At 40.5% G+C, this 57,671-nt stretch carries 39 protein-coding genes and 2 pseudogenes (1 of these 41 running past the window's edge); 4 read left to right on the top strand and 37 right to left on the bottom strand.

The window, feature by feature from the left end; all coding sequences use genetic code 11:
* Positions 1-576, bottom strand: the start of a protein-coding gene (gene addA / locus AB5150_RS14520) for a helicase-exonuclease AddAB subunit AddA (protein ID WP_349093174.1). It extends 3,267 nt beyond the left edge of the window; the window shows 576 of its 3,843 coding nt (coding positions 1-576); its start codon is at positions 574-576; the stop codon falls past the left edge of the window.
* Positions 577-580: 4 nt separating this feature from the next.
* Positions 581-4,285, bottom strand: a complete 3,705-nt coding sequence (locus AB5150_RS14515) for a PD-(D/E)XK nuclease family protein (protein ID WP_349093173.1) — start codon at positions 4,283-4,285, stop codon at positions 581-583.
* 119 nt (positions 4,286-4,404) lie between these two features.
* Between AB5150_RS14515 and AB5150_RS14510 the strand changes: the two genes are divergently transcribed.
* Positions 4,405-4,887 carry a hypothetical protein gene (locus tag AB5150_RS14510; RefSeq protein WP_055146811.1) on the top strand — a complete coding sequence of 161 codons (483 nt, stop codon included), beginning with the start codon at positions 4,405-4,407 and terminating at the stop codon, positions 4,885-4,887.
* A 103-nt stretch (positions 4,888-4,990) separates the two neighbouring features.
* On the opposite strand, the gene AB5150_RS14505 is transcribed toward AB5150_RS14510, so the two are convergent.
* The 10 genes and pseudogenes from AB5150_RS14505 to AB5150_RS14460 form a co-directional block, all read right to left on the bottom strand.
* Complete coding sequence (locus AB5150_RS14505; RefSeq protein ID WP_015535088.1) at positions 4,991-5,680, bottom strand: hypothetical protein; 690 nt, start codon at positions 5,678-5,680, stop codon at positions 4,991-4,993.
* Between the two features lie 73 nt (positions 5,681-5,753).
* Positions 5,754-7,802, bottom strand: coding sequence for a DNA topoisomerase (locus AB5150_RS14500; RefSeq protein WP_349093171.1), 2,049 nt, complete (start codon positions 7,800-7,802; stop codon positions 5,754-5,756).
* 512 nt (positions 7,803-8,314) lie between these two features.
* Positions 8,315-10,423, bottom strand: coding sequence for a glutamine synthetase III (locus AB5150_RS14495; RefSeq protein ID WP_349093169.1), 2,109 nt, complete (start codon positions 10,421-10,423; stop codon positions 8,315-8,317).
* Positions 10,424-10,591: 168 nt separating this feature from the next.
* Positions 10,592-11,311 (bottom strand): metallophosphoesterase, encoded by a 720-nt coding sequence (locus AB5150_RS14490; protein WP_349093167.1) that lies wholly within the window; start codon positions 11,309-11,311, stop codon positions 10,592-10,594.
* A gap of 26 nt (positions 11,312-11,337) precedes the next feature.
* Positions 11,338-11,847 (bottom strand): CinA family protein, encoded by a 510-nt coding sequence (locus AB5150_RS14485; RefSeq protein ID WP_349093165.1) that lies wholly within the window; start codon positions 11,845-11,847, stop codon positions 11,338-11,340.
* 249 nt (positions 11,848-12,096) lie between these two features.
* On the bottom strand, positions 12,097-13,047 hold the full coding sequence (locus AB5150_RS14480) for a DUF3137 domain-containing protein (RefSeq protein ID WP_349093164.1): 951 nt from the start codon (positions 13,045-13,047) through the stop codon (positions 12,097-12,099).
* Between the two features lie 58 nt (positions 13,048-13,105).
* Entirely contained in the window at positions 13,106-14,227 is a 1,122-nt protein-coding gene (locus tag AB5150_RS14475) for a hypothetical protein (protein WP_055146832.1), read from the bottom strand.
* Between the two features lie 108 nt (positions 14,228-14,335).
* Positions 14,336-14,470 (bottom strand): annotated as a pseudogene (locus AB5150_RS14470) (AAA family ATPase); the annotation flags it as partial.
* A 23-nt stretch (positions 14,471-14,493) separates the two neighbouring features.
* Positions 14,494-15,021 (bottom strand): CinA family protein, encoded by a 528-nt coding sequence (locus AB5150_RS14465; protein WP_368292105.1) that lies wholly within the window; start codon positions 15,019-15,021, stop codon positions 14,494-14,496.
* Between the two features lie 100 nt (positions 15,022-15,121).
* Positions 15,122-16,807: a hypothetical protein gene (locus AB5150_RS14460; protein WP_368292104.1), complete on the bottom strand. Its 1,686-nt coding sequence runs from the start codon at positions 16,805-16,807 to the stop codon at positions 15,122-15,124.
* Between the two features lie 337 nt (positions 16,808-17,144).
* Between AB5150_RS14460 and AB5150_RS14455 the strand changes: the two genes are divergently transcribed.
* Together AB5150_RS14455 and AB5150_RS14450 are read left to right on the top strand one after the other, a co-directional pair.
* On the top strand, positions 17,145-17,831 hold the full coding sequence (locus tag AB5150_RS14455; RefSeq protein WP_022216944.1) for a hypothetical protein: 687 nt from the start codon (positions 17,145-17,147) through the stop codon (positions 17,829-17,831).
* 117 nt (positions 17,832-17,948) lie between these two features.
* Positions 17,949-19,170: pseudogene (locus AB5150_RS14450) on the top strand (IS256 family transposase).
* 256 nt (positions 19,171-19,426) lie between these two features.
* Here AB5150_RS14450 and AB5150_RS14445 read toward each other — a convergent pair.
* The 19 genes from AB5150_RS14445 to AB5150_RS14355 form a co-directional block, all read right to left on the bottom strand.
* A complete protein-coding gene (locus AB5150_RS14445; protein ID WP_055146838.1) occupies positions 19,427-20,401 on the bottom strand; it encodes a hypothetical protein in 975 nt (324 codons plus the stop codon).
* 29 nt (positions 20,402-20,430) lie between these two features.
* Positions 20,431-21,348, bottom strand: coding sequence for a hypothetical protein (locus AB5150_RS14440; RefSeq protein ID WP_055146841.1), 918 nt, complete (start codon positions 21,346-21,348; stop codon positions 20,431-20,433).
* Between the two features lie 182 nt (positions 21,349-21,530).
* Positions 21,531-22,886, bottom strand: coding sequence for a hypothetical protein (locus AB5150_RS14435; RefSeq protein WP_055146842.1), 1,356 nt, complete (start codon positions 22,884-22,886; stop codon positions 21,531-21,533).
* Between the two features lie 197 nt (positions 22,887-23,083).
* Complete coding sequence (locus AB5150_RS14430; protein ID WP_368292103.1) at positions 23,084-24,073, bottom strand: hypothetical protein; 990 nt, start codon at positions 24,071-24,073, stop codon at positions 23,084-23,086.
* A gap of 103 nt (positions 24,074-24,176) precedes the next feature.
* Positions 24,177-26,405: a leucine-rich repeat domain-containing protein gene (locus tag AB5150_RS14425; protein WP_172676654.1), complete on the bottom strand. Its 2,229-nt coding sequence runs from the start codon at positions 26,403-26,405 to the stop codon at positions 24,177-24,179.
* A gap of 48 nt (positions 26,406-26,453) precedes the next feature.
* On the bottom strand, positions 26,454-29,228 hold the full coding sequence (locus AB5150_RS14420) for a leucine-rich repeat domain-containing protein (RefSeq protein WP_055146851.1): 2,775 nt from the start codon (positions 29,226-29,228) through the stop codon (positions 26,454-26,456).
* 110 nt (positions 29,229-29,338) lie between these two features.
* Positions 29,339-30,280 carry an FHA domain-containing protein gene (locus AB5150_RS14415; RefSeq protein WP_022216229.1) on the bottom strand — a complete coding sequence of 314 codons (942 nt, stop codon included), beginning with the start codon at positions 30,278-30,280 and terminating at the stop codon, positions 29,339-29,341.
* Between the two features lie 26 nt (positions 30,281-30,306).
* A complete protein-coding gene (locus AB5150_RS14410; protein WP_118758315.1) occupies positions 30,307-31,215 on the bottom strand; it encodes an FHA domain-containing protein in 909 nt (302 codons plus the stop codon).
* A 2-nt stretch (positions 31,216-31,217) separates the two neighbouring features.
* Entirely contained in the window at positions 31,218-31,871 is a 654-nt protein-coding gene (locus AB5150_RS14405) for an FHA domain-containing protein (protein ID WP_055146857.1), read from the bottom strand.
* A 50-nt stretch (positions 31,872-31,921) separates the two neighbouring features.
* Positions 31,922-32,770, bottom strand: a complete 849-nt coding sequence (locus AB5150_RS14400; protein ID WP_022216232.1) for a PP2C family serine/threonine-protein phosphatase — start codon at positions 32,768-32,770, stop codon at positions 31,922-31,924.
* Positions 32,767-34,083, bottom strand: coding sequence for an FHA domain-containing serine/threonine-protein kinase (locus tag AB5150_RS14395; protein WP_055146861.1), 1,317 nt, complete (start codon positions 34,081-34,083; stop codon positions 32,767-32,769). The genes AB5150_RS14400 and AB5150_RS14395 overlap by 4 nt, the downstream gene beginning before the upstream one ends.
* A gap of 5 nt (positions 34,084-34,088) precedes the next feature.
* On the bottom strand, positions 34,089-35,543 hold the full coding sequence (locus tag AB5150_RS14390) for an FHA domain-containing protein (RefSeq protein WP_349093153.1): 1,455 nt from the start codon (positions 35,541-35,543) through the stop codon (positions 34,089-34,091).
* Between the two features lie 26 nt (positions 35,544-35,569).
* On the bottom strand, positions 35,570-35,938 hold the full coding sequence (locus tag AB5150_RS14385) for an FHA domain-containing protein (RefSeq protein WP_349093151.1): 369 nt from the start codon (positions 35,936-35,938) through the stop codon (positions 35,570-35,572).
* Between the two features lie 15 nt (positions 35,939-35,953).
* Positions 35,954-38,290 (bottom strand): PASTA domain-containing protein, encoded by a 2,337-nt coding sequence (locus tag AB5150_RS14380; RefSeq protein ID WP_349093149.1) that lies wholly within the window; start codon positions 38,288-38,290, stop codon positions 35,954-35,956.
* Between the two features lie 23 nt (positions 38,291-38,313).
* On the bottom strand, positions 38,314-41,280 hold the full coding sequence (locus AB5150_RS14375; protein ID WP_349093147.1) for a PASTA domain-containing protein: 2,967 nt from the start codon (positions 41,278-41,280) through the stop codon (positions 38,314-38,316).
* A gap of 21 nt (positions 41,281-41,301) precedes the next feature.
* Positions 41,302-43,398, bottom strand: a complete 2,097-nt coding sequence (locus AB5150_RS14370) for a serine/threonine-protein kinase (RefSeq protein ID WP_022216238.1) — start codon at positions 43,396-43,398, stop codon at positions 41,302-41,304.
* A gap of 26 nt (positions 43,399-43,424) precedes the next feature.
* Positions 43,425-44,150: a PP2C family serine/threonine-protein phosphatase gene (locus AB5150_RS14365; RefSeq protein ID WP_055146873.1), complete on the bottom strand. Its 726-nt coding sequence runs from the start codon at positions 44,148-44,150 to the stop codon at positions 43,425-43,427.
* A gap of 126 nt (positions 44,151-44,276) precedes the next feature.
* Positions 44,277-45,245 (bottom strand): DUF5050 domain-containing protein, encoded by a 969-nt coding sequence (locus AB5150_RS14360; RefSeq protein ID WP_349093146.1) that lies wholly within the window; start codon positions 45,243-45,245, stop codon positions 44,277-44,279.
* Positions 45,242-45,976, bottom strand: a complete 735-nt coding sequence (locus tag AB5150_RS14355; RefSeq protein WP_022216241.1) for a LytTR family DNA-binding domain-containing protein — start codon at positions 45,974-45,976, stop codon at positions 45,242-45,244. The genes AB5150_RS14360 and AB5150_RS14355 overlap by 4 nt, the downstream gene beginning before the upstream one ends.
* Positions 45,977-46,310: 334 nt before the next feature.
* Here AB5150_RS14355 and AB5150_RS14350 point away from each other — a divergent pair, with 334 nt between their 5' ends.
* Positions 46,311-48,341 carry a hypothetical protein gene (locus AB5150_RS14350; protein ID WP_349093143.1) on the top strand — a complete coding sequence of 677 codons (2,031 nt, stop codon included), beginning with the start codon at positions 46,311-46,313 and terminating at the stop codon, positions 48,339-48,341.
* A gap of 4 nt (positions 48,342-48,345) precedes the next feature.
* Here AB5150_RS14350 and AB5150_RS14345 read toward each other — a convergent pair whose 3' ends face one another.
* From AB5150_RS14345 to AB5150_RS14320, 6 genes are all read right to left on the bottom strand, one after another.
* On the bottom strand, positions 48,346-49,668 hold the full coding sequence (locus tag AB5150_RS14345) for an MFS transporter (RefSeq protein ID WP_022216243.1): 1,323 nt from the start codon (positions 49,666-49,668) through the stop codon (positions 48,346-48,348).
* A 107-nt stretch (positions 49,669-49,775) separates the two neighbouring features.
* Positions 49,776-50,996 (bottom strand): tyrosine--tRNA ligase, encoded by a 1,221-nt coding sequence (tyrS, locus tag AB5150_RS14340; RefSeq protein ID WP_022216244.1) that lies wholly within the window; start codon positions 50,994-50,996, stop codon positions 49,776-49,778.
* Between the two features lie 146 nt (positions 50,997-51,142).
* Entirely contained in the window at positions 51,143-52,924 is a 1,782-nt protein-coding gene (locus AB5150_RS14335) for an O-antigen ligase family protein (RefSeq protein ID WP_349093142.1), read from the bottom strand.
* Between the two features lie 15 nt (positions 52,925-52,939).
* Positions 52,940-54,472 carry a cardiolipin synthase gene (gene cls, locus AB5150_RS14330; protein WP_022216246.1) on the bottom strand — a complete coding sequence of 511 codons (1,533 nt, stop codon included), beginning with the start codon at positions 54,470-54,472 and terminating at the stop codon, positions 52,940-52,942.
* Positions 54,473-54,485: 13 nt separating this feature from the next.
* Positions 54,486-57,038 (bottom strand): heavy metal translocating P-type ATPase, encoded by a 2,553-nt coding sequence (locus AB5150_RS14325; protein ID WP_349093140.1) that lies wholly within the window; start codon positions 57,036-57,038, stop codon positions 54,486-54,488.
* A 65-nt stretch (positions 57,039-57,103) separates the two neighbouring features.
* Positions 57,104-57,439 (bottom strand): metal-sensing transcriptional repressor, encoded by a 336-nt coding sequence (locus AB5150_RS14320; protein ID WP_022216248.1) that lies wholly within the window; start codon positions 57,437-57,439, stop codon positions 57,104-57,106.
* Between the last annotated feature and the right edge of the window lie 232 nt (positions 57,440-57,671).

Genomic DNA, 57,671 nt, shown 5'->3' with positions numbered 1-57,671 from the left:
ACTGTCACTCTCATTTCTCGCAAACGTCATTATCAGCCTGTCGAAACCGGGCACGACCGATTCATCCTCATAGCACATCTCCATGACCTGATCCATCACGTCGCGCTTTATGATCTTCATCTCCGTGTCGTCCGCTATGCCAAATGCACAGTCAAGCTCCACCCTCGCAAAGTATTCCTTCACTATCCTAAGGCAAAAGCTGTCTATGGTGCAGATGTCAGCATGGTTGATCAATGTCATCTGCTTTATAAGATGCTCGTCATATTCGCCCTTCGCCATCATCTCATCTATCTTTTTCTGCAGTGCCTGTCCTATCTTCTCCTTCATCTGGGCCGCTGCCGCATTTGTAAATGTAACGACAAGAAGCTCATCCACAGATACCGGCTCGCTTCCCTCTATTCTGTCACCACGCGAATTTCTTCCGGCCACCATCTCTATGATACGCTCCACGAGCACCGCCGTCTTACCTGACCCCGCCGCTGCAGATACAAGAAGATTGCCATGCCTTGTGTCGATGACATGCGCCTGCTGGTCTGTCCACTTTATTCCATTGTCAGTCTTCATATCTTTTCCCATGTCATCATTCCTCACTTATCTCTATATCGAACTCAGCAGCTCTCTTCACTATCTGTTCAGACAGTTCCCTCAGCTCCTCAAGATGCGCCCTCTCCTCCGCAAGCTTCCTGCCGGTGCTCTCGAGAGTATCCCTCATCTTCTGTGTTGCCTTATCGCCGCGGTCATCTACCTTCTTCTTTGCATCCTCATACTTTTTCCGGGCGCTGTCACATGACTTAACGGCCTTCTCCATATCGCTCCTGACCTTCTTGTATTCAGTCTTGATATTCTTTATATCCTCAGCTTTGCGGTTGTAATTTTCCGCCTCGCCCCTATAGATCCTGGAGTATGAATTGCCTGAATACTTGCTGTCAAATGCACATATGCCCTTAAAATCACAGTATTTGCACGCATTTGCCTTGCCCTCATTGACCGGATTTATCTCGATGCTTCCCTCGGCTATACTGCCGGCAAGCCTCTCTATGTTCCTGCGGTTCGCCTCCATGAGATCTGTTATAAGAGTCTCCTCAAGGCTCTGTCCGTTCTTGAGTGTCGCTGAGCTGTTGTCCATGACCTTCAGCGCCCTGTTATCTCCATTGTACAGGCCTGAATATCTGGACTCCTCAAGTATCTTCTTCTCGAAGGTGTCCACAAGCACTCCCCCGAACACCTCGTCATCAGCCGCAAATCCCATGCCGTCATCAGTGTATCTGATCTTATCTCCCATTGCCGTCACGTCACATGCCGGATTGTCAAAGGTATAATACAGAAGTCCGCCCACATGTATACCACCAGGTCTTCCAAGCTGTGCCATCCTGCGCTTTTCAAGCTCGCAGGCTATGGCACCGTATGTCACAAGCTGCATCTGGAGTCCTCCGAGCACCTTGTCTATATCCAGCTTCTTATCAGATGACTTGTAATCTATAATCTTGAAATAAGCATCCCTGTCATCCGTAAATTCATCTATTCTGTCTATAACTCCCTTGAGGCTCATCGTGAGTCCATTTGGAAGGTTGAATATATATCTGTCTATGTTGTCTGCATTTTCCGATGTGTTGAACCGCCGCTCAAAATTCTCCGGGTCCATCTCCCCACATCTGATAAATGTGCGGAGCGTCCTGGCTGTCCTCGATGCAACATCCGCCAGAAGCTTTTTCATGTATGCCGCTCTTGAAGAATCCTCAAAGTACAGCCCGGCTTCATCCTCCGCAGATTCATTTGCAAATTCCACCGCCTTCTGTTCCAGCTCCGCCTCGTCCAGATGTACCCAGTCGTTGTCCCTGAACATCCTGACAAATGAGAATATCTTCTCCATGGTGCTGTGAAGTATATTACCAACATTTGCAGCGCCTATCCTGTATGTCTCCCTCTCTCTGAGCGAAAGTCCGTATGTCAGGAAATACTTGAACTGGCACTCAGCATACCGCTCAAGCTTGGACACACTCTCCACCAGATTCTCTCCATATATAAGGCGTACAGTATCTGGAGACAGATTTTTTGACGAGTTAACATAATTCTGCCCGAAATTGATCGATCTGAGCTGTCTGCCATATCCCATCTTCGAAAGCAGTTTTCTGACAGCGTCCAACGTCTCCCCGGCTTCAACGTCATCAGAATGTCTGATGATGTATCTGAGCGCTCCCGCCGCAGTCTCCGGCATCTGACCGTCCACATCATACTCCTCCGTCCGTATATCCGGGAATATATTCTTTATCCTGTCTATCAGGTATGACGGCTTCATGGACTTGAGATCCTCTCCGATCTTTCGGCACAGCACATAGATCATATCCGATGCCTTGGTGAGCGTGGTGTATATATAGAACTGTTCTATATACGCATTTGTCTTATCTGATGGAGCCAGCTCTATACCGTAGTCCTCAAGACTCTGGCGGTCTGCACCGGAGAGTATCCTGCCCTTCTTGGCCGGTTTCGGAATTATGCCTTCGTTCACTCCCGCCATGAACAGCACCTTTATATGGTTGAGCCTTGATCTCGTCATATCGCCGACCACCACGCGGTCTATAGTCGGAGGCACTATACCGATCTCCATATCCGCTATGCCTGCATCCAGGATTCCCGCATATTCTTTTACGGTAAGCTTCTCATCGCCGATTATAGCCTCCATCTTCTCAAACAGGGCAACAACCTTGTCAAATATCCTTCCGTATGCATCTCCCTCATCCCATCTCTCCTGCTCATACAGCACTTTCTTATGAGCCTCAAGCTTACCGCACACATCAAGCTGCGCAAGGAAGCTGTAAAGAGATTCCGTATATGTTCTCACTGTGTTCTTGGAGCCAGGGCTTGCCGGCTTCCACACATCGATACATTTGTCCGGGAAAAGCTCCATGATCTGGGCTCTTATAGACTCCATGTCTGCCGCATAGTCAGGATTCCTGTCATCGGTTATCTCCTTCGTCCAGCTCCTGTAACCCCTGAGATTCCTGAGAAGCACATAGTTCTCCATCCTCTCAATGTCGTCCTGATCCACACCGGTCATTCCTGACTTTAACAGTCTGAACACGCTGTCAAATGAGAAGTTGTCCGTCATCACACCGAGGAAAGCGCTTATGGTGTCTGAGCACGGATCTCCCTTAAGAGATATATTTGCATCTATGAACACAGGGATATCGTATTCCTCCATCGCCTGACGGTAATACCTTGCCACATCCTGCAGATCACCCGCAACCACGGCTATATCCTTATAACGGTATCCCTTGTCCCTGACAAGCTCTCGTATTCTTCCCGCTATATACTCAGCCTCGTCTGCCGCCCTGTCCACAGCGACCACATGTATGTCTCCGTCATCGCCTGTGACTCTGCCATGGGGGTATCTGAACAGATTGGCCTCAAGTCCTGCAAGCTCCTTGCTTTTCTCGAATCTGTACGGTCTGCGATCCTGACACATAACGACATTATCCAGTATGTCCACCTGCTCATCACCCGCCATTTTCACAAGCGCCTGCATAGTCTCCTTGGTGAGTCTGAACAGCTCGTACTCCTTCGGCTTTGTGAAGCCTATCTGCGACGCATCTATCGTAAATACAAATATCATGCTCTCAACGCGTGTCATGAGCTTCCTGATAAGATCCATCTGTACCGGTGTAAATCCTGTGAATCCGTCAAGATACAGATGGCTGTGTGCCAGCATATCCGACCTGTCCACGCATTCAGCCAGCAATTCAATGAGCTGCTCCGCAACTATATAGCTGCCATCCCTGTTGTACTCCTCAAATCTCTTATATATAAGCCTGATGTCATGCATTTTTCTGTATACCAGACTGTCCTTATCCAGCTTGTCCATGACTGCGTCGATCGAATCCCTGTCAACCGCATACTGGAACAACTCAGACATCATGGATTTCATCTCATCTATAAAGCCCATCTTGTTGATATAGCTTCCATAAACAAGAAGCTCGTCCTGTGACTCCATAAGTATCTTCTTGATGAGCATGCTCTTTCCAAAGTCCTCCAGAACCCTTCCCGGATTCACTGACAGCTCATCGAATACCCGGTACGCAAGCCTGTTGAAGCCTATGGCATCTATGTTCATTGTTCCATGCCTCGGATGCATGGTCACTATATCTCTCTGCGCCTCCATGGAGAACTGCTCTGGAACCACATACAAATAATTCAGGTCTCCGTGAGCCATCGACTCCTCTATCAGCTTCTTTATCACATATTCTGTTTTTCCTGAACCGGCGGGTCCCAGTACAAACTGTATTGCCATCTGTATTCTCCTTACACCTCAATATACTGTTATCTATGCTGTTTTTTCATCTGCTAATAATTTTCTCATAAAATCGCTCTCTTGTGAATAAAATATATAAAAAACAGGGAGAGCAAATAATGTCATCAACTAAACTTATCGTATTAAAATCAAAAGAACTCATATACACCGCCATACTGCTGGCACTTGTGATCGTATTTGTCATTATACTTATCACCATGTTCCGCGGCAAAGATTCGGATGACACCAGTGGTTCAGCCAGGAGCATCGCAACCTCAGCCCAGACTGATCCGTCTCCTAAGCTCGACGAGATACATTACACACCGGGGACATACTCATCTTCCCTTGTTCTGGGAGAAAACACTCTGTCCGTCATGGTCACTGTGGATGAGGACTACATCACAGATGTGTCATTCAAACAGGTGGATGAGACTGTGACCACCATGTACCCACTTCTTGAAACGGCACTCGAGGATATCAATACTCAGCTTCACTACATATCTTCCGTGGACGATATAACACCTTCCGGAGACAGCACATACACTACCAGACTTATCATAGATTCCATACGAAATGCCCTGAAGGATGCCGTGATCAACTAGCTGTCACGGTGCTTTCTGCCAAAACAAAAGGACATATGACCGTATATATCTTGTATTATATACGGTCATATGTCCTTTATTTATCCCACCGTTTATACAGTCGTTACTGCTTTGCAACTATGTTATCCTTATCCTTGAAAATACTGCCTCCCGGCACATATCCCCTGACTCTTGATACAGGATAGATGTTGCTGAATCTTCCTATTACGGTTCCAGGATTGAGGACGCTGTTGCAGCCAACCTCAACATTATCTCCGAGCATTGCACCAAACTTCTTAAGTCCTGTTGCAATGTCAAAGCTCTGTCCGTCCACATTTCCCTTAACGTGAACCAGAGTCTTGTCAGACTTCACATTGGACGTGATGCTTCCGGCACCCATATGTGACTTGAAGCCGAGGACTGAATCTCCCACATAGTTGTAATGAGGAACCTGAACGTTATTGAATATGATGACATTCTTGAGCTCTGTTGAATTACCTATCACACAGTTCTCTCCGACCAATACGCTTCCTCTGATGAACGCACCCGGACGAACCTCTGTGCCTGCACCTATGATTGTCGGTCCAAGGATGGTTGCTGTTCCATACACCTTACAGCTCTTGTGGATCCACACATGCTCATCCACCTCATTGTACTCATCCTTGTCCAGACTCTTTCCAAGCTCAAGCACGAAATCCTTGATAAGTGGAAGCGCCTCCCATGGATAGGTAAGCTTCTCAAGAAGAGGCTTTGCCATGGTCTGATCCAGGCTGTAGAGCTCCTTTATTGTTACAACTGACTGTATATCTTCCATAATAATAGTCTCCTTTTCTATCACATATAACTGATACATACTATGTTATACACCTTTGAATCAGTATGTGCAATCACTGTGTATCCGCATTCTTCTCCGCCTTTGCGCCTGTTCTGGCTGTGGCTCTTGTCTCCTTCTTCTGGGCACCTCCGCCCTTGGCGTAGAACACCTTCGTTTTGTCGAATACCCCTGTTATTCCATTCTGGTTCTGTATCTGCTTCACAAGGTTTGTGTATTTGGTGACAAATGTAGTCATCTTATCCGTGTATTCCTGCTTGGATATCTGACCTTCAGCGACACCCTCAAGCCCCTTTTCCCAGCTCGCCGTCAGGTCCGCTCTCAGCAGACCGTTGATGGAATAATATACTATATCGTATATTATCTCCCCAAGGAATGTCGGGGTCACTATCTGTGTCTTCTTGTTCAGCGATATATATTTGTTCTTCTCCAGCTTGGTGATGATCCCGTCTCTTGTGGCACTTGTTCCGATTCCAGCTCCCTTGATCTGCTCTCTGAGCGCCTCATCCTCTATGAACTGTCCGGCATTCTCCATGGTCAGGATCAGTGATCCTGAGTTGTATCTCTTAGGTGGGGATGTCTCACCCTCCTTTATGTCGATTCCCTGGACGCTCAGCTTGTCACCCTTCTTTATCTTCGCAAGCCTTGCTATGAATTCAGGGCTGTACTTCACATCGTCCTTCTTCTTGGAAAAGCTGTTGGCCGCCACCTTAAGATAGCCATCGTTTATCAAATATTTGAAGTTGGCAAACAACTTCTCTCCGTTCTTGGAGAGTGTCATTGCAACCTTCTGGTATTCCGCAGCAGGGTAAAATATGCTGAGGAATCTCCTGCATATGATCTCATATACCTTGAGAGCTGTAGGTGCCAGACTTCTAAGTGCTCCAAAGCCCTGTCCGGTAGGTATGATGGCGTAGTGGTCGGTGATCTGCTTATCGTTCACATATTTCGTCTTTGCGATTCCCTTATATGTGCCGCTCTCCATGGCCCCCTGTGCAAATTCTGCCACAGGCTGGAAATTCTTAAGTCCCGATATGTTCCGTCCTATCTCCTTTGCCACGGCCGTTGACAGCACTCTGGCATCTGTTCTCGGATAGGTTACCAGCTTCTTCTCGTAGAGCTCCTGGACTATCTTGAGGGTATCGGACGGACTGATCTTGAAAAGTGATGAACAGTCATTCTGAAGCTCCGCCAGATTATACAGCATCGGAGGCTGTTTCTTCTCTTTCTTGCGCTCCACAGCCTGGGCCACAGCCTCGGGCTCCCCTGCCTTCAGCTCCGCCAGAAGCTGCTCCGCTGCGGGTCTCTCTTTAAATCCATTCTCCTTATACAGAAGAGGCGACTCGAAATACTTTGTGCCCTTCACTGCCTTCCATTCTGCATCAAATGTCTGTCCTTCCTCGCCCACATTTGCAACGAGTCTGTAGAACGGAGTCTTTACAAACTCCCTGATCTCACGCTCTCTCTTCACTATTATACCGAGGACACAGGTCATGACACGGCCCACGGCTATGACACATCTGTCCATGCCGAGATACCTCTGGACTACATTTGAAAACTTCAGCGACAGCGCCCTTGAAAAGTTGATACCCATAAGGTAGTCCTCCTGGGCCCTAAGGTACGCTGCGTCGCTGAGGCTGTCGTACTCTGAGAGCGGCTTCGCCTCACGGATTCCCCTGAGGATCTCCTCCTCGGTCTGTGAATCGATCCACACACGGCGTTTCTCCTTGCCGGTTACGTGAGCCATTGAATCCACAAGCCTGTATATGTATTCTCCCTCTCGTCCTGAATCCGTTGCCACATAGATACAGCCTATGTCATCGCGGGTAAGCAATCCCGCAACGATATTGAACTGTTTCTTTGTGTCAGGAAGAACTTCATATTTGTATTCAGTTGGAATAAATGGAATAGTTGAAAGGCTCCACTTCTTAAGATTCGGATCGTAGACCTCCGGGTAGCTCATGGTGACCAGATGTCCGACACACCATGTGACAACCGCTGTATCCGACTCCAGGTAACCATTTCCCGCATTGCCCTTCACCCCCAGCACGTCGGCAAACTGCCTCGCCACGCTGGGCTTCTCTGCTATATATAAATTCTTCAAATTATGCTCCTATTCTTTCAGCATCCGCCACACACATGATCCTGTTTATGCCGTGACCGGTGCAAAAATACATCACAACACATCTGTATATAATAGCAGAATTTGTGGAGTGGAGCAAGTGGGGACGGAGGTGCCTGCTCCTCCGCTTCGCACTTGCCCCCCCTCCACACGCATTGCGCGTTAATACAGAATTGCTTCGCACTTCTCCACCGCATTGCGCGTTAATACAGAATTGCTTCGCACTTCTCCACCGCATTGCGCGTTAATACAGAATTGCTCCGCACTTCGTGCTCCCGCAATTCTACGCGGCATTCACACTCCGGCCTGTCGGCCTTCGTGTTCATGTCGCGTCATCCCGTCAAATGCGCTACATGCCGCGAGCAAGCTCTCGCATGTGCGCGCTTGACGGGATTATAACGCGCAAAAAGCACCCCGCCTGCGATACCGCAGACAGGATGCCTCTAAGCTATTTTATATAGAATTTAGTAGGATTAGCAAACTCAATCTATGTTTTACTGCTCGAATAACAGCTGCTCGTATGTTGGGAATGGCCAAGCTGTCTTTGGAAGTTCCTTCTCAAGTTCATCAGCAGGCTTTCTCACTGTGTCAAATGCTGCAAATACTGTGTTGTGGAAATACTTAGCCCAGGCCTCTGTATCTCCCTCGTAATCTGATGCCTTTGCAACCAGCTCCTCAAGGGCTACTGTAGCGCTCTTGAGCTCTGTGAGCTTCTCTGAGATGGTGTTCAGAAGTGATACCTGAACTGTAGGATCAATTCCGAGAGCCTTGATCTCAGCTGCACCCTTTGCAAGTTCTGCCTGATATTCCATAACTGCAGGAATGATCTCCTCATTAGACATCTCTATCATAGTGAGTGCCTCGATGTTGATCTTCTTTGCATAGTTCTCAAGCATTACATCAGCTCTCGCCTCAAGCTCTGCCTTATCCATAACTCCAAGGTTCTCGAAAATCTTAACGCTCTTATCTGCTGCAAGATAAGGAACAGCATCAACCATACACTTGATATTTGGAAGACCACGCTTTGCTGCCTCCTCAACCCACTCATCTGAGTAACCGTTGCCATTGAAGATGATTCTCTGATGCGCTGTGAGTTCTCTTCTGATGAGTGCCTTGCAGGCTGTCTCGAAATCGTCAGCGCCCTCAAGTTCATCTGTCATCTTCTTGATCTGATCTGCAACTATTGTATTAAGTACCATCATTGGGAATGCGATGGACTGTGTTGAACCAACCATTCTGAACTCGAACTTGTTACCTGTGAATGCAAATGGTGATGTTCTGTTTCTATCTGTGGCATCCATTGTAAATGTAGGAAGTGTTGATGCACCTGATACATATGTCTTGCCCTTTGGGGACTCTGTAGCCTCACCCTTCTCGATAATCTGCTCAACGATCGACTGGAGCTGCTCTCCAAGGAATGCTGAAATGATTGCTGGAGGTGCCTCGTTAGCTCCAAGTCTGTGATCGTTTCCTGCTGATGATGCTGAAAGTCTCAGGAGCTCAGCGTTGTTATCTACTGCTACCAGAACTGCTGCCAGGAAGAACTGGAACTGAAGATTTGTCTCAGGATGCTTGCCTGGATCGATGAGGTTCTCGCCCTCGTCTGTTGAGATCGACCAGTTGTTGTGCTTACCTGAACCATTTACACCGGCAAATGGCTTCTCATGGAGTACGCACTCAAGGTCATGCTTTGCAGCGATCTTCTTCATGGTTGCCATAACCAGATGGTTCTGATCTGTGGCGATGTTGGTTGTTGAGAAGATTGGTGCAAGCTCATGCTGTGCAGGTGCAACCTCATTGTGCTGTGTCTTTGCAAGGATGCCGTATTTCCACAGCTCCTCGTTCAACTCTGTCATGTATGATGCGATCTTATCCTTGATCGCTGCGAAATACTGATCATCAAGCTCCTGTCCCTTTGGGGGCATTGCTCCGAAAAGTGTACGTCCGCAGAGCTTAAGATCTGTTCTCTTTGCAAATTTCTTCTTATCTATCAGGAAGTACTCCTGCTCAGGACCAACTGATGAAGTAACCTTCTTGGCTGTTGTGTTGCCGAACATTGCAAGAGCCTTAAGAGCTTCCTTGCTGATGGCATCCATTGAACGGAGAAGAGGTGTCTTGTAGTCAAGTGACTCTCCTGTATATGATGTGAATGCTGCCGGGATACAGAGGATACATGTTCCCTCATCTGTTGTCTTTACAAATGCTGGTGATGTGCAATCCCATGCTGTATATCCTCTTGCAGCACATGTCTCACGAAGACCGCCTGAAGGGAATGATGAAGCATCCGGCTCTGACTTGATGAGCTCCTTGCCTGTGAACTGAAGGATAACGCCGCCATCACCGACTGTGCTTACGAATGAGTCGTGCTTTTCTGCTGTTGTCTCTGTAAGTGGCTGGAACCAATGTGTATAATGTGTTGCACCAAGCTCCATTGCCCATTCCTTCATGGCTGCTGCAACTGAATCTGCGATTGATGTATCGAGAGGCTCGCCCTTGTCAATAGTCGCCTTGAGTGACTTGTAAACTGCCTTTGGAAGTCTCTCTCTCATGACCTGATCTGAGAATACGTGTGAGCCAAATACGGCTGAAATTTTGTTCATCATAATTACTACTCCTTTTCCTGATTAAAATGAATCCTTAACGTATCCTCAAAAAAAGAGAAAGGTGTCCTCCTTCTTGAGAACACCTTTGTCCATTTCGTATCATCTAATTGTTGAATATAAAATACTCCATATTCTTTCAAAAATCAACCCCTAATTTTAAAAAATTTATCAAACATATATTGCACTGTTCTCATCCACACAGTAGCACGCCAGCTTTCCGCCCCTGTTTCTCTCTCCATTTCCGCAGTCGAGATCCATATAGTAAGGTGTCACGTAAACGTTGTAGGAATGATCTTCATTGAGTCTGTTCGTCGTCACATGTCCGCAGAACACGTACCTGTCAAATGCTTTTTTATCTGAAAAAGGAACATTGTGGATATCAGGTGAGATGAGAAATCTGTATTCATCTCTTCCCACGGCATTCGTTATAGATTCAGCGATATTGATCGTTCTATCAGCATTTCTGATGTATGAGCCACAATGAATGCCCGGATGGGTGACAACACAAACTCCGTACTTTGGCGAATGTATCTCTGTGTAATGTGACAGATGTGCCAGAAACCCATGCAGTTTCATCTGATCATCCACATTGAGCTTCTTGATATCTCTGACTGTTCCACCACCGCCGAATATGATCCACTGTCTCTCTGACATGCTTCCCTCTATGTACATCTGGGCAAACAGTTCATGATTACCCTTTATGAGCTGCATCGAACCACCCACAAGATAGTCCGACATGAACTCAAGAAGAGAAATTCCCTCGTCGTTCCAGTCAAATATGTCTCCCATGACTATCATGTGGTCCACGGCTGGATCAAAGCTTATCTTTTTCAACATTTTTCTGAATGACATGACATCTCCGTGGATGTCGGATATGAGATATAACATTTATACATCCTTTGACAATCGTCCTATCAGTCCAGCCTCTTAATAAGCTCCTCATATATCTCCTCCGCCACCGCCAGCTTATACGCCAGCCTGGTCGGCTGAGGTGGGAGCTCCACATAATACTCTTCCACATCACCATCTATATCTATGGCAAAGTATACCTGTCCCGGAACTGAGGCCTCCGGATTCGCCGGATCAACATTGCCCATGGTTCCAGTCACACCGATCCCTATATTCGCATTATACGCCTTTCTACACGCCTGCGCCATTGAACCCGCAGTTTCCTTTGAATAGACTGTATACTTGTCTATAACCTCTGCCGGAACCCCCTGCATGATCTTCGCCTCATTGCAGTAGGTGATAAATGCCCCTTTCAGCACTGCGGATGATCCTTCCGTGTCGGTGATGAGGGAAGCTATCTGCCCTGAAGTGGCAGATTCCATGGTGGTTATGGTTAGGTGTCGGGAGATAAGAAGTTGTGTGAGATGCCGGTAATTCATTCTGATCTTATTCTCTATATTGCATTCATTCTCCATAAAGCGTCTATTCTCCTTCTTTTTCTTTTCACCTTTAGAATAGTAACTTTCCTCAAATTCGTCAAACGAGATGATATACTATTCCTGAAGCATATCCAACCCCAATCCGGTATTGCATTTTGTTTTCCCAATATGGACATATGTATTAAAAAATTGCTTCTCCTTCAACTCTCTCGGACTGTTTTCAAATATAAGTGTAACAGATTCTTTTACTAGTTTTCTATAATACATTAAATTCCGAATCATCCCTTAGCAACAATCAATCATTATATCAAGGATCGCTAAAATATCTGATAATTCTTTTCTAAACTTTTTCCTGTATAATTCGATATCGCTATTATCTTTAATTTCTCCAATTAATTCAAATGAATTTTTCTCGTTGTAGCAGGCAATCACGCCCATATTTCCAGAAAGTTGAACTCTTGTACGTTTTCCCATTTTCTTCAAGCCTGAAATAAACTGAGGGGTCAAAATAGAATACGCAAGGTCATCCCCCGATGCATTAACCTCAAACTGGTCATCAAATACGCGATCTCCCGTTTTCAAGTAGCTTGATATATTGTTTTTTTCATCTATGTATACGGCCTTTCTATTTTGCCTCATTTTCCCAGAATTACTCTTGCCCATTATCTGTACAAATCCATTCACGCTTTTACTCAACGCCATTGTCATAAACTGTCCTGAAAACTCTGTAATAGTAGTTTTCAGGTTGTTTTCATTTGCAGTATAATCCTGACTTTCTGTTTTCAATTCAAGATCACTGTATGTAAATTCTACATTTCTGTATATTCCATGAATATAATCTGAACCTGTTGCTCTATTATAAGTTGGAAGAATACTGCATTTTTTTAAAAAAGATTCATCCACATAACCACTTGGCGAATAATCAATAACCTGAATTCTCTCCTCGAGAACCCCGAGCACAATATTCTGTCCTATAAACACCCTGAGGTCTTTCATTTTTTTATTACACAGTATAGCAAGTAAGAAGCCAATAAATATGCATACTACAGGCACCACTCTAAAAACAGTATCAATAATTGGACCATATATATCAAATATTACCCCCACAAACGGAAGGAGTATTCCCACTAACGACAAATACATGGGGATTTGTATTATTTTGATATTTCTTTGTTTTGCTTTTATTATACTCTGCATTTCTTCATCATTTTTATAATTAACTATCTGCTTATTCATATATACTCCTTGTTCCGTAATAATCAATGATGCAACTGGTAAACTTTTTCATTGACATTTACACATTGAAGCAGGATTTTTCATTGTGGCTGCCATCTTCTATGAAAAACATTCTAAATCCCAATATCATAACCGGAACCACCTCGTTCATATGCAGCAAAAGAGTCACTGCCGGCTTGATAAATCCCAGTTCCGCCAATATAGCATATATGATCAGAAATGCTTCTATCATATATATTCCAAGCACAAACGTTCCACGTCTGGCAGATACCTTCATAAGCTTTGCTGCAGACAGAATGACAGCAATTGACAAAATCACAAGCAATATGAACCACAATATACACAAACCAATCCCAGCCTGATGTTCAATTATCGTAATATTATATCTGGCTCCAAAAATCTGGTCCGGCATACTTCCAGCCTGGTCCAGTTCATCCATGATCGACGAACCTGAAATCTTATTCTTACTGGTAAATACCTCATCACATCCAGCAAATATAAGTATTGCTCCAAAAAGCAGTGATAATAGACAAGTCACAATATTCAACCTGTGCTGAACAGCCATGTATACAATAAACATAACCGTTTCTGAACATACGATAGCAAATGTGAGATCATCTTTGGCCGTCACAAGTTTTACACTCACAACATTTGCAAGTTCGATAAGGAACCAAAACCAAACTTCACTCCAACTTTTCTTTACAAGGTCAACTCCCTTTACCATAACCACAAAAGCGAGTATCGTTATCACCACAGCATATATTTCGTCACTTCCCGAGCCGAATAATCCCCAATGTCCTCCATCATCGAGTCCACTGTCGGTATGTATTGAAAACGTCACACTTGCCCAGCAGATAACGACATACAGAAACGTAAGCACAAACAATACCGCCGCATCTCTAAATTTCTTTTTATCTGTAAAAAGCGATCCACAATAACGCACTGCGCCATATGTCTTATCACATATCTTCTCAAGTGGCAAAACAAAAAGTATCGCCCCTACAAGAATACATATAAGAATATTCCTTATCTGGCTGACTGCACCTCCGCCGCCTATGTATCCAGCAAAAATTGTATTCTCCATTCTTGTCATTATTCCCCACATGGCCGCATAACATATAGCTGATATTACAAATGCCGGTATTGCAGTTTTTAGAATTTTCTGATCGTATTTTTTCATCTTTCTCCGCCTCCATATATCAGTTTTTCTATTTGTAAATCATCCTTTTTTTAAAGGTTTAAAAAGGCTTAATAAGGTTAAATAAGGTCACCGTATACACTGCGACCTTATAAGTTCCTGCCTTATCTCCTCATTTGGCACAAATGCAGAATTACTCTTCCTCTGATAAGCCAGATATCCAAGATGGATCAGGCAAGTGAGAACATCATCCTTATTCGCAAAACTTACTATGTCATTCTGAAATAAAACCTTCAAATAATTCAGTATTATACCAATCTTTTCACAAGCTCCTCATAAATCTCCTCCGCCACAGCCAGCTTATATGCAAGTCTTGTCGGCTGAGGCGGAAGTTCAACATAATACGTCCGCACATCGCCATCTATATCTATGGCAAAATACACCTGTCCTGGAACCGATGCGTTCGGATTTGCCGGATCCACATTGCCCATGGTCCCAGTCACTCCGATCCCTATATTCGCATTATACGCCTTCCTGCACGCCTTCGCCATGGCACCTGCGGTTTTCTTTGAATAGACTGTGTACCTGTCTATAATCTCCGCCGGAACCCCCTGCATGATCTTCGCCTCATTGCAGTAGGTGACAAATGCACCTTTCAGCACTGCAGAGGAACCTTCCGTGTCGGTGATGAGGGATGCAATCTGCCCTGAGGTGGCAGATTCCATGGTAGTTATGGTAAGTCCTTTGAAAATAAGTAACCTGGTAAGTTTTCTATAGTTCTCTCTTATATTGTTTTCTCTATACTGTTTGTAATCATTCACTTTATTATCAATCATAGATTAACACCTCCTTATCCATAAGTTCTGTATCATACTTTTTCTCATTGATCTGAGCCAAAGCTGCAAGTGCTGTATTCTGAAATGTACGTTCATCTTCCTAGTTTTCATCCTCATCACAGTTTACGTCCTCATCCGCTGTGGCTTCTCTATCCTCGTCACTTTCATCCTCTGTATCATCAAAATCACCAAGGTCATCAAGATCCACACATTCATCAGCATATTTCGCCTCCATAATCTTGTGGATCTGCTCATACTCCTCATTTCTGATCTTTATAAGTCTACTATAAAGTTCACTATAGTTTACCGGTTCTCCCTTTTCCTTTTTCTCATCCATAAGCTTATCAGCTTTTTCTACAAAATCAAGAAAGTCGTGAAGTTCCTCTTCACCCTCATCTTTACCGTCAGGAATCACCAGTGCTTTGTGTGCCATGTCTACTTTTATATCTGTCAGCCTTGTCATTTTCACTAGAGCATTAAGCTGTTCCTGAAGGCTGAGTATCTGAATCTCCAATACTTTTCTATCATACCCGCTATCGATTATCTCCTGATCAGTATTTATGAACCTGCACTTCAGATCCGGCTGTGACTTAATGGGAATGATCAATAGTCTGACAGCTATAAACACTGCTATCATACTACCCATGTCAAATAATGAATTACTGCTGAAACTGTTGTCCACAATTCCTGCCTTTGCACATATTCCAAATATCAGAAGTCCCAAAACACTTACATCTATCCATATCAGCATCCACATTCTTTTATGTGAATAACGTTCAACTATCTTCGAAGCACATGCCAGCAGAACGATAATAAATGTCAGCAATGCAATCATCCATATAACAACTGGCGAATTCAACGGTTCGCCCACAAACGAATAATCACCTGATACATTTCTGCGCAATCCGTTCTCAAATCTAACCAATACAGGAAGTACAACATAGCCATAAGCTATCCCCAGCATCACACTAATGATTATATAAATCAGCCATTCTACTATCGACTCGCTATTATATAATGCATATATCATAAGCACTTCCACAGCTGCACTGAACAGCACCATTAGAACCCATATGGCATATCCAGTCATCTGCCAGGCAGAAGATAATGAAGTTTCAAATAACATATCTGCTTTTGCACAAATCCGGTTTGCATATATGTATGTAATAACGACAAGATAAATTACCGATAAGATAAACCATACAATACCACTCTCAAAGAATTGCCTGCATATATAACATACTGCAAGACTCAACGCAATCACGCAAAATATGTACAAGCCTGCCCGACTAATCTTCGTATAAGGGATATAACAAAAAATGGCAATCAGCGAGGCAATCACAAGTATGGTAACTAAAAACACTCTTGATTGCCTAAGATTCGGATTTCTCTCTTTACAAATATAAAGATAAAATTTATACATGAGTTCCCACGGGATCAAAATAAATACCATGCCGATGACTAGCATCTGCCATTGATCCCTAATCCACCACGGCAGGAACTGCGCAAGTCCGGTTGCTTCAGCGTTAAAACTGAATACTCTCTTGAATATAATAAAGTCTTTTACCACAAATGCAACCAAAAGCAGTACTATGATAACTGCTGCTTTTATCTTGTAACTTCTGGATGTTATTGGTTGCTTCTCCTTGTAAGCTTTTTCATCAAACTGGCAAACTCTGTCATCAGCATCTAACATCTCTTCTGATATATCATTCGTTTTTTCAGTTGAAGTTCTGCTTGAAGTCTCATTTGAAATCTCTGTTGAATCTTCGTTGGTTTTTTCCACTTGCTCTCTCCTTTTCCTCGTTTTTTGTAGTTAGTTTTTGTCTTATTAAGACAAGAATTTCACTATCGCTGCACTATATGTCTCTCCTCTTTTGTATTGTGGCTTATAGAATCAAGCGCCACTTTTTAATATATTAAATTATACACAGAACTTAATTACTTAACAATGTAAGATTGAAATCTGCTGCTCTGGTGGCTTCTTCCCGACTTCAAGCTCGGAAATCTTCAAATGTAATGTAACTATAAGCATTAAACTCTGCAGATTAGTCAATTAAAAACGCATCGCTAAGATGGAGTGCTAAAATAAAAAAATACTAATAATACAAAGGAGAATAGCCATGAAGATGAACAAAATCAAAAAAACATTAGGTATTTTACTTATGACTTGTGTATTGCTGTTTGCATCCATAACTCAAAGCGAGGCAGCTACCGCAACTATGACACAAGCTGAAAGGAAAGTATATACCAAGTGGTTGCTCAACGGAATCACCAAAACTCAATACGGAACATATTACAAAAGCAAAACCCAAGGAATAATGTATAATCCAGAATTCTATGTTTATGACATCAATGGAGACGGACACAAGGATATCATTGTAACAGGTCGATTAGGTCTCAGAACTATGACTTATTCAGAGGTTTATATGCATGTGAACGGTAAGTATAAAGCTATTCCTGTAAGAGGAAGCCTGTACGGTGTGTCAAATGCAGGCATCTATACAATTGAGGATGATTACAGTTCCGCTGGGGCTGTACGTTATCACACTTTATCCACATACAAATTCAGTAAGCATGGAAAAATCTCACAAAACTATACTTTTAGCAAAACCACCATGTATTATGACATCGACAGAAATATCAGATATAAAAACGGAAAAGTAATCGAGAACAAATGCACATCCTCAACTGGGAAGAAAATAAGCTTAACAACATTCAGAAAAACTAGAACCCAGGTCAACAAGAAGAATGTGTCTAAAAAAATGCACCCGGTAAGCAAGAGTGGTATTCAAAAATACTTAAAATAAAGCTTTTCGGGAGCATCCCAAAGTTTGTGTAAACCTTCAAACTGATGTAAGATAAAATTACTCAGTTTGGAGGTTATTTTTATGGCAAGAAGAAAAGACAGCCCACAAAAAGCAGCAATGAGAGAAATGATGCGTGACTATCTGAAAAATAATAATATCAGCATCAAAGACGGCACCGATGTAAACAGTATCATGCGCGACATGATGTCTGTCCTTTTGGAAGGTGCCTTGGATGAAGAACTGGATGAGGGGTTAGGATATTCCAAGTATGACTACCGAAACAAAGAAACGGACAATAGTAGAAATGGACATTCCCGTAAAACTATGCATACCAGTTATAGAGATATGGATGTAGCCATTTCAAGGAATCGTAATGGTGATTATGAACCACAGCTGATTAAGAAGTATCAAAATACAGCAACTCAGGACATGGAAGAAAAAATACTTTCTATGTATGCCAAAGGAATGACAACCGGAGACATTGAATCCCACATGCGTGAATTATACGATATTGATATTTCTGACAGCACAATCAGCCGGATCACAGACAAAATCCTGCCGATTGTAAAAGAATGGCAGGAACGCCCTTTGGAAGAAGTGTATGCTGTAGTATTTATGAATGCAATCCACTATCACGTCCGCAGTGAAGGACGTATTGTAAAACGTGCGGTTTACATTGCCCTTGGTATCGATATGAATGGGAAAAAAGATGTTCTTGGAATGTATGTTGGAGAAAACGAAAGTGCGAAATTCTGGCTTTCTATCATGAATGGATAAAAAAACAGAGGCGTTGAGGATATCCTGATTGCATGCGTTGATGGTTTAAATGGATTTTCACAGGCAATCGAGGCTGTTTATCCAAAAACAGAGATTCAGCAGTGTATCATCCATCAGATCCGTAATTCAACGAAGTTTGTTTCATACAAAGACATCAAAAAACTGATGGCTGATCTGAAGCTTGTATATGCAGCTCCAACGGAAGAAACCGCTTTAAATGAACCGGAACTGTTCAAGGATAAATGGGATTCCAAGTACCCGAAAATCTATAAATCCTGGAATGATAACTGGGCAACCCTGTCCACTTATTTCAAATATCCGGAGGCAGTAAGACGGCTGATTTATACCACAAATGCCATTGAATGATTCAACCGCCAACTCCGGAAAGTGACCAAAAGCAAGACGGTTTTTCCGTCGGATGACAGCCTTTTGAAAATGCTGTATGTATCTGGCAACCATGGATATCACGAAAAAATGGACCGGACACAGGCAGGACTGGGGACAGATCCATTCCCAGCTTGAAATTTATTTTGAAGAACGTCTGGCAGGACGGAACCTGTAAAGCAGTCAATTTTAGGCAGGTTTTATTGACATGCCTAAAAACTACTGTATAATGCAGATATGGGCAGAATCCGGAAAATCGGCTCTGCCCATTTGTAACTATTCACAAATCTTATATCAGTTTTTAACGTTTACACAAAACTTGAAACGGTCTCTCGTAATCCAAGTTGTTTCGATCGTGCCATTACTGCTCTTAGAATACACAATTATTTTATTTGCCGCAATACCAAACCTGACCAGCATTCTTGCGTTCAGTATTATTCCACAGGAAATTTGATAACATCTGTCGTCAATATATCATCCATAGTATCAGTGTCTTCCATCTCAAGTTTAAACTCAACATTCTTAATTTCCCTTATTTTGCTTTCTTCCAAATCATCTTTGTAAATGGTAATCACGCCAATTCCCTTCCTACTATCAAATACAGTAAGCGTCACATATGCATTGAACATCAGACCATCTATTGACATATCCTCCAGATTTATATACACATTCTTGCCTGTATTGTTCTCCATGCAGAAATATAGATTAGTATTTCCATATTCATCAGTCTCATTTCCAAGTGCTGTTATTCGGATTCCATCTGCACTGTATATTTCCTGCTTATCCGTGTTTGCATCCACTTCTTCGCCAACCTGCGATGTCTCCAGCTTATAATATTCATCCTTGAAAATATCCTCGTAACTGTCCTTGTCTTTCTCCTCTGCCCAGAAATAGAATTCAACTGTTCCTATGTTTGTGATCCCTGCAATTTTTGTTGTATCATCAGAAAGCGTTACACATGAATTGCATTTCTTTCCAGCAGCCACATCGACTCCCCAGAACACCCAGTCCATATAGCCATTTATAACTATCTTTTCGCTTCCGATTGTCAGGTCCTTATCTGTATTATTCTCCACTGTAACCTCTATTTGATCCTCGTCGTATTCGTTTACAGAATAACCAGTGGCTGTAACCTTTACACCATCCTTGTCAAGCAGCACCTGTTCTTTTATAGATGTATAAGAAGCACTCGCTTCCTCTTCTACAGTTGTATCTTCTGTAGTAACCATTTCTGTCTCTTCTGTAGTTTTTCCATCATCTGAGTCTTCATCTGAATCCTGCAGATTCTTGTTGCCCAGTTCTGATTCAAGTATTTCTTTTTTACTTTCTATTACTGGTGAAGCACATCCTGTTATCATCAATGCACTCAGCCCCGTAAGCGCCATTGCCAACAAAATCTTCTTTCTCATATGTATTGTCCTCCTCATTCACAGATCTTTCATTGTTCTACCATAGTCTTCAAACCAGGATATACACATCCCCCAGACTCAGTTTCTTCCTTAATACCATTGTACTCTTCCTGTGTTATGAGATTATCATTATTTTTGTCCATAATGCTATTTGTAGTGTAGAAAAAAACACTCTCACCATTTTCTAACAAGTCTGTATAAAGATAATACTCTGTTTGCATTTCGTTTCCTTTAAACACCTTATAGGATACTATAAAATTAGCCGCTCCTCCTGATCCTTCTGTACAAAAATGGTTTCCACAGTAAGTTGTATTGCTTCTTTCCCAACTTGCCGCAACAAGCTTTGGAACGTCTCCATCCATTGTGTATATGTCGTATATCAATGGTGATGTCATATCTGCAATAATAAGTTCTTTTACCCCATCACCATCAATGTCATCAATTACATATCCCACATTGTCCAGTTCTTCCAATACTAACATTACATTATATCTAGCATACACATCATCCGCCGTCTCATATGGGAATTCAATATTGGTCAAATCCCCATACTCTAATTTCTGATGATTGAGTTCGATATATCTGCTTATTATCTCTTCATATTGTGTTAAATAAACAGCATCATCAATATTCTCTTCACTCGGAATATCATCCGCTACATCGGTCTCTGTTTTCTGTTCGGTCACAATTGATTTCTCTGTATTTTTCTCTTCTGATATCATTTCTTCCGCGATGCTCACCTCTCTTGTCGTTGTCTGAGATTGAATCACGTCCAACTTATCCTGTATACTTTGGCAACCTGAACCAACATATGTAATTCCTGTCAAAGCCAGCAACACCCCCACTATCTGTACACTTTTGTTTCGCATCATGCATTCCACCTCATCTACACTGTCGTCTTCTGCCACTGCCAATATGGTATTATTGTACTTTTCTGATTTTACCAACTTATCTCCGCTAGCCTGGCTTTATATATTATTTCTGTTCATTGAACCATAGCTTTGCTTACAAAAAGTAGTAGAGCATAATCAATCTACGGCTCTTAGAATACACAATTCATTTATTTGCTGCAATACCAAGCATATGGACATCATTATATATGAAATCACCAAGTAATATATGCATCCCGTCAATTATACCTATAAATCCTCTTGGAACTACTACCAACTGCCTTATACGTCTTACGTCCAACTTTTTTGTATACAACAACCTTATACGAGTAATTTGACCATAGTCTATTAGCCTTGCTGTCACTATAATATGTAATACGATTGGATTTTATTGTCTTTACAAGCTTATATCCACCACCATTTATACTTCTATATACTAAATATCCTGTTGCATTTGCCGAGCTTGATTTCTTCCACGTGATTCTTATACCCGCACGCTTATTCTTTATAGATGTAATCTTTGTTTTCGCTGGAACAATTGTGAAATTTTTCTTTATTGTCCCCTTATATGCACCTTTAAACACAATTTTATATGTATATGTGCCAATACTCTTTCTTCCCAACGGAATATATATTGTGTAATCTCTTCCTTTTACAAGGCGATTCCCACTATTATCCTTAACGATCACCGACGGATTTCTTACTTTTCCATTATACATACACTTTTCTGTGGATAAACGTACATTCTTTGAAGTCATTGCTATACCACTGGAAATCGTAAACATATACGATCCAGACCAATCGGCTGCAGGCACCATAGGTGGAACGATAACTATATAGTGTACTCCCGCCGAAAGCATATATCTATATATTTTTTTGTTATCTTCTCTGCTTTGCCATTCATATGCCTCTCTGTCGCCTTCTTCATCATAGATACTAAGTCCACAAGTATCCGCATCTATAACTTTGAATATAATTTCAACTTCTGTCGACTTTTGCAAATAAAATTTGTATATATCTTTTTTGTCATTTAAAGCCAACATACCAGTTATTGTTGATGGTATTTTTACAAGGGTAGCTTCCTCAAAACTATTATTTGGTTCTCCCTCGCTTGTTCCCACACTTTTATACGAAGTTTCTATCTTATAATTTGCAGTTTCCCCATCATAAATATTTTTTCTTCCATAGACCACTATATAATATGTCCCTTTTGATAAATCCCAATGAAAATTTGTTTTTCCGAATTCCAAATCATAATTATATTCCATATTTTCAGATGCAATACAATCCCCATCATCGTCATATAGTCTGATTGTATATGGCATCTGATATGCTGTAAACTTAATTGAAACTCTTCCTGCATTTGTTATACTAAATTCATATTCATAACTTGACTGACTCGATGTCAAAATTCCATCTACACTTTTTCCAAGAGTAAGATATTCATCAGATAAAGCCAACTCTGCTCTACCTTCCGCTATATCTATATTATCAGACGCTATAACAGTAACTGCACCTCCCCCTATAAACACAACTAATATGCAAAGTACAACAACAATATTCTCTGTTATCCGCTTTAATTTCTCTATTATCATAAACTTAATCCTCCCTCATTTCTTATATTTAATATTCTAAATAATTATGGTCTCCGTATGCCAAAGCTGGCGATATAAAACAAATTAAATCTGTCTTGTTATATTTTACCATATTATCCCATGCATCTTTACTATCATGTCCATATTGTCTCTTTTTATGTCTATTTTTGTGTTTTACTATTTTTATCATCTTACAATTAGTTTAATTCCGCCGCAGCTTTTGTAATTCTATCTGTGAGATAATCATTGGCAGATTTCAGATCTGGGACAATACATTTATGTGAATTCCACTCATTTTGGTAATTATCAAAAGTATCCTCTGTGATTTGTCCAAGATCATTTTCATCATTTTTATAACTCATGTACCCATACATGATTGAATCATCCGGCCTCCCCGCATTGCCTTCCATTAAAACTTCTAATAACTCTGCTCTCTCTATGTCTCCATCCAGCGAATACATAATTATCTCCTGATTAGCTGCCCCATTTGAACCAGTTCTTAATATAAAATCTCCGCAATAATCAATCCTACAGCGTTCCCAACTGTCAAGCACCATTTTCGGAGTGTCACCTTCCAAGGTAAACACTTCATATATCATCGATGAGTTTATATCTGCCAGCAGAAGCTCATATATACCATCACCATCTATATCTGAAATTTTATAGCCAACATCTGAAAAACCTTTATCCATTATATATATACTGTACCGCCCATCGGTGTCTTCCCCATAAGGATATTTATCCATTGAAAAGTCTCCCAAGGTTCCATCATCCTCTCTGCATACATCCCTCTTACACGCATGCTCATAGATCAGATCACAGTATATTTCCTCGGCTTCCTCATAAGAGAGCGTCTGTCCACGCTTCTCATTAACTTCTTTTTCAGTTGCTGCTACTTCAGCTTCATCTATCTCTGTTTTCGTGATTTCACTTGCATTTTTATCTTCTTGCGTATAAGCTTCCATCGTCGGCTTATCAGATATACTGCTCTGCTTCTCCGATTCTGTATACTGAGCATCTTTATCCTCATACAAACCGGGTTCTGTACTGTTCGATTCACTTGTTGTAATTTGAGATTGTATAATATCAAATTTATCATGTATGCTCTGATAGCCTGATGCAACACACGCCGTACCTGTCAAAGATAGAATCAAACCCATTATGTGCCAATACCTATTTCTTCTCATACTTATCTACCATCCTTATCGTTGCCTCTGCCAGCTTCACCATCACATATCTGTTCGGATGAGTTCATTAATTATACGCTTTATCGTATAATCCTCCATAATTCTATTTTATAATTTTTGCTTTCTTTGAAACACCTCTTAATGTCAATATTTTTTTGTACTCCTTCAATTTCCTGACAGGTACTCTGATCACGATTTTACTATTTACGCCTTTTAATGCTCCTGCACGGACTGAATTTATCGTTAGCTTTGTTGTTGTTATTGTTAATCTTTTTAATTCACTACAACCAGCTAATGCTCTTTCGTTTATTACACACACGTTATTTCCAATTTTCACACTACTCAACATTCGACATCCATAAAATGCTCTTTTACCTATTGATTTCACATTAGAACCAATAGAAACGCTTTTTATATTTACATATTCTCTAAATGCATTATCTCCTATTGAAACAACTGAAAATCTAACACCACCTATTACTACATTGTTTGGTATAATTAGCTTAACTATCTTTTTTGAGTTTTTTCTCGATGCAGCCCCTGTCAGAGATACCATACCGCATCCATCTAATCTGGAATCTGTAACTCTATATTTTAAATTTCCTACATTATATACTTTTCCGGTTTGTATTCGTATTTTAACTCTCTTTGTAATGCTTCCAGAATAGTTCCCTTTTCCAGATATTATTACCTTTGCGATTCCAATATTTTTGTTATTATGATATCCAATAGTATAATCCTTTCCGACCTTCATAATTGTATTTCCACATTTCACTACAATTTCAGGATATACGCATGTTTTTCCTGTATATATATCAGAATCAGGAACTCCGCAAACCGAAATTTGATTATTTTTTAACGAAATATCTCTAGATTTTATCAAAAAATTTTTTTTAATAGTACCACTGTAATCACCCTTACCAGTAATAACTATAGAAGCATTTCCAACATTTATATTGTTATTATACGTCAATATGTAATCCGTTTTTTCATTTAAAACAGTTCCCTCAACTTTCACTTGTACATTTTGGAATGTTATTCTTCCACCTTCATAAATAACACTTTTTGGTATACCTATAATATCTACATCATATATTTTACCTATATCTACAATTGGTTTTATTATATAAAAATATCTATCTATTGTACCTGTGTAATTTTCTATACCAGATATAATTATTTTTGCTTTTCCAGGATTTTTATTATTTTCATATGTTAAAGTATAGTCTCTTCCCTCCTGAAGTTGAATCCCATTTAGAAAAATCGTAATACTCCTTTGTTTTTGAAAAGCCCCATCATACGTTTTATCTTCTATTCCTTGGATTATAGCATCTGATATATCAGTTTTAACCACTTCTAATACTTCATATTGTATTGAACAGTCTATTGCATATTTATATGCATTTGACCACCTGTAACATCTTATTATCAAATCATCACTATGTTCATCAAACACCATTGCGCCCATTCTTTCTACACTTGCAGGAATGTATATACTCTTTAAATTTCCGCAGAATGAAAAAACATAACTTCCGATTTCTTTGAGTCCATCTGGTAATTCAATACTTGTTATTCCCTCGCAACTGCCAAAAGCGCGTTCCCCAATTTTCTGTAAATTTTCTGACAATGATATATTATGTAAATTTATACAGCCATAGAAAGCTGATTCTCCTATGCTTGCCACACTTGACGGAACATTGATTTCATACAAGCCGGTAACATTTCTAAAAGCACACTGCCCAATTCTTTTTAGCCCATATTCAAGCCTTGTATTCATACACCCTACAATCAATTCGTCATTACTTGTATTTATTACTGCATTGCAATTATTCCTACTATCGAAAACTTTATTATTGACTGCAACCTGTATTTTTTTTATATTGGAACAACCAGAAAAGGCTTCCGTTGCAATGGTGTTAACATTTTCAGGTATATATATGTTTTCCAGACTTTCACAGTTATAAAATGCTGTAAATCCAATTTTCTCAAGACTGTCAGGAAATGAAACTTGTTTCAAATTACTACAGCATGAAAAAGCACTAGAACCTATACCTGTAACCCCTTCAGGTATAACTACGTCAACTATAGTATCGTTAAACTGAAATGCTTCTTCACTTATACTCACAACATTCATTCCATTTATCTTTTGAGGTATTTCCACTTCACTATCTTTTCCATTATATTTTATAATAGAAATTGTTTTATCACTCGGATTTTGGCTATATTCATAATCTCCATATACTAGATTCCCTGCTTTCACTCTCATCTGAGTTCCATCTAATACAGCCCCCAATATTAGAAGTACCCATATTACATTGATAATTTTCTTCACAATCATTCACCTCTATATATCATCGCAATTTATACAGTTCTCAAACCATTATCTACTTGTTATCTTTGCTTTTTTTGATATCCCCCTTAGTACCATTAAACTCTTATACGATTTTAAGCATCTTGCTGGCACCTTTATTAAAGCCTTGGAGTATATACCTTTAAATGCGCATTTTCTAACAGACGTTTTTGTTAGATATGTCGAATATATGTCCATTTTTCTCAAATTTGAACATTTCGAAAAGCAGTTGTCACCTATTCTCCTTGTATTTTTACCAATCGCCACATTTGAAAGTGATTTACATCCATAAAAAGCATTTTTTCCTATCGACTTTACGTTTGATCCTACTATTAACTTTTTCAGATAAATATATCCTTTGAATGCATTATCCCCTATTGCGACCACATTCATTTTAGCATCACCAATATTCACATATTTTTTTACATTTAATACTGTGAATTTCTTATTAATTTTTTTATCCACACTTCCGATCAATGCTACATTTCCTTTTCCATCAGAACCAAAACTCATAACTTTGTACTTCAGTCCACCCGATACATACACCTTTCCAACAGGGATTTTTATAATAAATGTTTTTGTTATACTTCCCGTATAATTTCCCTTCCCTAACACTACAACTTTGGCAATTCCCACATTTCTATTATTATAATATCTTACATCATAGTCTTTCCCCAAAGATAACATCGCATTGTTATATCTAACAACAATTTTAGAATATGTATGCGCTTTGCCTGTATATACCTCAGTTTTTGGAATTCCAGCTACAGTTACTGAAGATGATTTTTCTGAGATTTCTCGCTGTTTGATGCTTACTTTTCTCGTAATACTTCCTGTATAATCACCTATTCCGGTGATAATAATATTCATGTTTCCAACATTTATATTTCCAGTATAAGTAACAATATAATCTTTTTTCTCCTCCAAAACAGTGTCAGATATTGTAACCTTCAAATTAGGGAATGTTATTTGTGATCCACTGTATGTTACACTGCTCGGAATATTTGAAATGCTGATATTTGAATTTGTCCCGATATTTACAATCTGCTTTATAATTAAAAATGTTTTCTCTATAGAACCACAATACTTTTCAATTCCAGATATTATTACTTTTGCTTCTCCTGGATATATATTATTTTCATAAGATAATATATAATCCGTTCCCTCCAGAAGCTGAACATCATTCAATTTAACACTTATACTATCCTGTTTTTGTGAAATTCCATCATAATTCTTATTTTTTATACCCGAAATCTCTGCCTGTGATATATCAAGTAGTGGAGCCTCTATAATTGTGTATTTAATTGAATTATTAACGGCATATTTGTATGCAACCGAACCATCATAACATTTAATTTCAAACATATTATTGTGCTGACTGAATACATCAGGTTCTATTATAATGGCACTATTCGGAATTAATATACTTGATAAGTTCTTGCATTCTGCAAATGCTTTTTCTCCTATATATTTAATTCCATCCGGAAGTTGAACATCCATCAGACTTATACAACCATTGAACATCCCTTCTGATATTTCTGAGCATCCCTCTAATATTTCTATTTTTTTTAAATCTACACAATTACTAAAAATATCACTCTGAAGAATTTCTATCCCCGATGGTATTACTACACTAGTCAACGCTGAATAAGCAAATGCTGACATTCCTAATTTTTTTACATGCTCTGGAATTGTAATGTTTTTTAAATTTGTGCATGCGGCAAACGCACAACTATCAATTGTTTCAATATTATTCGGAAGTTTAACAAAGCTCAAAGAGGAACACCCCTCAAAGGCTCCATCTCCTATATATTTAACACTTTGTGGTATATAGATGTTTTTTAACCCCGTACATTCTCTAAATGTTCTTGTTCCTATAGAAATAAGCCCAGATGGCAATTCTATATACTCTAAGCTTGTACACAAAAAAAATAATTCTTTAGGTAATTCTTTTATATTCTTTGATAATTCTACACTAGTTAATGCTTCACAATGAGAAAAAACACCAGCCCCCATTTCTACTACGTTTTCCGGAATAACAACTTTTTTCAGATCTGGGCAATTGTAAAAAGCTTCGCTGTCTATTTTCACGATATTTGATGGAATTTCTACGCTGCTTAAATTATTGCAATGATCAAATGCGCATACCCCTATACACGTTACACTTTTAGGTATTACCGTATTTATACAGCCACGCAGGATAGAATTGCTACTCGTTTCAATTAACGCATTACACTCTTCCCTGCTATCAAAATAAGTATTTGCTTCATCCACCACAATAGAATTTATATTACCACATCCACAGAATGCATAAGAGCCTATTTCCTTAACACCAGAAGATATATATATTTCATTTAAACTTTCACAATGATAAAATGCTTCGCTTCTTATCTCCTCTACTCCCGATGGGATATATATTTTTTTCAAATAAACACATTGTTCGAATGCATTATCCTCTATAATTTTCAAGCTGTCTGGTAATTGTATGTCTTCCATACTGCAACTGCGAAATGCACTAGAAGATATTTTTTCAACAGTATCTGGTACACTCACTTTTGTAATTAATTTACCAAAAAAAGCTCCCTCACCGATTATTGTCACTTTATAATTATCAATATATGCTGGAATTTCTACAATTTCATTTTCAGCCATATATTGCGTTATCGTTGCTGTATTACCGTCTGGATTTATCTCATATTTATAATCACCACTTTCATATTCATCAGCCATAGCACATACTGACATTGAAAAAAATACAATAATAGTAGTAATAATAGCACCTAATACATCTCGTAAAATTCTCATAATAAATCCCCTTTTTAATAAATTCGGTGATGGCGACTATTTGTAAACCTCTATCAGTCAAATTAATTCCACTTATGTCACCATCACCTCATATCTTTATCTTTTATTATTTACTGAAACAACTCATTCAGCATATCATCTAAAGATTCTCCAGCCTGTCCAATTCCATACTCGATAAGTTCTCTCTTCGGGCATGATGCAGCAGACATATAAATATAGCTGAACAACAACATTGCAACTACAGCCAACACAATAGCAACCGTTCCTATATTTTTTATTTTGGCATCCTTTGTAACATTTTTTGATAATTGAACTATTCCAAGTATTAAACCGACAAAGGCAAATACTGCAATGAATTCAAATGAGCCACCCCAATTATTTATATAAACTACACATGCTGGTGCAAAATGTTGTGCATCTGTAGCCAAGATATAAATAAGTGATATAAGACATACCAAAAATGCTGCACCCGCAAAAATTAAACCAATTGTTCCCAATGTACACGACACTTTCTGTACAAACTGACCATTATATTGATTATTATTGACCTGATTTTGAACAGATGCTTCGCTATTTCCAGCATTATAGCTATCTTCAGAACCGCCTCTCACTGTTAATTGCGGCTGAGCGGCTGCCTGAGATGCCGACATCTTCTGAGTTGCTCTGTCATCGTCATCATCATCATAAATATCCTGATCACTTGCCCCTCGTTCATTTTCAAATCTCTGAGGTGCGATAAGCTGGATTATCTCATCAGTACGACCTAACTTAATAGTGTCTCCTCCATTCAGATACTCCACGCTCCCCTGCTGCATTCTCTTAACATTATTTATGTATGTGCCTGATGAAGAATAGTCACTCACAGCAAACCTTCTATCATTTGGATTATATTGTATCGAGCAATGCTTTCTACTTATATTTTCATTACTGAACACAAAATTTGATACTGCGGGATTTCTTCCTAACACTATTGCTGTAAACGGTGTCAATTCGATTTCTGATCCGGCATACTGCCCGGATAAAAATTTTATCTTTGCATTATTATTCGCCATATATACTCTCCTCTTACACCCATTGCCTACATATCGCTATATTTAAATTCTTTTCTCTTCAAAGCGCATATTGCTCTCTGAAATTCTGCTACTTCATACAACGAAATATTTTTAATTGAGAATGTATATTTTCCTCCTGGGAAATGAACAACAAACCAATTTCCCCACAGTTTTAAGTATGTATACGCCTGTATAAGTGTCAGCGCAAGGAATGGCAAAAATGTAGCAGCAACACCTGTAATCGACATTGAAATAATACCTACAACAAGCCAAACTCCCGCCATAACCAGACTCCATATAGGATTTCTCTTCACTATCGATGTGCCTGTAACCTCATCAAGCTCTACTACATCTCTTGAATATGCATATGATATAATTCCTTTATGCTCATTTATGTATAATCTTCTATTTGTAAGCACTGCCTTATTCTTAAGCAAACCTTTTCCAGTAAAGAAATTGAGTACACGATCATTAGACAATGTAAGCACTTCTTTTTCATCATCTTCTACCAGATAATCTTCAAATATAGATGCACCATTATCTGGTCGAGGTGTGTACTTTTTAGACAATCTTTTGATAACTCCCGTCCTCTTAGGTGTACTGACATTCGTATTTACAAGCTGTGCAGAAAACGTAAACACATTGTCTGAATGACCAAGCTTAACTTTTGCTCCATTATCTATATTTACTGTCTGCTGTGGTCCCAACTCATTACCATTTACTGTTGTTCCCGATGTTGAATAATTTAGTAAACTCAGCCGTCCTGTATTTTCGTCAAATGTTATTGCACAATGAACCCTGCTTACTCTGTCAGACTGGAAGAAAATATTACAATTCGCTCCATTTCGTCCCAGAACCTGCTGCTTACCAGGCTGAAGATCTATACTACTTCCCTGTAATTCTCCCTGAATAAATGTAATTTTACCAGTATACATATTTACTCCTCCTCACTATGTAATCCATCATCCCAGCTAAACTTCTTTCCACAGAAAGGTATAAACGCCAGCTTTGTCTCGCCCACAAGTATTACATCATATGCATTGAGTTCTTTTGATCCCAAAACGACCTCATCATTTAAGTAGAACAGGCCCCTGGAATCTCCAGGCTGAACAATAAACTTTCTCTGTCTTGGCTCATATACGATTATCGCATGCTTATCTCTTGATACTGTTCTATCCTTTGCAAGAACTATATCCTGATTTGCATTTCTACCTATAAAGTTTCTTCCTGTCTTTAATGGGAATCCAGTTCCTTTATCACTTCCCTCAATGCATACAACCCATCCTACAACTTCTGATTTTCCTGAACTTCCACTGAAACCTATTGTCACTGAATCATCATCATCTTTTTCCGGCTTGTTTTTTGCATCATTTATCATGTCTGTGAATGATGTATCGGCATCTGTATAATTTACAGTATCATCAGTCGCATTGCTGGAAAGTGATGTTCCACCTGAAAATGCAGAATCATTTACCGGCTGAGTATATCTCATTGTCTGTCCCATACCTTCATTTGCACTTGCACAATGTGGACACATTGAAAACTTGTCCATATCATAGTAATGACCTTTCGCACATCTTGTTAAATTCATAAATTTGTCCTCCTCTTGATTGTATATTTATGACGGCATCTTTCTGCCCTTTATCTGCCATATCTAAGCAGAATTACCGACGTATTATCTTGATTTCTCTGTGTAAGCTGCATAACAACCTTATTTAATCGTTCAGCTATCACCTGCATACTATTCTGATTATCCAAAACAATATCTAATATCTGTTCGTTGCTAAGTCTCTTATAAAGACCATCGCTGCACAATAGTATCAGATCATTTTCTTCCAGATAAAATGGCTCAGTGTTACTATCCGTCAACGAGATATTGCCCATTCCTAAATAACTTATAAGTGCTTCGGCCTGATTCTCCTGCATCTCGTACTCTTTCTCGGTTATCTGTCCATTTCTCAGCATTGTATCCAACTGCAGTCTGAAATTATGATCTCTGTTTATTGCTTGTATATCATTGTCTCTCACTATATAAATTCTGCTGTCACCTGCTGATATGAAATACATACCATTCCCTTTTGTAACAACGCACACTAAAGTACAACCGCCTCCCAATGCATTTCCATACTCATCCTCGAGATCTGCTACACACTCATCGAGACGTACAACTTCCCTCTCTAAGAATATTGGAACCTCACTAAAATCATTCACTGACTTAAAATCATTCACTAACATTTTCACCGCTGTATTACTTGCCAATTCACCACCGTTCAAACCACCCATACCATCGCAAATTACAGCTAAAGTCATTCCATTTTCATACTTTGCTACAAATAAAGCATCCTGTTGATAACTCCTTGTTCCTATTATTGATGACTGTCCGATTTCAATATGCAATGCATTTTCTTTACGATCTATACTTTCCCAGTTTATTTCTTCAGTAAGTCTGACTGTTGTAACTTCATTTTGTCTTGCTGCTTCTTCTCTCATAAATATGTCACTCCTACCTTAAAAGAACATTTCTGATTTGCCAGTGTTACCACACTTCCTTTATCTACAGAATATACTTGGTTTGGGTTAAGCTTGTACCCATTAACCCATGTTCCATTCGTAGATAAATCCGTAATGTATATCAAATCTTCTAGGCTGTCGTAGTATACCTCACAGTGCTTTTTACTTATAAATTCATCCTGTTTGAATATAATCTGGGCATAATTCTTGGTTCGGCCAACAATTACTCCTCTGTCCAGAGGTATATCAATGGTAGTACCTTCATTGTCTCCAGAAATAATAACTATGTATGGATGCGGAATTCGTCCATGTGTTGCAGAAATAAGGTTATCTGTAACCGCATGTATTCCGTTGGCCTTATTCTCATTATTCTTTTTTAAGATATCCGCATTTTGGTTATCATCATGAGAATATACAGTCTCATTTATCAGCCTCATATCTGATAAAAATTCATAAATAGTCTGTGTTCGTTCTTTATAATTTACTCTCAACGCTTTATATAAAGCATCAGTTACATACTCTGGAATATCCTCATCATCCAGAACTATATCTTCACTGGATAGCAGTCTTTCATTAGGGTTTAATAACATCTTTCCCGTAAGAAGATAGTATACGGTCGCTGCAAGTGAATACACATCAGTAAATGTACCCTGCTCAGACTTTGATGAATACTGCTCAAAAGGAGCAAATCCAGGAGTAAGCATCACTGACAATTGTTCATTACCAGATTGTCTTTTTATATTTTTGGCATTTCCAAAATCAATGAGCTTTATTACACCGGTGCTATCCACCATAATATTGTCTGGCTTTATATCTCTATGGAATATATTCAATGCGTGAACCTGAATAAGCGCAGTTCCGACATCAAATAAAATTTTGTTTACATATTTAAACTTTAATTTACCATTTTCCCTAACAAGTTTTTTTAATGTAACTCCGTCAACATATTCCATCACATAGTATCCGGTGCCATTTTCTTTAAACCTGTCATACACTGATACAACAGATTCAACGCCTTGAAGCTTCCATAGAACATCTGCCTCTTCCATGAATCTCGTAAGGCCATGATTAAAAATTTCTATTTTCTCATCCGATACTGTTTTTACTTCTTTTCCATTTGATAATCTTACGGCGCTATCCCTCGGGAAATATTCCTTCACAGCGCACTTTTTGCCTTCTGCTTCGTCATATGCCACATAAGTTATTCCAAATCCACCTTGACCAATAATTTCATCTATACGATAGCGATTTGATAAATATGTTCCTTTACCCAATGCATATGTAATATTCATTCATATCACCACCTTACTATAATTCCTACTGCACCGATCATCAGTCTATCTCCCGAAAACAACTGATGTCTGTCAGTTATCTGCTTGCCATTTAATTTTGTACTGTTTGTCGCAGTCATCAACGGCTGAACGAATAACTCTCCATTTTTGCATTCCAATACAATATGCTGTCTTGAAACTGTAACTTCATTGATAAAAACGTCACAGGTGTTTGCCCTGCCTATAAATGCACTTCCATTTATATGAACATTTTTCACATCAGGCTTTCTTCCTATAACCTCTATCTGTACATCCATCGAACTATTGTAGTTATGTCCGTTATCCATGCCTACATCATTATTATTTGTTATTTGTGCATTTTTTCTGTGTCGATCTATTTTGCGTTTTTTCTTCTGCCTATGATTAACAGTCAAAATAATCACTAAAGTAATAACAACAACCACAACTAGAGCTGAAAATATAATTATCAGCTTTCCAACTATTCCATTCGTCCACCATGACTTAAGCTTATTGATAAATCCATCGTTATTACTTCCAACGCCGCCATCTGTAGGGGTTGCAACACCATATAATTCTACTGATGTTACCTCAACGACTTCTGTTGTTGCATATCCCGTCCAATTGCCAGATGTTGTACTATTTTCTGTTATTGATTCCTCGTTATTAATTGAATAACCAATATTTAATCTTCCTGCTACATCTGTCTCTATATTTAGGAGCACATCATCAGCAGCTTCATCCAATGGTGCCGCATCAATACAATCCTCTTTAAAGAAGTTGTCTATCCCCTTCATCGAATCATATCTTTTACGTGTAGTGTCCGGAGTAGCCTTATATCTGGATATATCGACCCAATACACTAAACTATTACTTTCATTTAAAAGCTCCTTACTTTTCTTTTGTAACTTTTCCTGACCATCGGTTAGCAATATATACACATTTTTATTGTCAGTATTTTCTTTATTCTCCAATACTGCATACAATTCGTTATTAAATTCATCAGGATTCCTATTTTCAGAATCCACAAAATCATTAGTATTACGAGACTGACTGATGACATCCGACAGATTTACCACACCTGTATTATTCTTTATGGTCGTAAAATCTCCGGTTTTCTTTTCAGCTTCAGAAGATGTTATATAATACACCTCTATATTTCTTGTCAGATCTCCGCTTCTCTCTGCAAAATCACTAATTAGAGTTCCAACATATTCCAGATTTTTTCCTGAGTCATTTCTTGCATCATACTCGTCCAGATATATTGATCTTTTAAAATCCCAAAAAATATAATAATTTACGCCACTATCATCCGTTACATCTTCATTACTTTCACTAACCATAGTGTTTTCAGCACACGCAGTTATGACCGAACCTATTAACCCATTCATAACAAAGGCCATGGTTATCAGCACGCTCAGGCCTATTTTTTTTAAATATCTGAATAGACAGCTTTCACTCATCTCATCCACTCTCCATTTCCCAAATTTTATCGTAATAAAAGTTCTTCACTATATGTTCCGATACATATATGTGTTCCACCAGCAACTGAAACGACCTGTCCTTTTTTTGTTATTTGACCACCTGGAAGGATTATTCCATTTGTTGATCTGTCTTCTATTGTGTACAAACCAGTACCATTGTTGTAGCTTAGTCTGCAATGTGTACGACTGATGAAATCTCCCTCCATGATCAAATTACATGTTGCCGGATCCCTGCCTATAGTTATGATATTTCCATAATTCACAGCAATAATAACCCCTACCAGATACCCTCTGACACCGATAATCGCACCTCCATCCTGTGGAACATGATTTAAAACCTGCTGTCTTGAATTGATTTTCTTAACATTCTCCATTTTTATCCTCTACTATTAGTATTCTGGGCAAATATAATTTCCGCTCTCATCTTTTTCATTATTACAAATTATCAGTGAAACCGATGTTCCATAATCGACCTCGGAATATGCAGAAACACCTTGACTTAAGACTGCACCATCATATGAATTAGGATCAGACCTGTACTCTATGCTTCCAACTGAAAGCCCCGCATCATACAACATCGATATAGCAGAATCTTCACTACATCCAGATAAATCTGGAACGATTGCTTTTGTCGGTTCATCATCTGGTTCTGGTGCTTCTGTCGTTTCTTCTTCAGTAGTAGTCTCCTGGGCTGTCGTAGGTGTATCCTCTGTAGTAATTTCTGTTGTTTCTTCTGTATCATTAGTTGCTTCTGAATTATCTTCAGAGCCATTGCCTTTACTCACCACAAGTTTTATAATTGTTTTTTCCTCAACCTCCGTATCTGGTTTTATACTTTGCGATATTACATGATCCTTCTCAACCTTATCACTCTGTTCATATTCGACCTCTATCTGAAGATTACTCTCATCCATAAGTTTCCGGGCATCTTCAAGGCTCTTATAAACTACATCAGGAACATGAGTCATTTTTACACCAAGAGAAACTTTTACCCCCAACACAAACCCCTGTTTTTCTTTTTCTCCAGACTTATGATTCTGCTTTATCACTTTTCCCTGAGCAACCTTGCTGTCATTAAGTGTTTCTTCCTTATATATGTATATCTTTTTCTCTCTTGCACACTTTCTTGCATTCTCCCATGTTTCACCAACAACATCTGGAATTGTAGTTTCTGCGCTCTCATCATAACTACTATTGCCAATAGATACTTTCAATAATATCTCTGAGCCTTTATCTACTTTTTCTCCTTCTTTATATTGTTGGTCACATATATAATCCTGAGCTATTTCACTTTCTTGTGTTTCAATCTTCGCATGCAGCCCCATCTTTTCAACTTGTTCCACGGCTTCAGTCTGTCCTAATCCAGTGAAATCTGGCATATACACCTGTCCTTTTCCACTCGATACAACTATTTCTACTGTCATACCTTTCTGTACCTGACTTCCACCACTTATATTTTGTGATAATACTGAGTCCTTAGGTATATCTTCCGACTCCTGCTTATCAACAATTTTCATATCTATATTTTCAGAGGCCAGTATTTTCTCAGCATCATCAACTGTAAGATTTATGACATTTGGCACTCTTGCATCCGATCTGTCATCCGAGGAAATAAATGAATCCCAATTTATTACACCAGTTACCAATAAGGTCCCAACTACCAGTACAGCTAATATTGATGCTGCTACCACTGCTTTCAACCATGTTGGCCATCTTCCAAGATCTCTGGATTTTGATGTTACACGATTTTTGTGTACAACATCCGTTGTCGTAAGTTCATATTCCAGTCTTTCCATATCCGGAGTTCTGTCATTGATTTCTATATTTAAAGCATTCAATATAGCATTCTCAACATTCTCTGATATGTTCCCTGCAAACTTTGATGGTAATTCCAGTGTATCTTTAGAACATCTCTCCATTGAATCGTCCGGAGTTACGCCAGTTATCATTTTGTACAAAGTTGCACCACAACCATATACATCTGTCCACGGCCCCTGTTCTCCACGGCTTCTATACTGTTCAGGCGGCGCATATCCCGGTTTAACTATAACCGACAGGCTTTTGCTGTGATTTGTTGATGTCGCCTGTCTTGCAGCGCCAAAATCAATAAGCTTTACCTCTCCATTTGAAGTTATGAAAATATTATCTGGAGCTATATCTCTGTGTAATATCCCTTTTTCATGAACCTTCTTCAAAGTCCTTATTATAGGTATCATCATATCAACAGCTTTTTGATAATCTATTTTACCGTTATCTAGGAGGAATTCTTTTAACGTTTGTCCCTCCAGATATTCCATAGCAATATATGCTGTATTATTTTCACGGAACACATCATACACATCTGTTATTCCTGTTGTTCCCTTAAATTTTGCAAGCCTCTTTGCCTCATCAATAAACTTTTCTATTCCTCCGTTAAACTGGTCAGTCCTATCTCCACTAAAGATAGATATCGTTGATGAGCCAACAGCCCTTGTTGCAAATTCAGATGGCAGATATTCCTTAATAGCTATTTTCTTCTCAAGACTATAATCATATGCCAGATATGTAACCGAAAATCCACCATATCCTATGGTTTTTCCTACAATATACTTCCCGCCAAGTATTACTCCCGGAGCTAAATGATATGGCTCTGCGGGCGGAGTATCCACCCTATATCCACAATATGGACATACGCTATCATTTTCATCAAACTTATTCATACATCCCATACATAATTGTTCCGCCATACCATACTGCCTCCTGTTACTTCCTAGTATTGTTCATATACATAATCTTGTTTTGTCTCAACCTGTCTTGTTGAGGATTCACTAACTCTAGATGTGCTCCACTCAGACCACGAACCATAAATTGGTTTTCTGTACCAGTATGTATATACCTTATTCACAGACCGGGTCTGATATCTGTAGACAGTACCCGTCCACGACCACTCACCAGTGCCTGAAACATTTCTGTAATTAACTTCTCCATTACTATTAAATACCCATCTTTCAGTCGAACTGCCAGGCCACTGAAATTGATTTGCACGTGATACTTCATCCCACGGAAGATAATATTCCCTCCTTCTAGATCCTGAATTCTGCCATTTATCATCAGTTCTTTCATAAGAACCATCAGCCCTGTATGTATCATATCGACCAAACACAGCGCCATCTTTCGCTTCTACATTACAGGTATCACTGGATTGTACGTAGTTTGAACTCCATTCAGTCCATCCTCCCCAGTTCCCATAAGACTGACTTTCTTCGGTTTTGTAATATGTATAACCACTTGGAGTGCTGTTACTGTTAGTCTTTTTTATATCATAATCCTGCACATCTCTATATCTATACATTGTCACAGTATCATTCGAACAAACTATCAATGATATCTGAGTTCCTTTTTTTACCTTCTGATTTGAACCAATACCCTGATCCAAAACTATGCCTGTACTAGATGATGAGGAAGATCTATATTCCACACTTCCAACACTTAATTCATTACTTTCCAGCATTGCTTCAGCCTGTTGCAAAGACATTCCAACCAGACTAGGCACATCTACCATAGAATCATCTTTTGATGGTTTTACATTCTCAGTTGTGCTTTCTGTCTTATTCTCTGTGCGCTGTTCTTCTGTAGCATGTTCTGTTTTTTTGTCCTCAGTGTTCTTATCTTCCTTCTTACTCTCTGATTTTTTCTCCGTTGTCTTCTCTGTTGTTTTTGTTTGCTCTGATGTTGTATTCTTCTTATCAGTATCTTCATATCTAGGTGCAGCATCAATCTTATCACTGCCCTCACTTATACACAGCGATACTGTAGACCATACTTTCACCTCTGTTCCCGCCTCAACGCTCTGGGATATTACATGATCTTTAGCTACCACATCACTCTTCTGGTATGTAACCTCTATTTTTATCTTACTGTCATTCATAAGTTTTGAAGCTTCATCAAAGCTCTTATATACAACATCTGGAACATGCGTTGTATTTATTCCGAGGCTCACATCAACGCCTAAGTCAGAACCTTCTTCCACCTTTGACTTAGCTTTCAAAGACTGTTTCATAACTATATCTTTCTCAACAGTATCACTGTTCTTTATATCTGATTTATATATGTATATTCTTTTATCAGATGCCATTTTTCTTGCATCATCCCATTTTTCACCTACAACATTCGGCACTTCTGTTTTCTTCGAATTGTCATACTCTTTTTTACCCAATGACACCGTAAGGTTAACCTCTGAACCTTTATCTACAGCCTCGCCATACTTGTACTGCTGTGCGCAAATATATTCCTTCTTTATTTCGCTCTCAGCCGTATCTGTTTTTACAAACAAACCCAGATCCTTCAATTCCTGTTCAGCTTTTTCTTTAGATAAACCAACAACATCAGGCATATACACCTGTCCTACGCCTCCAGATATTGTAACCTCTAACACCATTCCCCCTTTGACTTCCGTACCATAAGGAATGTTTTGTGACAAAACCGCACCTTTAGGAATCGTATCAGATTCAACCTGATCAACTATCTGAATCAGCATATCCTTTTCTTGAATCATTATCTCTGCATCATTGAGCGTTTGATTTACAACATTAGGCACCCTGACTTTAGATGTCGCCCCCGGTATAAACATCTTCCAATTTATCACGCCTGTGACCAATAAAGTTCCCAGCGTCAATAGTAAAACAGCCGCTGCAGGCACCGATATCTTTAACCATAATGGCCAACGTCCAAAATCCATTTTCTTCTTTTTAGCCTTTATTCTTGCAACTTCTTCATCCGTAGTAAGCTCATATTCCAATCTCTCCATATCTGGTGTTCTATCCTCTATCTCCAGATTCAGAGCATTCATAATTGCATTTTCCTGATTAGTCGTAATATCTATATTAAATTTTGATATATCTTTCAGTGAATCCTTCGAATCTCGATCCATCGAATCTTCAGGGGTAACTCCAGTTATCATCTTATATAACACGGCACCGCATCCATATACATCTGTCCAGGAACCCTGATCTCCCCTACTTCTATATTGCTCTGGTGGTGCATATCCCGGCTTCACTATTACAGATAAACTCTTGCTATGATTTGTAGATGTAGCCTGTCTTGCAGCGCCAAAATCAATGAGTTTTACTTCACCATTATTGGTCATAAAAATGTTATCTGGTGCAATATCTCTATGTAAGATTCCCTGAGCATTTACCGTCTTTAACGTTCTTATTATAGGAATCATCATTTCTATCGCTTCATCAGGTGAAATCTTTCCGTTTTTTTCCAGATACTCTTTGAGTGTCTCTCCCTCAAGGAATTCCATCACTATATATGCAGTATTATTCTCTACCAACACGTCATAAACATCTGTTACTCCCGGAGTTCCACGAAATTTTGCCAATCGTTTTGCTTCATCAACAAATTTTTCTATTCCTCCACGGAATTGTTCTTCTCTATCACCTGTGAAAATTACAACCTGTGAAGATCCTGGAGATCTTGTTGCAAACTCAGAAGGCATATACTCTTTTATCGCTACCTTTTTATCAATACTGTAATCATAGCCTATATATGTTACAGAAAATCCTCCATACCCTATTGCTTTACCAACAATATATTTTCCTCCAATAACAGTTCCTGGAGTTAAATGATATGGCTCCTGAGCTGAAGATTCGGAATTATAACCGCAATACGGACATATACTGTATTTGTCATTGTATTTTTCCATACATCCCATACATATTCTTTCAGGCATCTGTATATTCTCCTTCCCACTTTACTGCTGTTTTATCTTCATGTTATCTGTGTAAGAATCTATAATCTGTAATTCAGTATTAGTATCCGTATATGACTTCAACGCAGATTTATTAACTGGTAATCCTTCAATTTTCTGCAATTTATCCACACCATTATCGCTATAAGATGTTCCTAAGAACAACGCTTCCTGAGCTCCCTGTTTTAACATATAGCTTATTAACAAAGAAGCCGCTCTGCTCTCATCATCACTGGTTGTTCCACTTATCGACAATTCATTAGTTGGTTCTACATAAACTGAATCACTTTCTATCTTCACGATCTTATATCTTCCAGCCCAACTGTCATTTACAAATTTATAGTCCTCCGTTGAACCGAAATAGTATAATAATTTATCGTCAGATAAAAACTGCTTATATATTTCACTTCCACCTAATTTTTTCCATTCTTTTTTTCTTTTATCATCAATATTCTGACTATTCTCATTACTATTCAGCGAACTCAGAAGCATATCTTCCGCAGATTCTGATATATAGAAACTATCATCACTCATGCTTTCTATCTGCTTGTAGTCGCTTATAGTCAGATTATCTATATTCTTAACTTCTGAGCTTCTTTTTACATATACAACAGGTGCCTCAAAGCTTAATGGAATTTTTTTGCTTTCTTCAATAGAATTTTTATAATTTTCTAACAGATAGCAATCGTCAGATCCCGACTTTTCCATATATTCATAAACTTTATCTACGCTGGCCGCATCCTCCATAATCTCTTTTGTTGCATATTGAGCCTGGAATATTGTAGGCATCTCTCCATTCTCGTATGCTTTTAATAATTCACTGCCATATTGATCTTCTGGTATAAATTTATAATTAACATTTACCTTCTCTTGACTACTTGTGAATGCTTCTATTCCACTATCCATCATTGCCTTTGCGCCATCTTCATTCATTTGATCATCCACTGCAATCCAGATTGATATATCAGCAGCATTCATAACCACATCAGCTTTTTTATTTTTATACATGTTGTACACATAAAGTGACATTGACACGACGACAAGAAGTGCAATTCCTACTGTTATCGTTCGCTTCATTCTGCGTACACGAAGTTCTTTCTTTGGCTCCATAACTTTCTTTTCTCCATCAAGAGCCTTTTTTAATTCGTCTACATTTGAAAATCGTATTTCAGGATATATTGACATTCCCTTCATAACAGTATTACTTATTCTTTCAGGAATATCACTGTATATCTGAATTGGAGATTGTACTGTATCCTCTATAACTCTATTAACAGATTCGTCCGGTAATACTCCTGTTATTGCGCGATATACAGTTGCACATAACGCATATATATCTGTCCATGGTCCCTGCTTACTTTTTGCCTGATACTGCTCTGGTGGAGCAAATCCAGGTTTCAAAATAATAGATCTGGTTCTTTCCTGATCAGCATCTGAAAATCTTGCAGCGCCGAAATCTAGGAGCTTAATCCGCCCATCGTTGCACAACATTATGTTGTCAGGACTGATATCTCTGTGTATTATTCCGCCAGCATGTATCTCCTTGAGAGCTGTTATTACCGCATCAGCTATAGGTATAACCTCTTCACAGCCTATACGACCTCCCTTTGACTTTAAATAACTCTTCAAAGTCATTCCTGGCAAATATTCCATAACAAGATACGCAGTATTATTTTCCTCAAAAAAAGCATCAACATGAACAATATTTGGATTATCGACAAATTTCGCCATATTTTTTGCTTCATCCAAGAATCTTTCCAATCCCTGCATATACTCTTCTTTACTTTCACCAGTATAAATAATTACCTGTGGCTTTCCTGGAACCCTTTGCACAAGACCAGTTGGATAATACTCTTTCACAGCCACAACCGTCTCAAGTACATTATCCCAAGCCTTATATGTAATACCAAATCCGCCAAATCCTATACATGTACCTATCACATACCTGTTATTGTATAAGCCAACTCCCGGATATAAATGATATAATTCTTTAGGTGGTGTTCCCTCGCAATATCCACAGTATGGACAGACCTCACTCTCTTCCTTATCGCTATATACTATGTCAAATAAATTAAAACAATTTAGACATCTTCTCTGCATTCAATATATCCTCCAACAATATTTACCTACTTAACCCAAACGGCAATCGCCGAATTGTTATCCATATCCGTACACTTACCGTTTTGCCTTACTATCTCAACCATTGCATCCAACCACTCATCAACACTGTTTGATTTCTTCAAAGTCTTAGTCATTGCTTTTTCATCTATCAATTCCCAAAACCCATCTGAACACAAAAGAAATGCCTGAAATCCATTTTTATTTATAATCTCAGAACAATCATACTTTTTAGTCTCCCATGGACTACCTATAACCCTCAGCAATTTATTCCGGTCTTCATGCCCTCTGATTTTTTTCTCTTTTAGCTTGTGCGCCAGAACCAACATCTGAGGAACGCTATGATCCAAAGTTCTTTCAACCAACTTACAATTTTGAAAATAATATAGACGTGAATCGCCTATATGGGCCCATTTGATCTGATCGCGACATATATCTAACGCAACAAGTGTCGTTTTCATGCCATTTGCGAATGTACCCTCTTGAATATTCATTACTCGTTTTTGAGCTTCTTCAAATATATCTGACAAAAGATCAGCGTTACTGTCTCCAACTAATTGTGTAAGATCTCTGGCTGTTTCTATCGCATTTGAAGAAGCAACTTCACCACGTCCATGACCGCCGAGTCCATCAGCCAATACAAATATATTTCTCTGATTTACATGGAAATTTCCAACGGAATCCTCGTTTTTCTCCCTGTTTCCTATGTCGGAATATACCTTATATGTTATCATTCTAATCCCCTCCATCTCTTGTGAAATTATATCATATACTATATATCTCCACGTTTTTGCATGTCTGTATGTCGTTTTGCCATGTCTGTATTTTGCTTTTTTTCGGCAAACTCCGTAATAACAACATCAATATCCAATCAAAGCTGCTGCAACATTTTTTACGCCCGCTCCACTCTTACTAACAACGAACGCATATGTGTAACCCGAAACAACAAACAGATAATCTCCACAATCTATTACATAATTTATTCCACCATTTCTAACATACTGTGCAGGAACTTTAAATATGGTTCTACGACTTGTTCCTTTACACCTGACAAGTGCGGCTCCCTGTATCTTATATATGTAACCATATTTATTATTTGATATCGGAAGTTTATTAATTGTTGAACTTGTAAGCCATGTAAATGTACTAATTCTGTTTTTTGAAGTTGAAATACTCGTGCGAGTCATCTTTCCGTTTGTTCCTATTGCATATGTGACAGAATTACTTCCAGTAAATATGACTCGATTTTTTCCAGCAATGAGCTTATCTGTTGAAACCTTCCCACTGAATCGATAAATGCACTTCTTATTTCTTCCGTTGGAATCCATTCTATATATGCCCGTAGAGCCATATTCAACCTTAACGTTTGCATTCCACGGAGCAGGGCCTTTTTTAACACCTATATAATAAATATACTTTCCGACAACAACAGGGCTATAGCCTTCCGCAAGGACTTTCGTCTTCTTACCATCCTTTGACATTCTATATACATACCTGTTACGGGCATCGGAACCAATATATTTATTTACAGTGCAATATATATTTTTTTTTGTAATTGTCAGATCCGTACAGCGCAAATCAGATATTTTTTTCTGACGTTTTGTAGATGTATTGTACATATACAACCGCCCTCCTTGAGCCCCTGATCCCACTGCGTAATACAGCATCTTCCCACTCATTGCCGCATATGACGGCACATATAACTGCTCGTACCTACTTGTTCTTGTACTGGCATATACATTATCACCACTAAACAACTGAACCTCTGAAACCAGCAGTATTATGCCCATAATCATCACAATAAACTTTCTTATTTCTCTTTTTTTCATTGAACTACTTTCTCCTTTCTATTTGCATTAACATCTCCATACCGTCTACCAATCTTTATCTCCTCCCCATCAACCATCGTAACGGTCTGATGATTATAATTACTGATATAGTCCCTGTTTACCACCGCAGCGGCTGAGCATCTCACGAAATTATCTGGGAGTTCTTTCATAATCTCGCTGAGAGGTCTGTATTCGTAATATTTGCCATCACGCTGGTCATTTTTTCTATTTGTGTAATATATCGTGACTCTGTTCTCTATTTTGATGTACATTATGTCGCGGCAATCAAGGATATTGACGTTCCTGTCATATCGGATTTTGATGAATTGCTTCTTGTCATCATTGTTCATCTTCTCCACAAGATCATTCATGAATGTCACAAGTCTTGCATCATGCCTGCCTTTAAGCATACAATTCACATGATTCGCCTCGTATATGTCTAGTTCTTCAGGGATTTTGTTTACATAAAAAAGAATCTTGCAAGATGGAGCTACGGCATTGATCCTCTTTGCCAGGTTCACACCATTCTTGCCATTTGGATACAGAAGCTCTGTTATAAAGATGTCACAGTCGAACTTCTGATAGTCGATATCCAGCATTACTGAATCAAGGTTATATGAAACAAATCTCACATTTTCGTTATCAATAATGTTGTTTTTAATTTGAGAGCGCAGGAAATATACTGTTCTCTGCGTCTCGTCTGGATTTACATCGCATACGCCTATTGTCATATTGAATTCTCTCCCCCTCATTTATCTATGCGGTTCTCCGCCTCATTGCATATCAATTTAAAGAAATAAATGATCTTTATCAATTATTACCTGATATTATAGAGTCTGAAGTAATATGACTTTCAGGCAATGTAATCCGCACTCCAGACATACCATTGTCTATATTGCATGTTTCATTGTCTATTTTCGTTATTGAAAATTCCTTATTCTATTTTGTCGAAATATATCCTTTGTTATGTTGAAATAGCTCATTTTTTGTTATATATTCATATAGTGCTTAGCACATATATTTACTAAACCAACCTATTTCATTTCCATGAGGGGGAAACAAAAGATGAAATATCGTACCAGACCGGCGGAACACATATGCTCTCTGGAGGAACTTTTCACAGAGCATCTGGGGCTTAACATTCCCATTGTTCCACAGACGTCTTCATACTCCAACAAACATACTTTCAGCCAATTATTATTTTCACAGAATCCGAACCAATATGACGATATTGACAAAATAATGTCATTTTCCGTCTTCAAGGATGCGGATATAGAATGGCTTAAGAAGGATGCAGATTCAGCCCAGAAACCTCTGTACTATCTCATCCATCCTGACGAGAGCTATCCTACAGGCACGAAGCTTAGTGTTTTCTTTTCCAACCTGGCAAATAAGAACTTTTCCGGAAACGAGCAGCCTCTTCCTATAAGAGCTCTGCTGAATGCGATAGATTACGACAAGCTGTGTGCTCATCTTGACAATCTTATAGAAACAAAAGGCGCACTGGACTCTGATTTTATAGTTTCACTGCAGTCATATCTGAGCAATGTCCTGTCAACCGACAACAATCTTACACATTATTGCTCTTTGTTCAAATGCACCTCACCATCAGAATACCTTGCTACGATCCTTTTGTATGCGCTTTTTGATGATGTGAATTTCCCTGCATATGCATCGGAGGTTGCAATAACAAGAAATATCAAAGAACCTAAGGTCGCACATCCCGTGACTGATCTGAACAACCCACATTTTCAGAAGCTAATGAATGATGCCAGGAGGGTTGACAAGCTACAGGCATTTGCAACATATACACTGATAGTCCTTTACTCTGTACAGATGCTTGCAACCATCTTCTCTTCTACCTGGATCAGTTCCTATGAGGCGACAAGCACAAAGGGGACGCTGTTCAGTATTGTCATGCTGTGTGCATCCATCATTTTGACAGCTTTGAGATTTATTCCATTCTCATTGCACAAGAAGTATTCGGAGCTAAGCCTGATACTTGAACATTCCGTGCTTGATGAGAACAGTAACACCTATAGCATTACATATAATCATTTTCAGAACTGTTCGAGATCTTTTAATGATATACAACAGGGGAGACGAGTCATCATCACCTTGTTCTGTATGGTGAGTATTCTGTATATTGTTGTGTCATTTGTATTTAACAGCTTTCCTCTGCTGGTGGCTCTCGTCAGTTTATCATTTGGTGGAGTTATGCTTATCGACAGCATGGTTCATGACCATATTACCTACAAAAGGTATGATGCTTTCTTCTCCTCGGATCTGCCAGGTCATGTTCCTGCGTCCAGATTCGGAGTAGCGCGCATGTGCTCATGGGATTACGATTCCAGACTGAACTCTTTCAGACACACCAGCTACAACAAGCTCACAAACTACAGTGAGGATTGCATCCGGCATATATATGATCAGGTAGCGGATTCGTCCAAATACAGTTGGGCTACTCTAACCGCTTTCATTGTCACTCTTTCATCCATAGGTGTGATCGCCGAGATCCTTCAGCTTGTGAATCCTGACCTGGAGTATTTCAGAATGCCAAATGCTTCCATGCTCTATTCCGTCACAATGATCCTTATTTTGCTGAACGGTGTTCTGAACATACTTATACTTCTCCGTGCGAGATCCCATTATCAGAAAATGGCCGAATTCTCATTCTACGCCGGCAATCCTGACTCTGATAATTATGAAGTAGCAACACTGTTCCGACACAACCTGTACGCAGGCAGCATATCTGAGCTTGCGATTGCCAGAGGAATATATAACTACAATTTGTGTCAATTTGAACAGAGCCTGTCCACATCGGACATCCAGCCACCTGACGACCGTTATCATCCTATGTATATCGTGAATCAGAAGCTGCATCTCATCACAGATGTTGCGCTGTGTATATTTGTCGCATACCTGAGCACGGCAGTATGGCACGCAAATAATCTCCGAAATCTGATAGGCCTGCCCATTCTTGTCGCAGTGTATGCCCTGTGGACATTTGCAATGTATCCACTATTCAAATACAGAAAGATCAAATCCAGCATCCGCAAGCTGAATGTTGAACATAAAAATAAGGAAACACGCTGAACAACTAAGCGTGTTTCCTTCTCTTTTCTATTTCTTTTCTTCTCAGAACCACCATCGCTATGACAAGAGGCGACACGAGAAATACCAATTTTGCCCATCTCATGCCAAGGGCTCCCACAACCAGACTTATTGCAAATATCCCCAGCTGATCTCCTATTCCATATGACAGTGTGGACATGGCTGACGCCCTTCCTCTGACCGATATATCTACACTTTCCATGACCATAAGATTTATCAGTTCTTCCGCAGAAAAGTAAAATCCATTCATGCAGCCCCAGAGTATTCCCAGCAACACCGATGAAACTCCATGCCCTACTCCAAGTGTAAATGCCATACCTGATATGAGGCTAAGCGCTATTCCCATCTGCACCACATATCTCCGTTCCATTTTGTCTGCAAGTATTCCTGTCAGAACATTTATAGCCAATGATGCTATGGGCTGTATGAGCAACACTGTATTCACATTGCCCTCTCCCATACCTGAGAAGGCACACAAAGGTTCATTGTAATATGTTATGCCTGCTGTCGCCATCCCCACCACGCTTATGCTTATGAGAAGATTTCTGGTTGCATGATCTCTGCATATATCTTTGAATGTTTTTATAAAATGTATATGTCCATCATCTGTGTTACATTCTGTACTGTCCACAGATTTTCCCTCACTCCTGTTTGCCGATCCGCCAACACTCGGTGCAGCTTTAGAACCAGTTATATTCGGGAATCTGTACAACATAACCAGTACCATACCTATTACTCCGCCAACAATTCCAACAGCGTAAAGGATCTGCCAATTATGTCCGCCGCCATCCACGTACAATGACCTGAGCAGAGGTATACACATGGCTGCTGCCATGGACACTCCACCACAGATTCCTCTGACAGTTCCTCGATGTTTTCTATCTACCGCATCGACTATGTATATCAGATGTATGTCCAGCGAATATCCCAGTATGAGAATTCCATTGCCAAGCAGGTATATCCACAGATTGTTTGCCAGCAGGCATACTGCACTTCCAACAGCCAGAAGCGCCACATTTATGATCATCATCTTCTTCCTGCCTATGATATCCGTATATGACCTGATAAATGGCGTGAGCGCTCCGATAAGATAAAATGGCAGCATGTCTCTGCTCATATATGCAACCGCCGCTTCAGAACTCATCCCACGCGGATCCATGAGAAATGTCCTAACAGAAAGTGACTGCGTCTTGCCGAACATCTCAGTGCAATAGGAATCCACAAATTGTACAAGTATTATGAGTGCCACAGCCGAGATAGCTGCGACTGCCAAACGTCTTTTATTTGAATCTGCCGTTTTGTCATTCATCAAGTTCTAATCCCCTTCTGTAGTACATAAAAAGGGAAGCTCATCGCTTCCCTTTTTGAATAACCACTGGCCGTTCGCCTTGATATCACTCAAAGCATCAACGACTCTTACTTACTAACCTTCCTGAAGTTCTTCTTACCACGTCTCACAACAACGCCCTCTCCGTCGAACTTCTCCTCTGGAATTGTAATCTGGACATCTGCGATCTTCTCGCCGTCCACAGCAACACCGCCCTGCTCTACGGCACGTCTGCCCTCGTTACGTGATGTAACAAGACCTGACTTAACGAGAACTGACACGATATCGATGGCGCCGTCCTTGAAGTCATCTGCTGTGAGTGTTACTGATGGCATGTCTGCTGCAACACCCTTGGAGAACAGTGCTCTTGCACTCTCCTGAGCCTTCACAGCCTCCTCCTCGCCGTGTACAAGCTTTGTAAGCTCGTATGCAAGGATCTCCTTTGCCTGGTTGAGCTGACTGCCCTCCCAGCTATCCATCTTATCTATCTCCTCAAGTGGAAGGAATGTGAGCATACGGATGCACTTCAGAACATCTGCATCTGCCACATTTCTCCAGTACTGGTAGAACTCAAATGGTGATGTCTTGTTAGGATCAAGCCATACAGCACCCTTCTGTGTCTTACCCATCTTCTTGCCCTCTGAGTTGAGGAGAAGTGTGATGGTCATGGCGTATGCATCCTTGCCAAGCTTTCTTCTGATGAGCTCTGTACCACCAAGCATATTGCTCCACTGGTCATCGCCGCCGAACTGCATGTTGCAGCCGTACTTCTGGTACAGTGCGTAGAAATCGTAACTCTGCATGATCATGTAGTTAAACTCAAGGAAGCTGAGTCCCTTCTCCATACGCTGCTTGTAGCACTCTGCACGAAGCATGTTGTTGACTGAGAAGCATGCTCCAACATCGCGGAGAACATCTACATAGTTCAGGTCGAGAAGCCAGTCTGCGTTGTTGACGAGAAGCGCCTTGTCCTCTGAGAAGTCTATGAACTTGCTCATCTGCTTCTTGAAGCAGTCAACGTTGTGCTGGATAGTCTCCTTTGTCATCATCTGTCTCATATCTGTACGGCCTGATGGATCACCGATCATGGCTGTACCTCCACCTATCAGCGCGATAGGCTTGTTGCCTGCCATCTGAAGTCTCTTCATCAGACAGAGCGCCATGAAGTGGCCTACATGCAGGCTGTCAGCAGTCGGATCAAAGCCAATATAGAATACTGCCTTACCATTATTTACTAAATCTCTAATTTCATCTTCATCTGTTGTCTGCGCTATAAGCCCTCTGGCTACAAGCTCGTCATAAATCTGCATGTCCCTCTAGACCTCCTGTATTTATTTATTCAATGTGCGGTTCACTAGCACCACACAGGCAAATATTATAACATTTTGCTATGCACTGTGGCAAGTATATACACACAATTCCCTGTATTATTTTCTTATAAATCATATTTCACACATCATTTTCTGCCGCCGATTTCTGATCGACACCTGTATCTGCGGCACAGTCCTCCTGCAATGGCTATGAGCAGGAATATGTATGGCGTTGTGAGCGACTGGTTAAGATTGACAAATGCCTGAACGGCATACCCGGTTATCCCGAGCAGAACAGCTATCATACTGCCCTCATCCTCAGCATATCCAAGCAGGCACTCCAAGCCAGTCCCTGTCTTTGAACCTCTTACAGTTCTTGAATCTCTCGATGTCTTCTTCTCCTTCGATCTTTTTCCTGCAGATTGTCCGCTTGCGTTTTCATTCTCATTCATCACAGCTCCTGATACCGCAGTTCTCACAAGCGCACCACCTGTGGTAACCAGCAGTCCTACGTAACTCACTGCACCGAATATTCCTGTGGTTATCAGATACTGCAGATACTCATTGTGAGCATTATCATATATAACACCCACCGTATTCATCATATCGTCATAGTACCTGTCAGTCATGATCGCCTTCACTGATTCATTTCCATAACCGAACAGCCTCTGTGGAACACTGAAATCCCTGTACGCCTCCATGAGCCTTCTCCACACGAACCCCCTGTAATTCCCCCAGGAATCCTCAAATGAAAATATACCCATGTGGTTGTGCACCGCATATATCACTGCAGCCACTATGCCTGCAAGCGATACGCCGACCGATACAGCAAGTGCTGCCTTTCCGCGGAACTTCACAGTCCACTTTGAAGCCAGCCTTATGGCCGCCCATACAACGAGAACGACCACGGACACTATCCACACCATCCGGCTGTCACTCACAAAGTAGCTCAGTCCGTCAAGCTCCGAATATCCACTGTCCGTCTGTCCCAGAATAATACTGATCGCCAGGACTCCGCACGCCATGACCAGGCATACATCCGCAAATTCTTTTATCTTTCCTCGGTATGACGCCCATATCCACGCAGCTATCATGGCACCGCCCACACCTGCGTATGCAAGGTTTGCATTGGATATGATCACCGCACCTGTTCCTGTGAGCACAGCGATGACTGCTGTTATCCGTATCACTATGCTCTCTTTTCCCTCCGAGCTGATATACGCCCCGGCTGCCACCGGAACCAGCACGCACAGGAAGCTTGCAAATATGTCGATATTGCCCAATGTGGATATGTATACATTTCTTATGCTCTGCATCAGCCCTTCCCTGAGTCCAAGGAAATCATATCCCATGAACTGGCATATGCCGACAATTCCCACAAATGAGCCCGCAAGCATGAATATGACCACCACATACCGCCTTATCCTGCAATATCTCGCCATACACACATACAGGAAAAAGACCAGCAGCACGAACTGAAGTCCGCACCTTCTGCCCTCCTCGCCTGTATATGCTGCTGCCTTATTCCCTGACATAAAGAATGCCAGAACATTTGCCAGAACAAATCCTGCCATGAATATATCCATGGTCATGATATTATGCATATCCATAAAATGTCTCAGGCGTCCAATAAACCTGCTGCCATGTGCCGCCCCTGCTGAAGCATCTACATTCCCGCCTGAGCTCTGCGACCCATGCCCTGTGCTGACATTCCGTCCCAGCACATCCACCAGCACCGCCAGCACCATGAGCACCGCATATATGCACAGCGCAATATAGAACGCCCTGTACTTGGTTACTGTTATATCAAAATATTTGTCATGCATTATCAGGGGATATGCAGCCCCCATATATATAAGAAATAATGTGGTTATTCCGTTCTGAAGTTCCCGCCTGCCGTCTCCTGCAATGTTGTCTTTTCTGCCCATACGGCTATACTCCTTTTATAAAAGCGGTGACAATAATCTGAGTATCGCACCAAGTATATTCACCCTGCTTATGTTATTTCTGCACCACGGAATATCTATCTCCTCCGACTCGGCAAATGTATCCATCATATCCTTCTTCACATCTTCTATGGCCTTGCAGTCATACAGGAGAGTTCCACACTCAAAGTGGTGATAGAAGCTCCTGTTATCCAGATTGATGGATCCCACAGATGCAAGCTTGCCATCCATGAGCAAAGTCTTTGAATGTATAAATCCAGGCGTGTACTGATATATCTTCACACCCGCCAGAAGCAGCTCCTTGTAGCTGAACTGGGTCATCTTGTATATATATTTCTTGTCCGGAATGGCCGGCGTAACAATACGCACATCCACGCCCCTCTTGGCTGCCAGCTTCAGTGCCAGCATGAGCTCGTTACACACGATAAGATATGGGGTAAATATATAAATGTACTCCCGTGCATCATTTATCATCTGCATGTACAGATTCTCACCCACATTCTCTCCGCTCAGAGGACTGGACTTGTACGGCTGAACATATCCGTCACTTACGCCACTATAGTCGATCTCCACCGGTCTATAGTTGTTGTAGCTTCCCTCTGAATATCTGAAGCTGTTCCACATCTGAAGGAACATAACAGTGAAGCTCCAGGCGCCCTCGCCCTCAAGTCTCACTCCACTGTCCTTCCATTTGCCGTACTTCTCTATCTTGTTGATATACTCGTCAGCCATGTTGTAACCGCCGGTGTGAGCTATCTTGCCATCAATAACAGTGATCTTCCTGTGATCCCTGTTATTGAAGATAGTGGCAAAGAATGGAACCACCTGATTGAACGCCATACATTTGATACCGTAGGATTCAAGTTCCTTCCAGTAATACTTCGGCACATTGAACACAGATCCGATGTCATCATACATGAACCTGACATCAAGTCCCTCCGCAGCCTTGCGCTTCAATATCTCAAGTATGGTATCCCACATATAACCCTTGTCCACGATGAAATATTCCATGAATATATACTTCTCCGCACTCTCCAGGTCTCTGATGAGATCATCCATCACATCATCGCCTATGGCATAATACTTTACACTGGTATGCTTGTACAGAGGCGCCTCAGCCACATTCTCCATATAATTACATATCCTGTATGTAGGCTCCGACTTTAAATTCTCCGCTGGGACCCAGTTGTCCCCCTTGACGTTCTCATATACCTCCTGCTGGAGAACCCGCAGAAAATTCTTTCTGAGTTTTTTAGGTATCAGCACATGTCCATAGAGCACATACATGAGACCTCCCAGCACCGGGAATATGAGTATCGGCACCATCCATGCCATCTTTACCATAGGGTTAGTATCCTTTGTTATAAGATACATTACAACTATTACGCTGAGCAGCTTGAGAGCACCCGATATATAGATATATCTGTCCTGAAGAAAAACAACCCCCAGTATCATGATCGCCAACTGGACGACCACAAGAAAGCACGTTATTACCATTCTGCTTAGCAATCTGTTCAGTATCTTCTTCATATATTTCCTGCCTTTACTGAATTGATGTCACCTTATAATCCTGATCCTCTACTGTCTTCTTGAGCACGCTGTCATCAACGTCTGCCTTGAGAGTGACAACCGCTGTTCCTGTCTCATGGCTGACTACAGCCTCCTGCACCTGGTCAAGGGCCTCAAGACTCTTCTTGACTCTGGCTTCACAATGTCCACACATCATACCTTCGATCTTCATTGTCTTTGTCATAACTTTGTCCTCCTTGATTCTATATCTTTTATTTTTATCATAAATGTCTGTCAAATTCAACCTCAACGCATTTGTAACAACACAAAAACTTGACAGGCTCATGGCAAACGCTCCGAACATAGGATTGAGCGTCCAGCCAAATATCGGGATCCACACGCCGGCGGCAAGTGGTATTCCAATTATATTATATATAAATGCCCAGAAAAGATTCTCTTTTATGTTCTTAACTGTTGCCCTGCTGAGTCTTATGGCCGCCGGAACATCTGTGAGCTCACTCTTCATGAGAACAACATCCGCAGCATCTATGGCTATATCCGTGCCTGCACCTATGGCTATTCCTATATTTGCCCTTGTGAGTGCAGGGGCATCATTTATTCCATCACCAACCATGATCACATGCCCCTTCTGCATGAGATCTCGCACAACGCTCTCCTTGCCGTCCGGACGCACGCCCGCTATTACTCTGTCTACGCCGACCTGCTCTCCTATGGCTTTGGCGGTTCTCTCATTATCACCGGTTAACATAACTACTGAAAGTCCCATCGACTGAAGCTGGCATATGGCCTCAGCGCTGTCCTCCTTCACAGTATCCGCCACGCCTATTATTCCGAGGACTCTGTAATCTCCGTCAGCCTCCTCGGCAAAGAACATAGGTGTCTTTCCCTGCTGTGATACCTTCTCCGCACTGTCCTTCATCGTCTCAGGTACATCTGCATATCCCTTTATATAATCCATATTTCCGCCGATGATCTTTCTGCCGTTCAAACTTCCCATCAGACCGTTGCCCGCAACAGCCTTGAAATCGGATACCTCATAATTTTTATCCTTCTGTGCATCACCTGTCTGGTAATTCTCACTGTAGTATCCAACCACAGCTCTTGCCAGAGGATGCTCTGACAGCTTCTCCAGAGCCGCAGCCTTCTGCATCAGCTCGTCACCACTGACATTCTCGGCTGCCAGTATATCCGTCACTACAGGCTCTCCCTTTGTGATCGTTCCGGTCTTGTCCATGACCACTATGCTGCTCTTTCCTGTCTCCTCAAGAGCAGTCGCAGTCTTGAACAGTATTCCGTGCTTGGCACCTATTCCATTTCCCACCATGATCGCAACAGGTGTGGCAAGCCCAAGGGCACATGGGCAGCTTATAACAAGCACTGATATTCCTCTCGCCAACACATAACCGGCATCCTTGCCCACTATTATCCACACTATCATCGTGATAAATGCTATCAGTATGACAACAGGTACAAACACTCCCGAAACCTTATCAGCAAGCTTTGCTATTGGAGCTTTGGTAGCCGCCGCATCACTTACCATATCTATTATCTTGGACAGTGTGGTATCCGCACCTACCTGTGTAGCACGGCATTTCAGATAACCCGACTGGTTGATCGTCGCCGCAGACACACGGCTTCCTGCAGTTTTGTCCACAGGTATGCTCTCACCCGAGAGAGCTGACTCGTCCACGGCGGAATCCCCCTCAAGGACTACTCCGTCCACAGGAACGCTCTCACCCGGTCTAACGGCAAATATATCTCCAACCGCAACTTCGTCTATATCCACGGTGACCTCCTCACCATCCCTGATGAGAACGGCTGTCTTCGGGGCAAGATCCATCAGACCTTTGAGTGCGTCCGTGGTTCTTCCCTTTGAATATGCTTCAAGCGTCTTGCCGACTGTTATAAGCGCCAGTATCATGGCCGCAGATTCAAAATAAAAATCATGCATGAGCGTCATGACACGCTCACCGTCACCTGCTGTCTGCGCCGCTGTCATGGCATAGAGCACGTACACGCTGTATATGAATGAGGCACCTGAGCCCATGGCAACAAGTGTATCCATATTTGGCGAGCCGTGTATAGCTCCCTTAAATCCACTCACAAAGAATCTCTGATTTATCACCATCACAATTATGGTGAGCAGCATCTGCGTGAGTCCCATCGCCACATGATTGCCGTCAAAGAAGCTTGGAAGCGGCCAGTTCCACATCATATGGCCCATTGATATATACATGAGGGGAATAAGAATTATAACTGATGCCACCAGTCTCTTCTTCATTTTTCCGAATTCTTTGTCCGCCTCACTCTCACCGGAACCGCTGCTCTTCCCACCTGAATGTGAAGTATTTCCGCCAGCAGATCTTCCACCCGCCAGACTCGCACCGTATCCTGCCTTCTCAACTGCAGCCACTATAGTTCCGCTGTCGGCTGTTCCATCCACCATCATGGAGTTGGTCAGGAGATTCACTTGACACGAGGTAACTCCCCCGACATTGGATACGGCCTTCTCGACTCTTGCACTGCATGCACTGCATGTCATTCCTGTCACATTGTACTTGTCCATATATTTCACCTTTCTTTATCAAGCATCAGTCAGTTCGTAACTGCACTTGCCAATAACTGACATATCTATTTCATGAGTCTGGTAACCGTATTTACCAGATCCTCTATAGTATCATCCTTGCCATTTCTTATATCGTCTGCAACACAGGTCCTGATATGTTCAGCAAGGAGCTGTCTGTTGAAGCTGTTGAGTGCCGCATTGATCGCCGACACTTGGAGCACGATGTCTGTGCAATAGGCATCATTTTCCAGCATACTCTTCACGCCTCTTATCTGCCCCTCTATCCTGTTCAGTCTGTTGAGAAGCTTCTTATACTCCTCGTCTGTCCTTGTCCTCACCCTGGCTTCCACATCGCTTATCTCTCCGCCATGATGACAGCAGCATTTCTTCTGTTCTTCCATATATCTTTCCTCCATCCTTATTGAACTCCAGCCATGCAAAATTTGCCTTCGGCAAATGGCTGGAGCTACATGTCAAGTTTTCATAGAAAACTTGACACATCCCTTGTACATCAGCCATTTCTGTTCACATTTCAAATGACGCTGCATATATGCCATCTAAGTTAGCAACCACCACTTCAAGTGGTGGTTTATTATCAGCCCTCCAAAGGGCTATTGTTACTGCTCGCCCCAA

It is taken from the genome of Coprococcus sp. RTP21281st1_F1_RTP21281_210402, from assembly GCF_040915325.1.
Lineage (GTDB): Bacteria > Bacillota > Clostridia > Lachnospirales > Lachnospiraceae > Coprococcus > Coprococcus aceti.
The sequence above is the reverse complement of the archived record's forward strand: the minus strand, read 5'-3'. Positions and strand labels throughout refer to the sequence as shown.

Excerpts from the sequence above, each read along its gene's own strand:
- AB5150_RS14365 (WP_055146873.1), bottom strand. The coding sequence starts at position 44,150 with ATGATAACATATAAGGTATATTCCGACATAGGAAACAGGGAGAAAAAC.
- AB5150_RS14455 (WP_022216944.1), top strand. The coding sequence starts at position 17,145 with ATGAAGATGAACAAAATCAAAAAAACATTAGGTATTTTACTTATGACT.
- AB5150_RS14385 (WP_349093151.1), bottom strand. The coding sequence starts at position 35,938 with ATGGAGAATGTTAAGAAAATCAATTCAAGACAGCAGGTTTTAAATCAT.
- AB5150_RS14430 (WP_368292103.1), bottom strand. The coding sequence starts at position 24,073 with ATGAGAAGAAATAGGTATTGGCACATAATGGGTTTGATTCTATCTTTG.
- AB5150_RS14415 (WP_022216229.1), bottom strand. The coding sequence starts at position 30,280 with ATGGCGAATAATAATGCAAAGATAAAATTTTTATCCGGGCAGTATGCC.
- AB5150_RS14350 (WP_349093143.1), top strand. The coding sequence starts at position 46,311 with ATGAAATATCGTACCAGACCGGCGGAACACATATGCTCTCTGGAGGAA.
- AB5150_RS14410 (WP_118758315.1), bottom strand. The coding sequence starts at position 31,215 with ATGTATACTGGTAAAATTACATTTATTCAGGGAGAATTACAGGGAAGT.
- AB5150_RS14370 (WP_022216238.1), bottom strand. The coding sequence starts at position 43,398 with ATGCAGAGAAGATGTCTAAATTGTTTTAATTTATTTGACATAGTATAT.
- AB5150_RS14510 (WP_055146811.1), top strand. The coding sequence starts at position 4,405 with ATGTCATCAACTAAACTTATCGTATTAAAATCAAAAGAACTCATATAC.
- AB5150_RS14475 (WP_055146832.1), bottom strand. The coding sequence starts at position 14,227 with ATGAAAAAATACGATCAGAAAATTCTAAAAACTGCAATACCGGCATTT.
- AB5150_RS14495 (WP_349093169.1), bottom strand. The coding sequence starts at position 10,423 with ATGATGAACAAAATTTCAGCCGTATTTGGCTCACACGTATTCTCAGAT.
- cls (WP_022216246.1), bottom strand. The coding sequence starts at position 54,472 with ATGAAGAAGATACTGAACAGATTGCTAAGCAGAATGGTAATAACGTGC.
- AB5150_RS14420 (WP_055146851.1), bottom strand. The coding sequence starts at position 29,228 with ATGAGAATTTTACGAGATGTATTAGGTGCTATTATTACTACTATTATT.
- AB5150_RS14335 (WP_349093142.1), bottom strand. The coding sequence starts at position 52,924 with ATGGGCAGAAAAGACAACATTGCAGGAGACGGCAGGCGGGAACTTCAG.
- AB5150_RS14445 (WP_055146838.1), bottom strand. The coding sequence starts at position 20,401 with ATGAGAAAGAAGATTTTGTTGGCAATGGCGCTTACGGGGCTGAGTGCA.
- AB5150_RS14480 (WP_349093164.1), bottom strand. The coding sequence starts at position 13,047 with ATGAATAAGCAGATAGTTAATTATAAAAATGATGAAGAAATGCAGAGT.
- tyrS (WP_022216244.1), bottom strand. The coding sequence starts at position 50,996 with ATGCAGATTTATGACGAGCTTGTAGCCAGAGGGCTTATAGCGCAGACA.
- AB5150_RS14360 (WP_349093146.1), bottom strand. The coding sequence starts at position 45,245 with ATGAAAAAAAGAGAAATAAGAAAGTTTATTGTGATGATTATGGGCATA.
- AB5150_RS14465 (WP_368292105.1), bottom strand. The coding sequence starts at position 15,021 with ATGATTGATAATAAAGTGAATGATTACAAACAGTATAGAGAAAACAAT.
- AB5150_RS14355 (WP_022216241.1), bottom strand. The coding sequence starts at position 45,976 with ATGACAATAGGCGTATGCGATGTAAATCCAGACGAGACGCAGAGAACA.
- AB5150_RS14490 (WP_349093167.1), bottom strand. The coding sequence starts at position 11,311 with ATGTTATATCTCATATCCGACATCCACGGAGATGTCATGTCATTCAGA.
- AB5150_RS14515 (WP_349093173.1), bottom strand. The coding sequence starts at position 4,285 with ATGGCAATACAGTTTGTACTGGGACCCGCCGGTTCAGGAAAAACAGAA.
- AB5150_RS14405 (WP_055146857.1), bottom strand. The coding sequence starts at position 31,871 with ATGAATTTAACAAGATGTGCGAAAGGTCATTACTATGATATGGACAAG.
- AB5150_RS14345 (WP_022216243.1), bottom strand. The coding sequence starts at position 49,668 with ATGAATGACAAAACGGCAGATTCAAATAAAAGACGTTTGGCAGTCGCA.
- AB5150_RS14375 (WP_349093147.1), bottom strand. The coding sequence starts at position 41,280 with ATGCCTGAAAGAATATGTATGGGATGTATGGAAAAATACAATGACAAA.
- AB5150_RS14390 (WP_349093153.1), bottom strand. The coding sequence starts at position 35,543 with ATGAGTGAAAGCTGTCTATTCAGATATTTAAAAAAAATAGGCCTGAGC.
- AB5150_RS14485 (WP_349093165.1), bottom strand. The coding sequence starts at position 11,847 with ATGGAGAATGAATGCAATATAGAGAATAAGATCAGAATGAATTACCGG.
- AB5150_RS14380 (WP_349093149.1), bottom strand. The coding sequence starts at position 38,290 with ATGGCGGAACAATTATGTATGGGATGTATGAATAAGTTTGATGAAAAT.
- AB5150_RS14435 (WP_055146842.1), bottom strand. The coding sequence starts at position 22,886 with ATGATAATAGAGAAATTAAAGCGGATAACAGAGAATATTGTTGTTGTA.
- AB5150_RS14320 (WP_022216248.1), bottom strand. The coding sequence starts at position 57,439 with ATGGAAGAACAGAAGAAATGCTGCTGTCATCATGGCGGAGAGATAAGC.
- AB5150_RS14325 (WP_349093140.1), bottom strand. The coding sequence starts at position 57,038 with ATGGACAAGTACAATGTGACAGGAATGACATGCAGTGCATGCAGTGCA.
- AB5150_RS14395 (WP_055146861.1), bottom strand. The coding sequence starts at position 34,083 with ATGAATATTACATATGCATTGGGTAAAGGAACATATTTATCAAATCGC.
- AB5150_RS14400 (WP_022216232.1), bottom strand. The coding sequence starts at position 32,770 with ATGAGAGAAGAAGCAGCAAGACAAAATGAAGTTACAACAGTCAGACTT.
- AB5150_RS14505 (WP_015535088.1), bottom strand. The coding sequence starts at position 5,680 with ATGGAAGATATACAGTCAGTTGTAACAATAAAGGAGCTCTACAGCCTG.